This window comes from Amycolatopsis bartoniae (genome assembly GCF_014191255.1).
Classification (GTDB): domain Bacteria; phylum Actinomycetota; class Actinomycetes; order Mycobacteriales; family Pseudonocardiaceae; genus Amycolatopsis_E; species Amycolatopsis_E bartoniae.
Genome location: NZ_JACHWH010000001.1, coordinates 2,272,163 through 2,329,833 on the forward strand (window position 1 = coordinate 2,272,163; position 57,671 = coordinate 2,329,833).

Sequence of the window (57,671 nt, forward strand, 5' to 3'; positions counted from 1 at the left end):
GCAGCCGGCGCGCCAGCTCGGCCGCCTTGCCGACGAACCGCATCGCGGGCCCGGTCAGGATGAGCACGGTGTGCTCGGTGAGCCTGCCCATCAGGTAACGCAGGGTGTGCGTCTTGCCGGTGCCGGGCGGGCCGTGCAGCAGGAGCCCGCGCTTGAGGTGCTGCCCCGCGGCCCGCAGCCGTTCGGCGTGCTCGGCGATGCCCACCGTGTGGTGCTCGATCGCGGGCAGGACCCCTTCGGGCAGCACCACGTCGGCGGCCGAGAGCCGCGGCCTCGGCAGGAACGTCAGCAGCTCGTTGCCCCGGTACTCGCTGGTGCCGAACGCCAGCACCTGCCCGCGCAGCACGTCGTGCTCGCGGATCAGCGCCTCGATCCGGTCACGCGCTGCCGACGCGGCCGCCCGCTCGACGGCGATCACTTCGATCCGCACCTGCTGCGGCTGGTGCTGCGACGGGCCCCGCAGCGCGACGACCACCGGCAGCCCGTCCGGCGTCGTGGTGAGCACCAGCCCGAACTGCACCACCTCCTCGGTGGCGTCCGGCCCTGCGGCCTCCGTGCGGTAGTCCACCGCGCCCAGCTCGTACTGCCCGTGCCTGCGGGCGGCGCTGAGCATCTCCAGGACCTCCAGGCCGGCGCGGTGCGACCCCGCGATGCCGAACCACGGGGACTCCCCGCCCCGTTCGGCGAGGTAGCGCTCGACCCCGCGGTGCACGTTGACGTGCTCCCACGAAGGGAACTCCTGCGACACCAGTACGAGCTCCGGCAGCCCCGCGCCCACGTGGCCCGTCACCCGCTCCACCAGCTCCGCCGCAGGGCTGCCCGCCTCCAGCACCGAGGCCGCCGATCGCACTATCCGTTGCAGGTTCACGGCCAGCTCCGCCGCGTCCGCTTCCCCCAGTTCGGTCATCTGCCCAGGGTGCCACGAAGTAGGGTGGGGCTCATGGCAGTCGTGAAGATCAATGCGATCGAGGTGCCCGAGGGCGCCGGCCCGGAACTCGAGAAGCGCTTCGCCGCCCGGAAGCACGCCGTGGACTCGCAGCCCGGCTTCCTCGGCTTCGAGCTGCTGCGCCCGGTCTCCGGCGAGAACCGCTACTTCGTCTACACCAAGTGGGAGACGGAGGAGCACTTCAAGGCGTGGGCCGAGGGCCCGTCGCGCGAGGCGCACTCCGGTGAGCGGGCCAAGCCCGTGGCCAGCGGGGCCAACCTGCTGGAGTTCGAGGTCGTCGACCTCGACGGGTGAGCGGGGCGCTGGAATCGGCGGCCCGGTTGATCGAAGCCGCCGACGCCCTGCTGGTGTGCGCCGGCGCGGGCATGGGCGTCGACTCCGGCCTGCCCGACTTCCGCGGCGACGAGGGGTTCTGGCGCGCCTACCCGCCCTACGAGCGGCTCGGCCTGCGCTTCGCGGAGCTGGCCGACCCACGCCACTTCGCCGATGACCCGTCGCTCGCCTGGGGTTTCTACGGGCACCGGCTGGAGCTGTACCGCGCGACGGTGCCGCACGAGGGCTTCGCCCTGCTGCGCAAGTGGGGCGAGGCCAAGCCCGGCGGTGCCGCCGTGTTCACGTCCAATGTAGACGGTCAGTTCCAGAAGGCGGGCTTCGCGCTCGTCGCCGAGGTGCACGGCTCGATCCACCACCTGCAGTGCACCGTGCCCTGCGGCCCGGACATCTGGGCCGCCACCGATGTCCACCCGCAGGTCGACGAGAAGACCATGCGAGCCGCCGAACCGCTGCCGGAATGCCGGAACTGCGGTCAGCTCGCCCGCCCGAACATCCTCATGTTCGGCGACTTCGACTGGCTCTCCGCCCGCAGCGACGAACAGCTGCGCGCGGTCAACGACTGGCGGCGGGCGCACCCGAACCTCGTGGTGGTGGAACTGGGCGCGGGCAGCGCGGTGCCCACCGTCCGCCGCTACTCCGAGCTCGCCAGCGCCGCCACCGGCGCGCTTGTCCGCATCAACCCTCGGGAACCGGCCGTCCGGCACGGGCGCGGCGTGTCCCTGCCCCACGGCGCGCTGGACACGCTCACCGCGCTCGACGAGCTGCTCACGGGAGGGTGAGCTCGGCCAGCACCGCGTGGTGGTCGGAGTCCGGCACGTCGAGCACCCGGTAGGAGTCCACCGCGACCCGCGGGTCGACGAGGACGTGGTCGATCGTCACCGGCGGCGGGAAGAACGACGACGGCCAGGTGGACGTGAAGCCCGAGCCCGTGGTGAGCCCCGCGTCGGTGTACCCCGTGCCGAGCACCTTCCGGAACGCCGCGTGGTCGACGGTGGAGTTGAAGTCGCCCGCGAGCACCCGCACCGCGCCGTGCTGGTCCGGCTTCGGCAGCCCGGCCAGCTCCTTCTTCCACTCGTCCGCGTCGGTCGTCGGCGGGATCGGGTGCACCGCGACGACCTCGACCGGCGTGCCGTGCACGTCGACGCGGGCGCTCGGCTGCTTCATGCGTGACGGCCCCGCCAGTGACAGCTCCGTCAGCGGGTAGCGCGACGCGATGCCGGAGCCCGCTCCCCCGGAAACGGGCTTGAACACCCGGTACGGCAGCAGCTCGAACAGGCCCGCCTGCTCGAACTCGGTGACCTCGCGCGGCGTCAGCTCCAGCAGGTTCAGCACGTCCACCTGGTTCTCCCGGACCAGCCGCACGATCGACTGCACGTCGGCGCGGCCCAGGTACTGGTTCGACGACATCACCCGCAGCTTCGCGCCGTGCGCGGCGGGCTGCGCGGAGGCGAACGTGCGGGGCAGCAGCATCCCGACCAGCGCGAGCGCGACCACCAGCACGATCCCGCCGATCCACCAGTGCCGCAACGCGAGCGACACCCCGCCCAGCACCAGACCGGCGGCCGTGACGTACGGGGTCAGCGCGATCAGGGCCGCGGTGACCTTGTTGCCGTCGAAGCCGAGCAGCCGCATCACGGCGATCTCGAGGAAGCCGAGCGCCAGCACAGCGAGCACGATCACGCGGAGATTGTTGCTCCGCGAGCTGGTCGCGGGCTGGGCGGTGGCTGTGCCGGGGCTGTCAGCGAGGTGCACAAGATCAGTTGTACGCGACGCCCTGCCAAGGCCGTGTCAGGTGCTGACAGCGCGCTGTGCGCGGCCTGTCAGCGCGGCCGGGCAGGTTGTCCCCGTGCGACTACAAGGGAGGAACTCATGTCGCTGGCGATCCAGGCGGAAGGCCTGGTCAAACGCTTCGGGGAGACGGTCGCGCTGAACGGTGTCGACCTGCAGGTCCCCACGGGCAAGGTGGTCGGCGTGCTCGGCCCGAACGGGGCGGGCAAGACCACGGCCGTCCGGATACTGGCCACGCTGCTGCTCCCCGACGGCGGGCACGCCACCGTCGGCGGGTACGACGTGGTGAAGGAGCCGGTGCGGGTGCGCTCGCTAATCGGCCTGACCGGGCAGTACGCGTCGGTGGACGAGGACCTGTCGGGCACCGAGAACCTGGTGCTCATCGGCCGGTTGCTGGGCCTGTCCCGGCCGGACTCGAAGGCCAGGGCGGCCGAGCTGCTGGAGCAGTTCGAGCTGACTGACGCCGCGGGCCGCGCGGCGAAGACCTACTCCGGTGGGATGCGGCGGCGCCTCGACCTGGCGGCGAGCCTCGTCGGGCGGCCGCAGGTGCTCTACCTCGACGAGCCGACCACCGGGCTCGACCCGCACGCGCGCAACGAGGTGTGGGGCGTGGTCCGGCGGCTCGTCGCGGACGGCGCGACGGTGCTGCTGACCACGCAGTACCTCGACGAGGCCGACCAGCTCGCCGACTCGATCACGGTCGTCGACCACGGCCGCGTCGTCGCCGACGGGCGGCCGGACGAGCTCAAGCGGCGCGTCGGCGGGCAGACCATGCTGGTGCGCCCGACGTCGCTCGCGGACCTGGACACCGTGTCCCGGATCCTGGCGGACCTCACCGGTGTCGACCCGCTGCGCGACGACGACACGGGCCTGCTCAGCGCACCCGTGTCCGACCCCGTTCTGCTGTCCACTTTGGTCAGGAAGCTCGACGACGCCGGCATCGTCGCCGACGAGGTGGCGTTGCGGCTGCCGAGCCTCGACGAGGTCTTCCTGGCGCTGACCGGAAAACCCGCTGAGGAGGTGGTCTCATGAGGACTGCTTGCAGGTCCGAATCATCAGACGCCATGCTCGCCAATAACACAGCCGCGGCTTGCCGCGTCCGACAGGAGGCGGCATGACGACCGCGGTTCTGGCGCCGCCGCGCCACATCAACCCCGCACAGGCACTGCAGCACGGTTTCTCGCTCGCGTGGCGGGGCGTGCTCAAGATCCGCAAGAACCCCGAGCAGCTGATCGACGTGACGATCCAGCCGATCCTGTTCCTGGTCCTGTTCGTGTACCTGTTCGGTGGCGCGATCTCCGGCAGCACGGGCGCCTACCTGCAGGCGCTGGCACCGGGCCTGCTGGTACAGAACACGATCATGGCCAGTCTGTCGGCGGGCGTGGCGCTGAACACCGACGTCAGCAAGGGCGTGTTCGACCGGTTCCGCAGCATGCCGATCGCCCGGTCAGCACCGCTGGTGGGCGCGGTGCTCGCCGACGTCGTGCGCTACCTGGTCGCGATCTTCGTGCTGCTGGTGATGGCGACGATCATGGGTTTCCGCATCCACACCAACCCGCTGGCCGTGCTCGGCGCCGTCGCGCTGATGGTGGTGGCGGGCCTGTGCTTCTGCTGGATCGCGGTGTTCGTCGGCATGCTCGTCGAGAACCCGGGCTCGGTGCAGGGCATCATGATCGCCTTCATCTTCCCGATCACCTTCGGCAGCAACGTGTTCGTGCCGAGCACGACGATGCCCGGCTGGCTGCACGCGTGGTCCGACATCAGCCCGGTGAGCCTGCTCGCCAACGCGATGCGCGGACTGCTCGTGGGCGGTGACGTCGCGGGACCACTGCTCGGCAGCCTCGCGTGGCTGGCCGGGGTGGTCGTGGTGTTCTTCCCGCTCGCGATGCGCGCCTACCGGCGCCGCGTGGGCTGACCCAGGGGGTGCGGGCGGCCGGTCTCTTCGGGGGAGACCGGCCGCCCACCGTCGTGCTCAGTCCACGAACTCCGCGCGCAGCCCGGCGATGGCCTCTTCCTTGCCCAGGCTCGCCCCTGCGTCGAAAGCGTCCTGGAAACCCTTGTCGCCCAACGCTTCCTTGAGCTTGACCACCAGCTCACGCAGCTCCGGGTCACCCTCGTCGAACGCGCCACGCGCCGCGCGGCTCACGCCGAGCGTCCACGCCGATCGCTCGAATTTTCCTTCCAGCGCAAGCAGTCTGGCGCCGACCTGCGCCGCGATGGCGACGTCCGGCATGTCGCGCCGCTCCCCGGACGACGAAACCGCGACGGGCAGCCGCTCGCGCGCCGTGGCAGCGTCCCCTTCGGACACCGCCAGCGAGGCGGCGAACATCGACACCCACTCCTCGGCCATCCGCATCGGGAACGGCAGCCGGTCCGCCACCGACACCAGCCAGTCGAGCACCTCGTGCGCCCGCGCGAAGTCCCCGTCGCAGCGGGCCAGGTCGAGCACGGTGAACCGCACGAGCGCCTGGTGTTCGAGCTCGCCGTCCTCGTCGGCGAGCCGGAGCCCCTCTTCGAGGTCGCGCCACGCGCCCTCGACGTCCCCGGACCGGTACCGCTCGTTCGCGAGCCTGGTCAGCTGCTGGACGGCGTCCTCCGCCGACGACAGCTCCCGCGCCAGTTCCAGCCCCTGCTCGTAGCCCGCGATCGCCTCGGCGTGCCTGCCCCGCAGCGAGTGCGAGCTGGCCTGCATGGCGACGGTCATCGAGACGCCCCAGCGGTCGCCCACCTCGCGGAACCCCGCCAGCGCCTCCGCCCGTGCCCGTTCGCTGCCGTCGAGGTCCCCGGCGCCGTCGAGCATGAAGCCTCGCACCCACTGCGCCGCCGAGCGGGCCCACCGCTCGGGCCGGGCGAGCGCGCGTTGCAGCTCCCGCTCGACGAGCTCCTCGTCATGGCTCATGAAGGCCAACATCGGCACGCCGAGCGCGAGGATGGGAAAGCGCTCCAGCGCGTTCGTCCTGGCGCAGTCCTCCACCAGTTGCCGCAGGTTCTCCGGGTGCCCGAACATCGGTGCCGCCTGGATGAGAGCGTTCATGATCGAGAAGGCGGCCCGCGCGTCGGCCGGCACCTCCTCACCGAACGCGAGGACGTCGGTCAGGAACGCGAGGGGCTGCTCGTTCAGCCCGCGGATCACCCAGAACCAGCAGAGCGCGGCCACGAACCGGTACGACGTCTCGGCGTCTCCGGCGTCGATGGCCCGGCGCAGGGCGGTGAGCATGTTGTCGTGCTCGGCATGGAACGTCCGGATCGCGGCCAGCTGGTCGAACGTCCGCAGCAGTGGCTCGTTCTCCTCGGCCAGGCGCAGGAAGTACGCACCGAACCGGCGGGTCACCAGCTCGCGCTCCGCGGCCTCGTCGAGCCGTTCCTCGCCGTAGGCCCGGATCGTCTCCAGCATCCGGTACCGCGGCTCCACGCCCTCGACGGCGTCCACAATAGACTTCTCGACCAGCGAGCCGAGCACGTACAGCACGTCCTCGACCGGCAGCAGCTCGTCCCCGCAGATCTCTTCGACGGCCGAGATCGTGGCGCCACCGGGGAAGATCGACAGGCGGCGGGCCAGCACGCGCTCCGGCTTCTCCAGCAGGTCCCAGCTCCACTCGACCACCGCGCGCAACGTCCGCTGCCGCGGTAGCGCGACCCTGCTGCCGTTGGTGAGCAGCCGGAACCGGTCGTCGAGCCGCTTCGCGATCTGCTGCACCGGCATCGACCGCAACCGCGCGGCGGCCAGCTCCAGCGCCAGCGGCATCCCGTCGAGGCGGCGGCAGATCTCGCGCACCGGCTCCGTGGTGGCCTCGTCCAGCACGAAGCCCGGACGTACGGTCGCGGCGCGCTCGGCGAACAGGCGCATCGCCTCCGGGTCCTCCAGCGGCCCGAGCTGGCACAGCAGCTCACCGGTGATCGCGAGCGGCTCCCGGCTGGTGGCCAGGATCCGCAGGTTCGGCAACCGGGTGAGCAGGTCGTGGGCCAGCTCGGCGGCGGCGGCGACCAAGTGCTCGCAGTTGTCGAGCACGAGCAGCCCCTCACCGCTGCCCGCCAGCTCCGCGATGCGGTCGAGCGGTTCGACGACCTGCAGCGACGGTGCCGAGTTGAGCACCCGCATGTCCAGCGAGCCGAGCGCGGCGAGCACGGCCGCAGTGACGTCACCGGCGTCGCGCACGGCGGCGAGCGCCACGAACCAGACGCGCCCGCGTTCGGCGGCCGGATGCCGGACGGCGGCCTCCGTGGCCAGTCGCGTCTTGCCCGCGCCACCCGGACCGGCGAGGGTGACCAGGCGGGACGACGCGAGCGAGCGCGCGAGGAGGTCCAGTTCCCGCTGCCGCCCGACGAAACTGGTCAGCCGCACCGGCAGGTGGTCGTTGACGGGCCGGGGCTTCGCCAGCTCTCCGCGTAGCACCGCGAGGTGGACCTGCTGCAGCTCCGCGGAGGGGTCCACGCCCAGCTCGTCGGCGAGGGTGGCGCGCGTGCGCTCGTAGACCGCCAGCGCGTCCGACTGGCGCCCGGCGGCGTACAGGGCACGCATCCGCAGGCCCGCCAGGCGTTCGCGCAACGGCTGTGCGGCCCCGGCGGTTTCGAGATCGGGGAGGACGTCGGCGTGACGGCCCAGCTCCAGCTCGGCCTCGAACCGGTCCTCCCGCGCCGAAGCCAGCAGGTCGGCGAGGCGGGCGGCGGGGGCCTGGGCAAACGGCGCGTCGAGCACGTCGGAAAGCGCTTCCCCGCGCCACAGGGCCAGCGCCTCGGTCAGCGTGGCCGACGCGGCGGAGTGGTGCCCCGCCGCCAGCTCACGCCGGCCGCGCGCGGCCAGCTCCTCGAAGCGGGCGGCGTCGGTCTCTTCGGCCTTGAGCACGTACCCGCCGTTGGTCGAAGAGACGCGGGAGGCGTCGCCGAGCGCCCGGCGCAGGCGGGAGACGAGGGACTGCAACGCGTTCGCCGCGTCCGCGGGCGGCTCGGCCCCCCACAACCCGTCGACGAGGGCTTCCACGGTGACCGGCCGGTTGGCGTCCAGCGCGAGCCGGGCCACGAGCATGCGCAACCGCGCACCGCCGATGTCGATCGGCGCGCCGTCGTCCCCGAGGACCCGGACCGGCCCCAGCACACACACCCGCACGGATCCAGCTTCCCAGATTCCCCCGGCGAGGGTCCGGGAAATACGAACGCCCCCGGGAAGTCCCGGGGGCATTCGCAGACCTGGCTGCTGATCAGTCGTTTCTCAGAAGCGGCGGAGCCACTTGCTGTGGGCCGTCAGCTTGCACCGCTGCGGGTTCAGGTTCCGCTACCCGCACCGGCACGCAAGCCCGTGAAACACTCCCTGATCAGTCGTTCTCGGACTCGTGCCGGGGGTCGTTGCCGGCGCCGATGGAGACGGGCGGGGCGTCCGGCACCTCCAGCGGCTTGGGCTCGCCGCGGAAGGTGAAGTGCGCCTGGTCGTCCTTGTCCTCGGGGTCGCCACTCCACCCCTCGACGTCGACGATGATGATCTGACCCGGCTGCACCTCGCCGAACAGGATCTTCTCGGACAGCTGGTCCTCGATCTCCCGCTGGATGGTCCGGCGCAGCGGACGGGCACCGAGCACCGGGTCGAAGCCACGCTTCGCCAGCAGCGCCTTCGCCTTGTCGGTCAGCTCGAGAGCCATGTCCTTGGCCTTCAGCTGGGTCTCCACCCGGGACGCCATCAGGTCCACCATCTGGATGATCTGCTCCTGCGTGAGCTGGTGGAAGACGATGATGTCGTCGATCCGGTTGAGGAACTCCGGCCGGAAGTGCTTCTTCATCTCCTCGTTGACCTTCTGCTTCATCTTGTCGTAGCGGTTCGCCTGGTCGCTACCGGAAGAGAAGCCGAGGCTGACGGACTTGGAGATGTCCGACGTCCCCAGGTTCGAGGTGAAGATCAGCACCGTGTTCTTGAAGTCGACCGTGCGGCCCTGACCGTCGGTGAGGCGCCCGTCCTCCAACACCTGCAGCAGCGTGTTGTAGATCTCCTGGTGCGCCTTCTCGATCTCGTCGAACAGCACCACCGAGAACGGCTTGCGCCGCACCTTCTCGGTGAGCTGGCCGCCCTCCTCGTAACCGACGTACCCGGGAGGGGCACCGAACAGCCGCGAGGCGGTGTAGCGGTCGTGGAACTCGCCCATGTCGATCTGGATGAGCGCGTCGTCCTCGCCGAACAGGAACGCCGCCAGCGCCTTGGACAGCTCGGTCTTACCGACACCGGACGGGCCGGCGAAGATGAACGAGCCGGACGGGCGCTTCGGGTCCTTCAGGCCGGCGCGGGTGCGGCGGATGGCCTGCGAGACCGCCTTGACGGCGTCCTCCTGGCCGATGATCCGCTTGTGCAGCTCGTCCTCCATGCGGAGCAGACGCGTGGTCTCCTCCTCGGTGAGCTTGAACACCGGGATACCGGTCCAGTTGGCCAGGACCTCGGCGATCTGCTCGTCGTCGACCTCCGCGACGACGTCCAGGTCACCGTCCTTCCACTGCTTCTCCCGCTCGGACTTCTGGCCCAGCAGGGTCTTCTCCTCGTCGCGCAGCCGCGCGGCGCGCTCGAAGTCCTGCGCGTCGATCGCCGACTCCTTGTCGCGGCGGACCGCGGCGATCTTCTCGTCGAACTCGCGCAGGTCCGGCGGCGCGGTCATGCGGCGGATGCGCATGCGGGCGCCGGCCTCGTCGATCAGGTCGATCGCCTTGTCCGGCAGGAACCGGTCGTTGATGTAGCGGTCGGCCAGGGTGGCCGCCGCGACCAGCGCGGAGTCGGTGATCGACACGCGGTGGTGCGCCTCGTACCGGTCCCGCAGGCCCTTGAGGATCTCGATGGTGTGCTCGAGCGACGGCTCGCCGACCTGGATCGGCTGGAAGCGGCGCTCCAGCGCGGCGTCCTTCTCGATGTACTTGCGGTACTCCTCGAGCGTGGTGGCGCCGATGGTCTGCAGCTCGCCGCGGGCCAGCATCGGCTTCAGGATCGAGGCCGCGTCGATGGCGCCCTCGGCGGCACCCGCCCCGACCAGCGTGTGCAGCTCGTCGATGAACAGGATGATGTCGCCGCGGGTCTTGATCTCCTTGAGCACCTTCTTCAGGCGCTCTTCGAAGTCACCGCGGTACCGGGAGCCGGCGACCAGCGACCCGAGGTCCAGGGTGTAGAGCTGCTTGTCCTTCAGCGTCTCGGGCACCTCGCCCTTGACGATGTTCTGGGCCAGTCCCTCGACGACGGCGGTCTTGCCGACGCCCGGCTCGCCGATGAGGACCGGGTTGTTCTTGGTGCGGCGCGACAGCACCTGCATGACCCGCTCGATCTCCTTGCTGCGCCCGATGACCGGGTCGAGCTTGCCCTCGCGGGCGGAGACCGTCAGGTTGCGGCCGAACTGGTCGAGCACCAGCGACGAGGACGGCGTGCCCTCGCCACGGCCGGCACCGGCCTCGGCCGGCTCCTTGCCCTGGTAGCCGGACAGCAGCTGCAGCACCTGCTGGCGCACGCGGTTGAGATCCGCGCCGAGCTTGACGAGCACCTGCGCCGCCACGCCCTCGCCCTCGCGGATCAGCCCGAGCAGGATGTGCTCGGTGCCGATGTAGTTGTGGCCGAGCTGCAGCGCCTCGCGCAACGACAGCTCGAGTACCTTCTTGGCCCGCGGGGTGAAGGGGATGTGCCCGCTCGGAGCCTGCTGGCCCTGGCCGATGATCTCCTCGACCTGCTGGCGGACGCCCTCCAGCGCGATGCCCAACGATTCGAGCGCCTTGGCGGCGACACCCTCACCCTCGTGGATCAAGCCCAGGAGGATGTGCTCGGTGCCGATGTAGTTGTGGTTGAGCATCCTGGCCTCTTCCTGGGCCAGGACGACCACCCGCCTCGCGCGGTCGGTGAACCTCTCGAACATTCCCACTCCCTCGACTGCTGCGCCGGCGGTGAGCCTCCACGCCGCGGTGGGCGATGGATTCAGCACCGTGAGTCCACTGTAGTAGCCGACGGCTTCCACCGGGCCACCACTGGGGCGAATCAGGTCACAGAAGTCAGTACGTCGGCCCTTGCCGGCCGTGCATTTTCCCTGCTTGCTGACACCTTTCCCAACGCGCGCCCACCCCGCGGGATTCCGTCGGACGCCGTTGTCCGCTCACCGCGAACAGGGCCCGGATACCCCGGTGGCGCCCCCGCCAAAAGCCGCTAAGGTAAGGCAGACCTAACACCCGAACGGAGCAGCGGGAGGGCATGATCGACACCGTGCGGCGGCGCCGGGCCGCGCCCGGCCTCGCCGCCTCCGTGACCAGGGTGGCGCCACTGCAGCAGCGCGTCGAGTTCCGTCCTGACCTGCCCGAAGCCGACGGGTGGCGGCGTTGCGCGGACCTGCTCGGCGACCCGGCGCGCTTCGCGGAGTGGCGCACCCGGCTCGGCGGCTGGCTCCACGACCGGTTCGGAGAAGCACCCGCACGGACGACAGCCGGTTACGTGATGTCGTGGTACCTCCACGTGCCCGCCTACGCGGCGGCTCTGTTGTTGCACCACGAACGGCGGGTACCGCTGCTCCATCCGGAGGAGCTCGCCTTTCGCCTCGGCCCCGACCGCCCGCACCCGGACGGGATCGCCGTACTCGGGACCGACTTCCACTGCCCGCCGGACGACCCGGCGGCGGGCTGCCCCGAGGCGACGGTGGTGCCGGACGAGCGCGCGCTCGCAGCCGTACTGCGCGCCCGCTACCTCACCCACGCGACGCGGTTCGTCCAGGCGTACGCGCCCACCTGCCGGCTGGGCCGCCGGATGCTGTGGGCCGGCGCGACCGACGCACTGGACAACGCGCTGTGGTGGGTAGGCCGCCAGGGCGGGGACGAAGGCGCGGGCGTCGCGGACGCGGCACTGGTCCTCGACGCGCGGTACCCGCCCCTCACGGCAGCCTCGGCACTGCGGCTGACCGGCCGGACGTGGACCCGGCGACGAGAGAGCTGCTGCTTCTCGTACCTGTTGCCGGACGAGGCGGAGTGCGCCGAGTGCCCTCGACTGCGGGGGCAGTGAGGAAAGCAATCGCACAAGAGTGACGTTCGCCACTTCCGCTGGTCTTCACCGGATCGGATAACCCACGCAAGTGTTGAACAGTGAACAAAGAGGACGGCCGAAAAGTTCGTCGGAATGAGTCATCCGTCGCACGGGCGTCTCGTCGCGACTCGTGATCGAGGAATCGATTGCCGGCAGCCGGTGATCACACCTCGGAGCCGCAAGTTGCAGTCCGGAAATTCAAAGCTGCGCGAAAAAGCCCAAAAGAGCCCGGAGGCACGCGCGCCGGGGCACCCGCGAGAGGCTCCCAGAGCAGTAGAACACAGTTCAAGAATGCGAGCACGTGAACGGGGCCGCCAGGAACGAATCCTGGCGGCCCCGTGCGCGGCTATTGGACCCGGAAGGTCAGTTCTTCTTGTGGTAGGCCTCGACGACCTCGGACGGGATACGACCGCGGTCGGAAACCTGGAAGCCGTTCTTGCGAGCCCACGCGCGAATGGCCTGGTTCTGCTCGCGGTCCACCGAAGCGGAGCTGGCAGCGGGCTTGGCCGACGGGCGGCCCGCACGCTTGCGTCCCCCGGCGCGACGCGCGTGCTCGACGTACTGAGCGAGCGCGTCCCGCAGCTCTTCCGCGTTTTCGCTGGACAGGTCGATCTGGTAGTTGATCCCGTCCAAACCGAACTCGACGGTCTCGTCCGCCTCCGAGCCGTCGAGGTCGTCCACGAGGGAGACCAGCACCTTCTGTGCCATCAGTTTCCTCCTGTTTTGAACTAGCCGCAAATGTCTGGGTAGGGCGAGTGCCCCGGTCAGAAGCCATTGACTAGGGACATTAATACCCGGAATCCGCGCACAACGCAAACTTCGTTTGCATTGCGCGTGTGTGCGAGCCGACGGCCAACTATTCCGGACGCACGAGCGGGAACAGGATCGTCTCCCGGATACCGAGGCCGGTCAGGGCCATCAGCAACCGGTCGATGCCCATTCCCACACCACCGGATGGTGGCATTCCGTACTCCAGGGCCCGGAGGAAATCTTCGTCCAGCCGCATGGCCTCGCTATCGCCGGCCGCCGCCAAACGGGACTGCGCCGTCAGCCTTTCGCGCTCGACGACCGGGTCGACCAGCTCCGAGTAACCCGTGGCCAGCTCGAATCCTCGCACGTAGAGGTCCCACTTCTCGGCCACGCCGGGCTTGCTGCGGTGCTGCCGCGTCAACGGCGAGGTCTCGATCGGGAAATCCCGCACGAATGTCGGCTCGTGCAGGTGATCGCCTACCAGATGCTCCCACAGTTCCTCGACGAGCTTGCCGTGCCCCAGTTTCGGGTCCGGCTCCAGCCCGCGCGCCTGCGCGAAGCCCCGCAACTTTTCGGCAGGCGTCTCGGGCGTGACCTCCTCGCCGAGCGCTTCGGACAACGAGCCGTACATCGTCAGCGTCGTCCACTCGCCCGACAGGTCGTAGGGCGTTCCGTCCGCGAGTGTCACTTCCAGGCCGCCGAATACCGCCTGCGCGGCTTCCTGGATGAGCTCACGGGTCATCACCGCGTTGGTGTCGTACGTGGCGTACGCCTCGTAGAACTCCAGCATGGCGAATTCCGGCGAATGCGAAGAGTCGCTGCCCTCGTTCCGGAAGTTGCGGTTGATCTCGAAGACCTTCTCGATCCCGCCGACCACGCAGCGCTTGAGGTACAGCTCCGGCGCGATCCGCAGAAACAGGTCGATGTCGAACGCGTTGGAGTGCGTGACGAATGGCCGCGCCGCCGCACCGCCGTGCAGCGTCTGCAGCATCGGCGTCTCGACCTCGGTGAAGCCCCGGCTGTCGAAGGAATTGCGCAGCGAGCGCACGACCGCGGCCCGGGTCCGCACCGTGTCCCGCGCCTTCGAGCGCAGGATCAGGTCGACATAACGCTGCCGGATCCGCGTTTCCTCGGCCAGCTCCTTGTGCGCGACCGGCAGCGGGCGCAGCGCTTTCGAGGTGATCTGCCAGCGGTCGGCCATCACCGACAGCTCGCCGCGGCGGGAGGTGATGACCTCACCGTGCACGAAAACGTGGTCGCCGAGGTCGACATCCGATTTCCAGGCCGCGAGCGACTCCTCGCCGACACCGGCGAGGCTGAGCATCGCCTGCAACTCCGTGCCGTCGCCTTCGCGCAGAGTGGCGAAACACAGTTTCCCCGTGTTGCGCACGAACAGCACCCGGCCGGTGACGCCCACGATCTCACCCGTCGCGGTGTCCGCGGGCAGCTCCGAATACTTCGCCCGGATCTCGGCGAGGGTGTGCGTGCGCGGGACCTCGACCGGATACGGATCGGCCCCTTCCGCCATTATCCGGTCGCGCTTGGCCCGGCGAACCCGCATCTGTTCCGGCAGGTCTTCATCGGGTAGGGGGCGCTCGGAGGCGGCGGAATCCGTCATACGCACAGGGTACGAACCCGGCCGGACGCTAGGCCAACCGGATTACCTTTCCCCGCGAATAGTATCGATCGCGTGACCGATCCCACTTCCGCAGACCAGGAACTGCGCGCGCGGCGGGCCCTCTCGTTCGGCCCGCACGCCGCCCAGTACGCCGAGCACCGGCCCGACTACCCATTGCCCGCTTTGCGCTGGGGTCTGCCCGAAAGGGCCGATTCGGTGCTGGATCTCGGCGCGGGCACCGGCAAGCTCACCGAAGGGCTGCTGGCACTCGGCCTCCGGGTCGCGGCGGTCGAACCCGATCCCGGAATGCGCGCCGAGCTCGCCCGCCGTCAGCCGGAGGTGCCCGTGCACGCGGGCACGGCGGAGGAGATCCCGTTCGGCGACGGCGAGTTCGACGCCGTGCTCGCCGGACAGGCGTTCCACTGGTTCGACCTCGACCCGGCGCTGACGGAGATCGCCCGCGTCACCCGGTCCGGTGGCACGGTGGTCGCGCTGTGGAACCACGACGACGAAACCGTGCCGTGGGTGGCCGAGTTCAACCGGCTCGCCCGCTCCGGCGTCAGCCGCCGGTGGCTCTCCCAGCAGGCCGAGCTGCCGGCGCACCCGGACTTCGGGCCGTTCGAGCGCATGCAGTTCCCGCACGCGCACCGGCGAACCGCGCGGACCCTGGTGGACACGATCGCCACGCATTCGTACCTGCTGACGGCCCCCGCCGAGGAGCGGGAGGCGATGCTCGACCGCCTCCGCGACTTCCTGGAGCGCACGCCCGAGACCTCGAACGGCGAGTTCGACCTGCCGATCGTGACGACGGTCCTGCGGGCGGTGCGGCGCTAGCGGGTCTGGCGCTCGAAGGCGAGCCGCAGCCCGAGCAGCGTCAGGTCCGGGACGTGGTCGGTGATCGTCTCCGACTCGGAGATCACCAGCGGGGCCAGGCCGCCGGTGGCCAGCACCGCCACCGGCCCGTCGCCGGACAGCTCCTTCACGATCCGCCGCACCAGGCCGTCGACCTGGCCGGCGAACCCGTAGAGGATGCCGGACTGCAGGCACTCCACGGTGTTCTTGCCGATCACCGACCGCGGCGGCACCAGCTCGACCTTGCGCAGCGCCGCGGCGCGCGACGCGAGCGCGTCGACCGAGATCTCGATCCCCGGGGCGAAGGCGCCGCCGAGGAACTCACCCTTCGCGGAGATCGCGTCGACGTTCGTGGAGGTGCCGAAGTCGACCACCACACACGCCGTGCGGTGCAGGTGGTGCGCGGCCAGCGTGTTCACCAGCCTGTCGGCCCCCACCTCGCGCGGGTTGTCGACCAGCAGCGGCACACCGGTGCGCACGCCCGGCTCCACCACGACCTTCGGCACGCGCGCGTAGTAGCGGCCCAGCATCACCCGCAGCTCGCGCAGCACCGCGGGCACCGTGGACAGCGCGCTGATGCCGGTGACGGCGTCGGCGTGCGGGCCGAGCAGACCGCGCATGGTGAGCGCGAGCTCGTCGGCGGTCATCTGCGCGTCGGTCCGCATCCGCCAGTCACCGGTCAGCTCTTCGCCGTCGTAGAGCCCGAGCACGATGTTGGTGTTGCCGACGTCGATGGCCAGCAACACCTAGCTCTCCGCGTGCAGCAGTGCGTCGAGCCGGGCGGCGTCGACGGTCTCCGCGACCGGGAACTCGGTCTGGCCGAGCGAAACCGTGCCGCTGATCAGGCCGGAGCCCTCGGGCGCGTACGCGGCGTCGGAGCCCTCGTGCTTGATCCGGTTGTCCGCATCGACGAACACGATGCGCGGGCGGAACGAGACCGCCTCGGCCGCGTCCATCTGCGCGTACGAGATCAGGATGACCAGGTCGCCGGGGTGCACCAGGTGCGCGGCGGCGCCGTTGATGCCGATGACCCCGCTGCCACGCTCGCCCGTGATCACGTAGGTCTCCAGCCGCGCGCCGTTCGTGACGTCCACAATGGACACCTGCTCGCCCGGCAGCAGGTCGGCCGCCTCCATCAGGTCCTCGTCGACCGTCACCGAGCCGACGTAGTGCAGGTCGGCCTGCGTGACGGTCGCACGGTGGATCTTCGACTTGAGCATCGTGCGGTACATGTGCAGTTCCCTCTCATTCCCCTGCGGCGCCGAGCAGGACGGGCACGTTGTCGATCAGGCGGGTCGGCCCGACCCGTGCGGCGACCAGCAGCCGTGCCTCCCCATCGACGGGCGCGGGACCCAGATCGGTTCCACGGAGTTCGAGATAGTCCACGGCGACCTCCGGCCGGGCCGCCAGTGTCTGCCGCGCCATCGACAGCACGGCTTCCGCGCCCTGGCTGCCGACGTGCGCACCGGCGGCCAGCGCCGCGGACAGCACTCCGGCCTCCTCGCGCTGCTGTTCGCCGAGGTAGACGTTGCGCGAGGACAGCGCCAGCCCGTCGTGCTCGCGCACGGTGGGCACGCCGATCACCCGCACCGGGAAGTTCAGGTCGCGCACCATCCGCTTGACCAGCACCAGCTGCTGGTAGTCCTTCTCGCCGAAGAACGCGTAGTCCGGGCGCACGATGTTGAACAGCTTCGACACGACGGTGAGCACGCCGCCGAAATGCCCGGGCCGGGCCGCGCCCTCCAGCTCGTCGCCGAGCGGACCGGGGTGCACGGTGACCGCGTGGCCCTCGGCGTACAGGTCACCGGCCTTGGGCACGAACGCCAGCTCGACGCCGGCGTCGGCCAGCACTTCGAGGTCGCGGTCGAGCGGGCGCGGGTACGCCTCGAAGTCCTCGCCCTCGCCGAACTGCAGCGGGTTCACGAAGATCGAGGCGGCGACGACGGTGTTGGGCAGCCGCTTCGCGCGGCGCAGCAGCTCGCGGTGTCCGGCGTGCAGCGCGCCCATGGTGGGCACCAGCGCGACCTTGCGGCCGACCGCGTGCAGGGCCGAGGTGACGCGGAAGATGTCGTCCGGGGTCTGGAAGGTGTTGAGCTGCCCGCGGGTGAACTTCGGGGTGGGGGTCACGGTCGTTCGGGTCCTTCGAGGAGTTCGGTGAGTTCGGCGGCGGCGTCCGCGCCGAGCAGGCCGGCCGCCCGGGCTCGTTCGGCCGTCCGCCGGGCGAGCGCGGTGTAGCAGGGGCGGACCTGCGGCGCCTCGGCGCCCAGCACCGCCAGGTGTTTGCGCACCGTTCCCGCGTCACCGCGGGCCACCGGGCCGGTGAGGGCGCGGTCGCCGTGGCGCAGCGTGTTGTCCAGTGCGGCCGACAGCAGCGGGCCGAGCATCCGCTCGCCGTTCGGGATGCCCGCGCCGGCCAGCAGGTCCAGACAGTCTGCCACCAGTGTCGCGAGGTGGTTCGCACCGTGTGCCAGTGCGGCGTGGTACAGCGGGCGGGCGGCCTCGGGCACGCGCACCGCCTCGCCGCCCATCTCGACGGTCAGCGCTTCGCCGACGTGCCAGGCGACCTCGTCGCCCGCGGTGACCCCGACGCTGCACGCGGCCATGCGCTGCAGATCCTCCTCGCGGCCGGTGAAGGTCATCACCGGGTGCAGTGCGAGCGGGAGCGCGCCGGCCTCGGCGGCGGGAGCCAGCACGTCGAGCCCGTGCGCGCCCGAGGTGTGGATGACGATCTGGCCGCTGCGCCAGGTGCCGGTGGCGGCGAGCCCGGACACGAGCCCGGCCAGCTCGTCGTCGGGCACGGCCAGCAGCACCAGGTCGGCGGCGGTCACGACCTCGTCCGGCGGTCGCAGCGGAACGCCGGGCAGCAGGCGTTCGGCCCGGTCGTGGGAGGCGGCGGAGATCCCGGACGCGGCGACGACGGTGTGCCCGGCTCGGCTGAGCGCGGCGCCCAGCACACTGCCGACGCGGCCCGCGGAAACGACCCCGACCGCGAGCCTCGCGGGCCGGTTCATGGCGTGCCCCGGTGGACGCTCATGGCAAAAGCTCCTCGTTTCGTTCCAGTCCCGCCCTTCGCGCGGGTACCGGACGACGGCGCGAGAGTAGCCCGGACAGCGGCGATTAATCCGGCCTTGGTGACTAGCTTCACCCGACCCGGGTCACGCATCTCCCGCCAGCCGCACGGCTTCCGCGCGAGACGCCCGCAGCGTGCGCAGCAGCTCCTCCTCACGTTCGCGGGTCTGCGCGGTGTCCTTGGCGCGCTTGAGGAACGCGAGCTCGGTCACGGCGTTCTGGTAGTCCGCGACGGCCTTCGCGGCCCGCCGTCCGGACTGCCGCCGCGCCTGCCGCCGCCACTCGCGGCGGCCGGGCAGGCTCGCCAGCAGCTCGACCTCCGACGCGGCGATCCACCGGGCGCGGACCATGCCCGGCAGCGCGGCCTCGACGATCCGCTGCTCGTGCCGCCGCTGCAGCACGATGACCAGCACAACGGCGATGAAGATCGGCACCATGACCAGGAAGTACACGTTCAGGAACGTCTTCGCCCCGCCGAGCGTCGCCGCACCGTTCCACAGCGCGTGCAGGCACACCGCGCCGAGGTAACCGCCGAGCGGCGCGAGGACCTTCACCACCCCGGCGGGCGCCCGCGCGGCGACCCCGATGCCGACGCCGGTCATGGCCGTGAACAGCGGGTGCGTGAACGGCGAGAGCACCCCACGCAGCACGAACGCGGCGATCACGCCCGCGCTGGTGCCGTCGCCGAAGCCGTAGTCCGCGAACGCGCGGCCGAAGTAGTAGATGTTCTCGGTGAAGGCGAACCCGGCCGCGGCGAGCCCGGCGTAGACGATGCCGTCGATGATCCCGTCGAACTCGTCGCGCCGGCGCAGGAAGACGAACAGCACGAACGCGCCCTTCGCCGCCTCCTCCACCAGCGGTGCGGACACCAGCGCGCTCAGCCTGCTGCCGTTGCCCCTGCCCAGCAACAGGTCCCCGACGGTCTCGGCGGTGTTGTTGATGAGCAGGGCCGTGATGGTCGCGATGCACGCCCCCCACGCGAACGCGAGCAGCAGCAGCTTCGCCGGTTCCGGCTCCCAGCGGTCGACCCACAGCACGGCGGCGACCACGACGGCGACCGGGACCAGCGCGGCGGCCACGCCGATCACCACGGCCAGCGGGCCGACGCGGACCGTGGCGAGCGCGAGCAGGGTCAGTCCGCACACCGCCACCACGACGAGGCCGAGCACGGGCAGCAGCACGGTGAGCCTGCGGGGAGCCGTCGTCACAGCCCGAAACTCTACGGTGACGCGTCAGCGCGACAGAAGGGACGTATGAGGGGTCAGTCCTCGGCGCGACGGCGGCGCCGGGGGATGGCGTCGGTGGTGCCGTGGGCCGCCAGCAGGTCGCTCACCGAGCGGCCCGCGGAGTGCGAGCCGCCCTCTTCGACGGCCGCGCGGCGGCCGGTCGACTCCGCGGAACGGCGGCCACCGGTCTCCGGCTCGGGCTTCGCGTGACTGCCGGTGCGGGTCGGCGCCAGCCAGGACGGCGGCTCGCCCTCGGGCCGGTGGCGGCGGCCGGAGGACTGCTCGACCTGCGGCTCGTCCTCCGCGCGACGGCGGCGGCCGCCGGGGCGGCCCTCCTGCGCGAGCCTGCGGACCTCGTCGGGCAGCGTCGGATTGGACGCCATGGGCAGCTCTTCCACCACCGGGGGCGGCGGTGCCACGGGTTCCGGTTCCAGCCGCGCCTGGATCGGCTCCGGCTCGGCCGGGCGCACGGGCTCCATCTGGGGTCGCGAACCCTCGAACCGGGGCTTCACCGCCTCCATCCGCGGCCGCGAACCCTCGAAGCGCGGCTTCACCGGCTCGATCCGGGAGCGCGAGGTCTCGCCACGCCGCTGGACCGGCTCCATCCGGGAGCGTGAACTCTCACCACGCGAACGGGCGGGTTCAAAGCGTGGGCGGGACTCCTCCGCGCGAGACCGGGCGGGCTCCATGCGCGGCCGCGAACGCTCCGCGCGGCGCGGCTGTTCCGGCTCGGACGGCAGGGCGACGGCAGGCGGTTCCGGGGTGGCGGGGGCGGTGTTGCCCGGCGCGGACCGCTCACCGCCGGGCTTCTTGTCCCAGGCCGCGGTCCAGTCGGCGTCCACCGGCTTCGCCAGCTGCGTCGGCTCGTCGGCCGGATCGGGTTTCGCGGGCGGGACCGGCTGGCGACGGCGCTCCGAAGGACTGAAAGCGGGCCGCGTGGCCTCGACCGGAGACGTGAAACGGGTCGGCGGCTCCTGCTGCCGCGGCGGAGGCTGGTTCACCCTGGTCTGCTGGGCACGCGCCTCAGCGGCGGCCTTCGCGACGCTGGACGCGGCGTGCCCGCCCGGCTGCCGCTGGGCGGGTTCGGCGGGCGGCACCCGACGGGGTGGCAGGTCGAGCGAACGTTCCGGGCGGCGGGGTTCCGGCGCGGCCGGACGCCCGGCAGGCCGCGCCTGCTGTTTTTCCCGGACGCGGTCGACCATCTCCGTCGGTCTCTCCGGCCCGCGGCCCGCGGTCAGCTGCGCGGGGTCGTGGCCGTTGCTCCCGCCCTCGACGATCCGCTGCTCCTCCCGCAGCGCCCGCATCCGGGTGGCCTGCGCGGTCAACGCGAACCGCTCCAGCAGGACCTCGCCGCCGAACAACGCCTGCAGGTTGTCCCGCAGCGCCGCCACCTCGGCCCGCAGCGAGTCCAGCTCCTCGCGCGAGTCGGCCTGCACCTTCGCGCGCATGTCGTTCTCGACTTCGAGCTCGTACTCGCGCCGGGCGGCGACCTCGCGTTCCAGTTCCAGCTCGTAGACCTCTTGCGCCTGCGCGATCGCGTCCTCCGTGCCGGCGGCCTGCTTGCGGTACTTCACCGCGAGGAAGGCGCCCACCAGTGCGGCCCACAACGCCGCGACGATGCCCAGCCGCAGGTAGCGGATGTCGTCCGCCAGCACGAGCGCCAGTGTCGCGGCCAGGGCGAGGGCCAAGCCGACGACGAACCACGGCCTGCCAAGGAGGCGGCCGCGCGAGTCGTCGTCACCCACGCCAGTCATGCCGAACACCGTACCCTCTAGTTATCCATCTGAGACCTAGCCGGTACTTCGAACGGTCGGTTCTCAGCGTTAACCGGTCGGGTGATCGTCGCGGTCCTGATCACGTGTCTCCGGTGTGCGGCAGCAGTGTTCGAGCCACAGTGCGGCGGCGATCAGCACCACCGCGCAGACCGCGCCGATGATCGCGCTGCGCACGTCGTTCGCGGCCGCGGCCACCTCGTCGGCACGCGGCAGCAGTGCGGCCAGCGCACCCAGCCACGCCCCCAGCATCAGCGCCCCGAGCAGCGAAGAAGCCTTCGCGAGCGCGACCGCTCGCGCGACGCCGATGGCACCGGTCAACCGTCCACTTCGGATCCGCGCGCGGACGGAGAAGGCCAGCACCGCCTCGACGACGGCGAGCACCAGGAGCGTGACCCCCGCGTAGCGCGGCAGCGGGGGCAGCGAGCCGTAGGCGAACCGGAAGACGAGGTAGGCCAGCACGAGGCCGACCAGCCCGGCGGTCACCAGCTCGCGCGGCCGCGTGAAGTGCATGACGCCCACGGTACCGTGCGAGGCTTGACCCTCCAGTGACTGGAGACAGCAGCATGGCTTCCGTGAGCAGGACGTTCACCATCGGGGAGCTGGCACGCCGCACGGGCCTGCCGGTCAAGACCATCCGGTTCTACTCCGACGAGGGACTGCTCCCGCCCACCGACCGCACCTCCGCCGGGTACCGCCTGTACGACACGCGGTCCCTGGCCCGGCTCGAACTGATCAGGACGCTGCGTGAGCTGGGCCTCGGCCTGGACGACGTGGCGAAGGTGCTCGCGTCGCGCGCCAGCGTGCCGCAGCTCGCGGCCCGCCACCTGGAGGCGCTCGACGAGCAGATCCGCAGGCTCCGGCTGCGCCGGGCGGTGCTGCGTGCGGTCGTCAAGAGGAAGTCCGAACTGGAGGAAGTGAAGCTGATGAACAAGCTGGCGGCGATGTCCGATGAGGAACGGGCCCGGCTGGTCGACCGGTTCTGGGACGAGATGGTCGAGGGACTGGCCGTCGACGAGGCGTTCTACGGGTGGATGCGCTCGGCGAAACCGTCCCTCCCGGACGATCCCTCACCCGAACAGGTGGAGGCGTGGGTGGAGTTCGCGGAGCTGATCCAGGACCCGTCGTTCCGGGCGCTGATCCGCGGGATGAGCGAGCGCCACGCCGGACGCGGGGACGGCGGGGCGTGGGAAGCGTCGCGGGAGCAGTGGGCCGACTGGTCCGAACGGGCACAGGGGTTCCTGGACGCCGGGCTCGCTCCGTCCTCGGCGGAGGGACAGGCACTGGCCGCGGAGCTGGTCGAGGCGTCCGGCCTCGACCGCGCCGCGCTGGCCCAGCAGATAGACCAGGGCAACGACGCCCGTGCCGAGCGGTACTGGCAGCTGATGGCCGTGATGAACGGCTGGCCGCCGGTCCCGACACGCTATCCCGCGGTGAACTGGCTGGTGGCGGCGCTGCGGGCGTGACTCAGAGCCGGAGGTCGGGCCGGGCGACGACGCCCGCCCGCTCGGCCTCCGGCAGTGCGGCCAGCAGGTCGGCGATCGGACCGTGTCCCGGCAGGATGGCGCCGGGCTCGATCTCGTGCCACGGCACCAGGACGCTGGCGCGCTCGGGCGTGCCGGGGTGCGGCAGCAGCAGCGCGGGGTCGTCCGAACGCACGCCGTCCACCGTCACCACGTCCACATCGAGCGTCCGCGGACCCCAGCGCAGCTCGCGCACCCGGCCCGCGGCCTGCTCCAGCGCCTGGCCCGTCCGCAGCCACGCCCAGGAGTCCCGCGCGGGATCGTCCACAATGCACACCGCGTTGAGGAAGTCCGGCTGGTCGGTGACGCCCCACGGCTTCGTCTCGTACACCGTGGACACCCGCACCAGCGCGTCCCCGAGCCCGGTGACGACGGAACGCAGGTGGCCCAGCCTGTCGTCCAGGTTGGACCCGAGCGACAGGACGGCGCGGCTCACCGTTCCCGCCGGACGGTGACGGCGACGTCGTCGAAGGTGAGCGGGATCGGCGCGGAGGGCTTGTGGACGGTCACTTCGACCGCGCTCAGCCGTTCGTCGCGGATGACCTCGTCCGCGATCCGGCCCGCGACGCTCTCGATGAGGTCGTACGGCTCGCCGCCGACGATTCCGGCGGCGAGCTGCGCGAGCTCGCCGTAGTGGAGGGTCTGCTTGAGGTCGTCGGTCTCGGCCGCCGGTGTCAGGTCCAACCACACGGTGACGTCCACGACGAACTCCTGTCCGTCGCGCTTCTCGTGCTCGAACACGCCGTGCCTGCCGAAGACGCGCAGGCCGGTGAGCGTGATCCGGTCACTCATGCCCACGCTGCCAGGCCGCGGCGACGGTCACGGCGTCCAGCGACGCCCCGACCGAGTGCACCCTGACTCCCCACGCGCCGGCCGCGGCGGCCAGTGCGGACACCGCCGCGGTGGCGTCCTCGCGGCCCGACGGCGGGCGCGGCTCGCCCTGCTCGTCGGCGAGCAGCCGACCGAGAAAGCGCTTTCGCGAGGCACCCACGAGCACCGGGAAACCCATGTCCACAAAGGACCTCAACTCGTGCAGCAGCGCCCAGTCGTGTGGCGCGTGCTTGGCGAACCCGAGGCCGGGGTCGATCACGATGCGCTCCTGCGCGACCCCGGCGGCGAGCGCGGCGTCCACTCGCGCCCGCAACTCGGTCCGCACCTCGGCGACGACGTCGTCGTACTGCGCGAGCCGGTTCATGTCCCTGCTGTGCCCGCGCCAGTGCATGAGGATCCACGGCGCACCGGTGGTGGCCGCGACCTTCGCCATGTCCGGGTCGGCCAGGCCGCCGGACACATCGTTGATCACGCGGGCGCCGGCGTCCAGCGCGGCCTCGGCGACAGCGGCGCGGGTGGTGTCGACGGAGAGGTGGAGCCCGTCGGCCGCGAGGGTGCGCACGACGGGCAGCACCCGGTCGATCTCGGTCTGGGCGTCCACCCGGGCCGCGCCGGGCCTCGTCGACTCGCCCCCGACGTCGATGATGTCCGCGCCGCGGGCCCACATGTCGTGCGCGTGCGCGAGGGCGGCGTCGACGCCGAGGTAGCGGCCGCCGTCGGAGAACGAGTCGGGCGTGACGTTCAGGACGCCCATCACGACACAGCGCCCCGGGGACGGCAGCGCGCTGCTCACCGGCGCCCCTTGATCAACTCCAGGGCCTCCGCGCGCGTGGAGGCGGAGGACTGCAACAGCCCGCGCACCGCGGACGTCGTGGTGCGGGCGCCGGCCTTGCGGATGCCGCGCATCGACATGCACAGGTGCTCGGCCTCGATCACGACGATCACGCCGCGGGGCTTGAGCCTACGATCGAGCGCGTCCGCGACCTGCGACGTCAGCCGCTCCTGCACCTGCGGCCGCTTGGCGTACAGGTCGACCAGCCGGGCCAGCTTCGAGAGCCCGGTGACCTTCCCCTGCCCGTTCGGGATGTACCCGATGTGGGCGACGCCGTGGAACGGGACCAGGTGGTGTTCGCAGTTGTGCGTCAGGTGCCCCGCCACCAGGAACGTCGGGTGGGGTTCGCACTTGTAGCTGTAGACGGTGCACGGCTCGACGACCGGGCGCACCGAGCGGACCTCGACGTACTCGGACTCGGCGAGGCCGGTGGCGTAGTCGTACTGGGCGAAGCCGTGCCGCCGGTACCAGTCGTCCGCGACGACCGGGGCACCAACGAGTGCAGGGGCGCGCCGGGCGCGGGACATGCTCCGCACGTCCGTCCACTCGACGCAGGTGCCCTCGACGTCCTTCGCCTCCAGCCACCCCTGCGGAGTGGCCAGCGGGTGGTCGGGCGTGACCCGGAAGGCACCGGCGGAGGTGACGACCTCGACCAGCTCACGCGTCCGGTGCGAGCTGATCCGCGTGACCGTCGTTTCCTCTACCCGCCCCTGGGCCAGGGTCCACAGCTTGTCCCCGACCTCGACGTCCCGCGCCTGCTTCCGCCCGCCGACGGCGTCGACCGGCTGCTCGCCGGGAACGCAGGTGGAGTAGATCGGGATGTCCGTGACCAGCACGAGCTCTTCGTGGGCCTCGTCGAAGGTGCGGTCCAGCACCGCGTCCGGGTCGACGTAGAGACCCGCGAACATCTCCTGGTAAGCCCGTGCGACCCGGGCCGGGGTGTCCCGCAGGCCATCCCGGTCCGGGTCCTCGCCCACGGCCAGCAGCAACTCGCGCACGGCCTTCTCGGCGCGCGCCTGGTCGAACACCGGCCCGTTCTCGCGGGTCAGCTCACTGTCGATTTTGACCGTCCTGCTCGTCGGGGTCGCGGCGGTGCTGCCCTTCGCCGGAACCACCGAACCATTTTCCTTGCTGCTGCTCGCCCGGCTGCTGGCGCCACTCCTCCGTCGGCGGCCGCCACTGCGGACCGCCGCTACCCGGCTGGGTCGCGGGCGTCCACCCCGGAGGGGCACCGTAGTTCGGCGGCCCCGCGGGACCGTTCGGCGCCTGCGGCCACTGGTTGTTGCCGTTCGACGGGTTGTACCGGCCGCCGCCGTTCGGACCCGACGGCGGGGCGTACGGGTTCGACGGGGGCTCGGGCTGGTGGTACGGCGGGCCGCCCGGCAGGTCGCCCCCGCCGGGAGCGGTGGCCACCGGAGTGGGCGCGGGCCGCGGAGCGGGTTTCTGCTCCTCCTCGTCCGGCCAGGGCTCGCCGCGCTCCATCGCCAGCTCACGCGGGGTCTTGATCGGGGGCTTGTCCGACGGCACGCGCTCACCGAACTCGTTGAACACGGTGATGTGCGGCCGCTTCTCGACCGACGCGAAGATCCGCTCCAGGTCCTTGCGCTGCAGCGTCTCTTTTTCGAGCAGCTCCAGCACCAGGTCGTCGAGCACGTCGCGGTAGGTGTTGAGCACCTCGTACGCCTCGGTGTGCGCGGTCTCGATGAGCTTGCGCACCTCTTCGTCGATCTCGTGCGCGACCTCGAGCGAGTAGTCCGCCTGGCGGCCCGCCGACCGGCCCAGGAACGGGTCGCCCTGGTCCTGGCCGTACTTGACCGCGCCGAGGCGGGCGCTCATGCCGTACTCGGTGACCATCGCCTTGGCGATCTTGGTGGCCTGCTCGATGTCGGAGGACGCGCCGGTGGTCGGCTCGTGGAAGACCAGCTCCTCGGCCGTGCGCCCGCCCATGGCGAACACCAGCCGCGCGATCATCTCCGAGCGCGTCATCAGCTGCTTGTCGTCCTCGGGCACGACCAGCGCGTGCCCGCCGGTGCGGCCACGCGGCAGGATCGTCAGCTTGTACACCGGCTCCAGGTCCGGCATCGCCCACGCGGCGAGCGCGTGCCCGCCCTCGTGGTAGGCCGTGATCTTCTTCTCCTTCTCGGAGATGATCCGGCTCTTGCGCGCCGGGCCGCCGATCACGCGGTCCACCGACTCTTCGAGCGCGGCGTCGGTGATGACGTGCCCGTTCTCGCGGGCGGTGAGCAACGCGGCCTCGTTGATGACGTTCGCCAGGTCGGCGCCGGACATGCCCACCGTGCGCTTGGCGAGCGAGTGGAGGTCCACGTTCTGCGCCAGCGGCTTGCCCTTGGAGTGCACCTCGAGGATCGCGCGGCGGCCGAGCAGGTCCGGCGCGGACACCGGGATCTGCCGGTCGAAGCGGCCGGGCCGCAGCAACGCCGGGTCCAGGATGTCGGGCCGGTTCGTGGCCGCGATCAGGATGATGCCCCCGCGGGCGTCGAAGCCGTCCATCTCGACCAGCAGCTGGTTCAGCGTCTGCTCGCGCTCGTCGTGCCCACCGCCGAGGCCGGCGCCACGCTGGCGGCCGACCGCGTCGATCTCGTCGACGAAGATGATGCAGGGCGAGTTCTGCTTCGCCTGCTCGAACAGGTCACGGACACGGGAGGCACCGACACCGACGAACATCTCGACGAAGTCCGAACCGGAGATCGTGTAGAACGGCACCCCGGCCTCACCGGCGACGGCACGCGCCAGCAGCGTCTTGCCGGTGCCGGGCGGGCCGTAGAGCAGCACGCCCTTCGGGATCTTCGCACCCAGCGCCTGGTAGCGCGCCGGGTTCTGCAGGAAGTCCTTGATCTCGTACAGCTCTTCGACGGCCTCGTCGGCACCCGCGACGTCACCGAAGGTGGTCTTGGGCATGTCCTTGTTGAGCTGCTTCGCCTTGGACTTGCCGAAGTTGAGCACCCGGTTGCCGCCGCCCTGGGCGTTGTTCATCATCCACATGAGCAGCAGGAGCAGGATGCCCAGCGGGATCATGTAGATCAGCAGCTGGGAGATCCAGGACTGCTGCGTCACCGTGGTGGTGAACTTGATGTTCGGCTTCGACACCAGCAGGTCGTAGATGGGCCGCGTCGCGTCGGACGGGTACGGCGTGATGACCTGGTCGACCTGCTGCCCGTCGACGTCGATCTTGTTGGTGAGCGACAGCTTGAGCTGCTGCTCCTTGTCCTCGAGGTTCGCTTCCTTCACATTGCCCGCGTTGATCTGCGCGATCGCCTGTGAAGTCGGGACCTGGGTGTAGCCGCGGTCGCTGTCGAAGATGGTGCTGAACGCGAAGTAGAGCAGCAGAACCGCGACGATCCACAGCAGTGGGTTCCTGAGCAGGCGCTTCCGGTCCATATGCCTCGGCCGTGTGGCCTTGACCCTCCCTGGTTAGGCGGTAGATGCTCACATCCGCCGTCACGGTGTACACAACGACTTGCGGGGCGCGGGGGACACCCGTCTACCCAGGGTACAGTCCGGCGGACCTCGGCACCCGCACTAGTCTCCGGCTGCTCAACGGCCGGTCGGGGCACCGGGTTCCCGGCAGGTCAGGACGTGACGCTCGCGACCATCTCCGACAGCCGCGTGCGCAGGGTCTTGGCGTCCGCGGGGGCCACCGTCACCCACTCCCGGCCGTCCGGACCGGGGCGGGAAAGGCTCAGGTAGCGGCCGGTGGCGGTGTCGAACCAGGCCAGCACCGGGGACCGGCGGCGCGCGCCCAGCTCGCTGCGGCTGTTCGCTGCCAGCTGACCGCCGCGCAGCCGCGGCTGACCGGCCAGCCGCGCGTAGGACTCGCGCGGGTCGGCCACCTGCTCGCTCAGCGACGTCCGCCGCCGCGACTTCGCCGGCGCCGCCTCCCCGCCGGGCGTGACCGGCACGCGGCTCGGCGGGATCCGCAGCGCCTCCTGCACCGGCAGGGTGATGGACGCCTCGGTGCCGCGCTTGCCCGTGGGCAGCAGGTCCACCACCGCCGACGCCAGCCCCTCGGGGAACGTGGGCCGGAGCCAGATCCCGTCCGCGGTCTGGATCGCGATGACGCCGTTGGTGCCGTCCGACGCGGCGAGGATGCCGACCGGCGGCGCCTGGTACTCGGGGATGTGCAGCGCGTCGATGCTCACCGCGGGCCGGGCCAGCAATGTGAACCAGTCCTCGACGTGCGGTTCCAGCCTGCCGAAGTGGTCACGCAGGCCACGCGCCTTGAGCTCGTTGTGCGCCCGCTGGCGCAACACCGACCGCTCGTCGACGGTCGCTCCGTGCGAACGGACGCGCAGCGGGTAGGGCAGCTCGCCGAGGTCGACGGCCTCCCACAGGAAGTCGAACGTCAGCGGTGAGAAGAACTCCTGCCCACCGGTCACCATGCTCCTCCCGGCGCCATCGTCGTGCTGGCAGCACCGGAGAGCATCTCATTGAGCCGCTGCCGCAGTGACGCGGCGTCCGCGGGGGCGATCGTGATCCAGTCCCGGCCGTCGTGGCCGCGGGTGGCCTGGGTGAAGTACCGGCCGGACTCGGTGTCGAACCAGCTCAGCACCGGTGCGCGGACCTTGCCGGACAGCCGTCCGCGCGCGTTGGCGCCGATCTGGCCGCCGCGCAGCCGCGGCTGTGCCTGCAGCCGGGCGAGCGCCTTGCGGTCCTCGTCCGCGCTCACGCGGCCGGCCGCGTCGGCGACCCGGCGCTGCAGGAAGTCCGCGCCGGTGCCGGTGAGCAGCTGTTCGAGCGGCACGGTGATCGACTTCTCGGCGCCCCGCGGCGCGGGCGGCAGCAACGACACGACGGCGCTGGCCAGCCCGTCCGCCGGGGCCGGATGGAAGTGGAAACCCCGCTCGTCCTGCACCGCGAGCACACCCTGACCGTTGAGGGCGGCCGCCACCGCGAGCAGCGGGCGGGTGTTCGGCGCGGACAGGTGCACCGAGTCGAGGCTCACCTCGGACCCGGCGAGCACCTCGAAGAAGTTCTCCACGTGCGGCTCGGGGCGGCCCCGGCCGTCCGCGACGCCCCGGCGGGCCAGCTCGGCGAGAGCCTGCCCGCGCAGGTGCGCGCGTTCGTCCAGAGTCGCCCCGTGCGACCGGAACTCCAGGGGGTACGGCAGCTCGCCGGCCCCGAACGACTCCCACAGGAAGTCCAGCTCCAGCGGAGTCAGCAGCTCCGCACGCGTCACTCTTCGTCCTCGTCGTCGGCCCAGGCGCCGATGACCGGGGGCGCCGTGGCCACGTTGGCGCCGAACGCCTCGTCCGGGTCGGCCTCGACGAGGTACGAGGCGCGCTGGTGCTCCTCGTCCTCGGTGCCGTGGGCACCGCCGGCGCCCATCCCGCCCATCCCCGGCGGAGGCGTGCTGCCGGTGCCGCCGATGGTGCCGTTGGGCGAGACCACCGGCTGCGCGGCGTTCGCGTGGCCCTGCTGCTGGTTCTGCTCGGTGCTCGCCGCGGCCGTCTCGTCGACTTCCTTCTTGGCGGCGGTCTTGTTGCCCCGCCCCAGAACGGCCTTGCCCGCGGCCGCGCCCAGTCCGGCACCGGCGAGGCCGAGCCCGACCCCGAGCGCCGCGGAACCACCGCCACCGGAGGAGGACGAGGGCACCGGCGTCGACTGCGCGGCCGGAGCCACGCCCGCACCGGAGACCACACCCGGCGCCGGGGCGCCAGGCGCGCCGACCGCGCCCGGGTTCGCACCCTGGCCGACCTGGCCGAGGTGCGCGCCGAAGGCCGAACCACGGCCGACGTCGACACCGCCCGCACCGAGGCCGGTGGCCGGACCCAGCGCGCCGCCGCCGTAGACGCCCAGCACGGAGCTGGTGCCCGCAACCGAGGAAGACGCCTTCGTGGCACCGATCGCGCCGTCCGGCGGGAGGCCGAGCGACTCCGGGCCGAAGCTCGGGGTCGAGTCGTCCACCTCGGACATCGCCTGCGTGTAGGCGTTGAAGTACTGGACCTGCTGCGCGTGCACCGACTTGGCCTCGTCGGCCTGCGCCTTCATGTCGGCGACCATCGCGGCGGGACCGCCCGCGAGCATCGCCGCGGTCTGCCTGCCAGGGTCGAAGTCCTTCGGCGCCGGCATCTTCTTGACCTCGGCCGCCGCCGCGGCCTGCTGCGCCATGCGGTTGGCCATCGTGTGCGCCGCGTCGCCCGCCTGCTTGCTCGAACCGGCGATGCCCACGAGCGCGCCCTGCGCGGCTCCCGCACCCTTGCCGACCCACACGTTGCCCAGCTCGGCGACCGCGTTGTACAGGTCGGTGGCCGCCTGGTGCAGCTCATCGCCGTGGGCCTTCCACACCTGGCCGGTGGCCTCGGCCGTCGCCGGGTCGTTGTTCACCGTCGCGCCCTGGTAGAGCTGCGTGCTCTCCTGAGAGGCCCAGTTCGGCGGGCTGCCGATGGCGCGGTCCGAGCCGTAGTCGAAACCGCCCGCGTTGTTGCGCGCCTGCTCGACGAGCGCCGCCGTCTCCCCGTTGTCCCCCAGGGACACGGGGGCGGGCGTGGCGCCGCCGGGAGTTCTCTGGTCGTCGATGCCGCTCATGCCGCCCCCTGGATCACGCGCGCCCGGACAGCGCGTCCGCGGCGGCCTGGTCGATCTGCTGGTAGTGGCTCATCGCCGCGACGATGGCCTGCTCGGCCTGCTCGTACTGGCCGTAGAGGTTCTGCAGCGCCGTGGTGTAGGAGTCGCCGCCGCCGTCGGCGCGCTCCGCGAACTTGGCCGCGATCGCGTTCCCGACCGGGTTGGCGCCGAGCTTGGGGGCCTCGGCGAGCGCGCCGGCGTTGCGCAGCAGGGTCTCCACTGAGTCCTTGCCCGCCCGGATCTTCTTCAGCACGTTCTGCGCGGCGTCCGGGTCGACCCCCAGCTGGCCGCTCACCGCCGCGTTCCGGAACGCCGCGGCATCCGCGTAGCTGCTCATCGGTAACTCTCCTGCCCCAAGTCGCTGCCGGGCGTGGCGGCCCGGCTACCCCTGTTCGCTTAGGTTAACGCACTCGACCACCCGGTATGACGCGTTCGGACAAGCCCGGGTTCCCCTTTTTCCACGCCCGTCGGCGGCCGTTCACGCTCTGTTGATCAGGAGCTGTAGACCTTGGGGTCGAGCGTGCCGATGTAGGGGAGGTCGCGGTAACGCTCCGCGTAGTCGAGGCCGTACCCGACCACGAACTCGTTCGGGATGTCGAACCCGACGTACTTGACCGGCACGTCCACCTTGACCGCTTCCGGCTTGCGCAGCAGCGAGCAGACCTCCAACGACGCCGGGTTGCGGCTGGCGAGGTTCTTCAGCAGCCACGACAGCGTCAGCCCCGAGTCGACGATGTCCTCGACGATCAGCACGTGCTTGCCGGCGATGTCGCGGTCGAGGTCCTTGAGGATCCGCACCACGCCCGACGACGAGGTGGCCGATCCGTAGGACGACACCGCCATGAACTCCAGCTGGGCCGGGATCGGCAGCGCGCGGGCGAAGTCGGTCATGAACATGACCGCGCCCTTGAGCACGCCGACCAGCAGGAGGTCGCCGGTGACGCCGTCCCGCGCGTAGTCAGCCGCGATCTGCTTGGCGAGTTCGTTGATCTTGTCCTGGATCTGCTGCTCGGTGACGAGCACGGAGGCGATCTCGCCTTCGTACACGGGTCATTCCCCTCTGGCTGCTTCGCGACGTTCCATGCTCAGCCTGCCATGTGTCCGCGTCACCACCAAGCCGCCGGGTAGCCACACCCCGCCCTGACCACGCCATTTCCCGACCAGTGCGTCGACAGCGCGCAGGTGCGCGTCAGAAAGATCACACGCCCCGCGGTCCAGCAACCAGCGCCGGAGCACCCGGCGGCGCAGGGCGGGTGGCACGGTTTCGAGCGCCTTCGCGTCCAGCGTCTCGCCCTCGCCGCGCAACTCGGCCGCGAGCGCGTCGAGGGTTTCCACGTCCTCCCGCAGCTGCGCCGCGGTGCGGGCGAGCGCGGCGGCGACCCCGCCGGACAGGACGTCTTCCAGCAGCGGCAACACCTCGCGGCGCAGCCGGACGCGCGTGAACCGCGGGTCGGTGTTGAACGGGTCCTCCCACGGTTCGACGCCCAGCGCCGCACACGCGGCCCGCGTGGCCGAGCGTGGCACGTCCAGCAGCGGGCGGCCCCACGGCGGGTCCAGCGGCTTCATCCCCGCGATCGAGCGCGGCCCCGAACCGCGGCCGAGCCCGAGCAGCACCGTCTCCGCCTGGTCGTCGCGGGTGTGCCCGAGCAGGACGAGCGAGCGGCCCTTCCGGGCCAGCGCCGAGTACCGCGCGCGCCGGGCGGCGGCCTCGACCCCACCGGCGCCGGTGACCTCGACCGTAAGCACCTCGGCCTCGTCCACGCCCAGCCGCCGCGCCGCCGACGCCGCTCGCTGCGCGATCTCCGCCGAACCGGACTGCAACCCGTGGTCCACGACCAGCGCCCGGACCCGCAGGCCCAGCTTGTGCCCCTCGTGCGCACCGGCCTCCGCGAGCGCGAGCGAGTCGGCGCCGCCGGACACCGCGACGTCGAAGTCGACCCGCGGGTGCGCGGCCAGGAACTCCCGCACGGCCCGCCGGACGGGGATCAGGTCCTCAGCCGTGGACACGCCTGACCCACGACTCCGGGTCGGCGATCTCGGCACGGGTGGGCAGGGTGTTCGGCGAGGTCCACACGGCGTTGAACCCGCTCATGCCGACCCTGCCGACGACGTGCTTGGTGAACGCCGAGCCCTGCGCGTACTGGCGGATCTTCGCGTCGATGCCCAGCAGGGTGCGCAGCAGCCGGTCGAGCAGCCCGCCCCCGGAACGGCGCGCGGTGAAGCGTTCGCGGATCATTTCCACGGCGGGCACCACCTCGGGGCCGACCGCGTCCATCACGTAGTCGGCGTGCCCTTCCAGCAGGGTCGACAGCGCGAGCAGGCGGTCGAACACCTCGCGCTGCTGCGGTGAGCGCAGCAGCCTCGTCAGCGCGGCGACCCCGCCATCGGCCTTGGCGCGCTTGGCTTCGCGGATCGCCTCGGGCAGCCTGCCGAACAGGTCGGCGACGCCGTCCTGCTCCTCGGCGAGGCCGCCGACCAGCCGCTCCACCTCGTCCGCGAAGTAGTCACGCAGCCAGTCCACCGCGGTGAACTGCAGGCGGTGCGTGCACTCGTGCAGGCACACCCACAGCCGGAAGTCACGGCCGGGCACCTGCATCGCGTGCTGCGCGGTGACGACGTTCGGCGCGACCAGGAGCAACCTGCCCCCGTCGCCGCCGAACGGGTCGTACTGCCCGAGCACGCGCGAGGCGAGGAACGCCAGCACCACTCCGGTCTGGACCCCCGCGCCACCCGCGAGCACGGGCGCCAGCGGGTTGGCGGGCAGCGTGTTCAAAGCCTTGCCCGTCAACGCTTCCAGGCCGACGGCGGCGGAACGCACCCAGCCCGGCCGGTCGACGACCTCGCCGGGCAGCAGCGGCAGTCCCTCGCCGAGACCGGTGAGCTCGCGGACGTGCGCCTCCGCGTCGACGGTCAGCTCGCGCAGTTCGCTCACCGCGAGACGCGCCTCCGTGCGGGGCACCGACGGGCCGCCGCGCACGAGGAACGCACCCGTCGCCGCAGCGAGCGACCAGTCCACCACCGGACGCGTCTTTCCTTCGCTCACCGTGCTGTTCACCGTTCCGACGCTACCCGCCGCTAACGGCATCCGCAGCCACGTAGCGCCGCCGCGACGGCGTCCAGCGCCGGGCGCGCGACGTTGATGTCCGAGCCGTTGGACATGAACGCGAACACCAGCACCCGGCCGTCGGCGTCCAGCACCAGGCCCGCGAGCGTGTTCACACCGGAGAGCGTCCCGGTCTTGGCGCGCACCCAGCCCTTGCCCTGCGAGGCGTTCGCCGCGTCGAAGCGCCCCGCGAGCGTGCCGCTGCCTCCCGCGACCGGAAGTCCTTCCAGCAGCGGCCGGAGCTTCGCCGTGCGCGGGTCCTTGTCGTCCGGCGCGGCGGCGACGGTGAGCAGCTGGGCGAGCAGCTGCGGCGACACCCTGTTCAAAGTGGACAGTCCACTACCGTCGTCGACCGTGCTGCCCGAGGTGTCGAAACCGTTCTGCGCCAACACACTCAGCGTGCTCTGCGCCGTGCCCGCGAAGCTCGCGGCCGCTCCGTTGGCCAACGCGGTCTGGCGGCCGATCGCCTCGGCGAGGACGTTGTCGGAGATCTGCAGCGCGCGGTCGACCAGTTCCGTGAGCGGCGCGGACTTCACCTCGCCGAGGACCTTCGCGCCCTGGGGAGCAGTGGCGTTGCCCGCCGCCGTGGCGCCGAGCCGCTGGGCGAAGGCCTGCAACAGCGCGCCCGCCGGGTTGCCGGTACGGCTGACCTCGTCGACCTTCGGGTTGGAGCGCCCGGCGTCGAGCATCCCGGGCACGATCGGCACCGCGTAGGTCGACGGCGCGTCCTCGGGCGCCCAGCCGGGGCCGGTCAGCGAGCCCGAGTAGAGCGACAGGTCGATCTGCACCTTCCTGATCGTCCCGCCCGACGCCTGCTTCACCTGCGCGACGAGGTCGTCGAGGTGCGCGGCGCCCGGGTAGATCGACTCCTGCCCGTCCGGCAGCGAGGACAGCGTCGGGTCGCCTCCGGCGACGATCACCGCCGTGTCCGGGGAGGAGCCCTGGACGACCTTGGTGCTCAGCTGCAGCCCGTGGTCCAGCTTGAGCAACGCGGCGGAGGTGGTGAGCAGCTTCGTCGCGGAGGCCGGGGTGAGCAGCTGGGTGGGATTGCGGCTCCACAGGGTGTTCCCGGTCGCCGGGTCGATGACGATGCCGGCGAGCGTGCCGAGCGCGCCGGCGCCGGCCGGTCCCGCGAGCGCGGCGGCGACACCGGAGCTGGAGGGCGTCGGCGCGGACGTGCTGGGCCCGTGCAGGGCGAGCGTGACGGCGGCCGGTTCGGGCTCGTCACCCTTCGGCACGTTCGGCGCCCACGGCAGCCCCAGCCGGTTGGACACCGCGGGCAGGGCGAGCGCCACTCCCACGGCGATCACCAGCACCAGCGCGATGGCGCCGATCAGCAGCGGCTTCCTGCTGCGCCGGGCAGGCGGAGCGGGCGGCGGCGGAGGCGTGGGCTCGTTCGGCTGGACCGCTTCGGCCGGGCGCATCTCGCCGGTGGGCTCGATGCGCATGGGCTGGGCCTGCCCCATTCCCGCTGGCGGGATGGGCCGCATCGGCGGAACGCCCTGCTTCGCCCACGGCGGCGGCTGCTGGGGCTGAGGCTGGCGCTGGGGTGGCGCGGGCGGCCGGCGCTGCTCCTGCGGCCGGGCGGGCGGCTCCTTCTTCAGCGACTCCACCGGGATCAGCTGGGTGTCCTCGACCCCGCCCCGCTCCGGCTGCGCCTTGGGCACGTCACCGAGCCGGATGAACTGCGTATCGGCCGAGGTGTCCCGCGACTGGTCCGGCAGAGGCTGAGGCTGGGTGGTCGCGCTGCTCGGCTCGTCCTCGGGCTTGTCCTGCTCGTCCTTCGCCTCGTCCTTCGGCTCGTCCGCGGACTTCTCAGGCTCCGGCTGCTCCTTCGCCACGTCACCGAGCCGGATGAACTGCGTGTCGGCCGAGGTGTCCCGCGGCTGCTCCGGCAGAGGCTGAGGCCGAGTGGTCGCGCTGCTCGGCTCGTCCTTCGCCTCGTCCTGCTCGTCCTTCTCCGGCTCCTTGTCCGGCAGCGGCTGCGGCTGGGTGGTCGAGCTGTCGGAGGATTCCTCGGCCGCCTTCTCCTCGCCGTCCGACGACTCGGGCTCGGCCTCGTCCGGCTCCTCGGTCTCGCCCGGCTCTTCCTCGGGCTCGTCCTTCGCCGCCTCCTTGGCGGTGGGCAGCCACGCGGTCTCCTGCTCGCCCCCCAGCCGCGGCACCCACAGCGTCTGCTGCTCCGGCAGCTTCACGCGCGGCGGCTCGTCCTCCGGCGGCGACACTGGGAGGTGCGCCGTCTCACCGCTGTCCGCGCTGCTGCCCGTGGACTGGTCGGAATCGTCCGACGGCCAGGCCGGCTCCTCTTCCTGCGTCGGCACGCACCCCTCCTCATCCCGTCGGCGCACCAGTGACCAAACTAATGCGACTAGCAGTGCACTTCTCAACGGCGCGTGGTCCACACTAGTGAAGACAAGTAAGCGGAAATCGTGAGCCGCCAGGGGCGGCCCGAAAAGACGAGTTCAGCGAGGATCGCCGTGGAGTTCGACGCCACCATCGAAATCCCCAAAGGGGAGCGCAACAAGTACGAAGTGGACCACAAGACGGGGCGCATCCGGCTGGACCGCACCCTGTTCACGGCCACCCAGTACCCGGCCGACTACGGGTTCATCGACGACACCCTCGGCCAGGACGGCGACCCGCTCGACGTGCTGGTCCTGGTGCAGGAGCCGACGTTCCCCGGCTGCCTGATCCGCTGCCGCGCGATCGGCATGTTCCGGATGACCGACGAGAAGGGGCCGGACGACAAGGTCCTCGCGGTTCCGTCGGACGACCCGCGCCTGGAGCACCTGCGCGACATCCACCACCTCAACGAGTTCCACAAGCTCGAGATCGAGCACTTCTTCCAGGTCTACAAGGACCTGGAGCCGGCGAAGAGCGTCGAGGGCTCGAACTGGGTGGGACGCGTCGAGGCCGAGGCCGAGATCGAGCGTTCGTACCAGCGTGAGAAGGACCGCCTCGCCAAGGAGGCCGCCGAGAACGGCGAGCACTGACGACAGCGGAAACGGCCGGCTTCCCCGTTCGGGGAGGCCGGCCGTTTCCGTGTGCTCAGGCCCGGTAGCCGGGGATCGGGTACGCCGACAGCAGGTCGCGCACCTCGCCCGCGATCTTCCCCAGTGCGGCCTCGTCCTCGCCGGTTGCCGCGGCGATGGTCCGGTCGATCCACTCAGCGATCTGCGGCTGGTGCTCGGGGGTCAACCCGCGCGTGGTGATGGCCGCGGTGCCCAGCCGGATGCCCGACGGGTCGAACGGCTTGCGCGGGTCGAACGGCACCGCGTTGAAGTTGAGCTCGATGCCCGCGCGGTCCAACGCCTTGGCGGCCGGCTTGCCGCCGATCTGCTTGCTGGTCAGGTCCACGAGCAGCAGGTGGTTGTCCGTACCACCCGAGACGAGGTCGAAGCCGCGCTCGACGAGCGCCTCGCCCAGCGCCTTGGCGTTGGCGACGATCTGGTGCGCGTAGTCGCGGAACGAGGGCTTCGCGGCCTCGCCCAGCGCGACCGCGATGGCGGCGGTGGTGTGGTTGTGCGGGCCGCCCTGCAGACCGGGGAACACGGCCTTGTCGATGGCCTTGGCGTGCTCGGCGTCGGACAGGATCATCGCGCCGCGCGGGCCGCGCAGGGTCTTGTGCGTCGTGGTGGTGATGACCTGCGCGTGCCCGACCGGCGACGGGTGGGCGCCACCGGCGATCAGCCCGGCGATGTGCGCGATGTCGGCGACCAGCACGGCACCGACCTCGCGGGCGATCTCGGCGAAGACCGGGAAGTCGATGGTGCGCGGGATCGCGGTGCCACCGGCGATGATCAGCTTCGGCCGGTGCTCCTTGGCCAGGTCGCGCACCTGGTCGAAGTCGATCCGGCCGGTCTCCTTGCGCACGCCGTAGTGCACGGCGTTGAACCACTTGCCGGTGGCCGACACGGACGCGCCGTGCGTCAGGTGACCGCCGGCGGGCAGCCCCATGCCGAGCACCGTGTCGCCGGGCTGGGCGAACGCGAGGTACACGGCGAGGTTCGCCGGGGAGCCGGAGTAGGGCTGCACGTTCGCGTGGTCGACCCCGAACAGGGACTTCGCGCGGTCGATGGTCAGCTGCTCGACCTGGTCGATGTACTGCTGGCCCTCGTAGTAGCGCTTGCCCGCGTAGCCCTCGGAGTACTTGTTCGTCAGCACGCTGCCGGTCGCCTCGAGGACGGCCTGTGAGACGTAGTTCTCCGACGCGATGAGGCGGATCTTCTCGGCCTGGCGCTTCGCTTCGTCCTCGACGAGCCCGGCGATCTCGGGGTCGGCGGCGGTGAGGGTCGGAATCGGTGGCTGGTGCGTCATGTCCCTACTCCTGACACTGGCCACACCCAGGCGCGCGGTGCCGGCCTCGTCGGTCGCTTCCCGGTGGTGCTCCACCTCTACGGCGCCAGTCGCTTGACGCCCCACAGCCTAGTCGACCGGGGCGACGCCCTCGGCGTGCCTTCGAGCCAGCTGCTGGTAGATCGCGGCGTTGTGGTCGACCCAGGCACGGGCGGAGTCGGTGAGCGGCACGAACTTCTTCGCCGGGCTGCCCATCGCGATGTGCTCGGCGGGCACCTCGGTGTTCGGCGTCACGGTCGCGCCCGCGGCGACGAGCGCCCGCTCTCCGATGACGGCCTTGTCGAGCACCGTCGAGCCGTTGCCGATCAGCGCCTGCTCACCGACCGTGCAGTCGTGCACGAGGCACATGTGTCCGACGGTGACGTTGCGGCCCACCTCGCACACGCCCTCGTTGACGTGGAGCACGGAGTTGTCCTGGATGTTCGCGCCCTCGCGGATGACGATCCGGCCGAAGTCCGCGCGCACGACCACGCCGTACCAGATCGAGACGTCCTTCTCGACGACGACGTCGCCGATGAGCGTCGCGGTGGGGGCGATCCAGGCGTCGGGGTGCACGGTGGGGCTGACGCCCTCGAAGGAGAACAGAGGCATGGACCGCACTCTAAGGCAGGCAGAGCAGTTCGATCTCCTCACGCAGGACGGCGAACGGCCGCCGCCGGACGTGTTGCTGCACGACGGCGCCGAGCAGGTACGACTGGAGGGCCCGGGCGCGGGCCCGCGGATCGTCGATGCCGACGTCGCCGAGCAGGTCGGTGAGCAGCTCGATGACGGAGCGGAGCGTGACCTCGGCGGCCGCCACGTTGTCCGCCCGCCCGACGGCGACCCAGTACTCGAACCAGGCGAAGGCGGCGTTGGGGTGCTCGGCGAAGGTGTCCAAATAGGTCTCGAGCACGGCCCAGAGCCGTTCGCGCGGCTCGTCGTACTTCTCGGCGACGCGGCGCAGCTCGGTGAGGAAGTCGGTGACGAGGGCGGCCACGGCCCGGTCGATGAGCAGGTCGATGTCGGAGAAGTAGTAGTGGATGGCGCTCTTGGTGAGCGGCCCGGCGTCGGCGATGGAGCGCGCGGTGCACCCGGCGAGCCCGTCGCGCACAAGCACCTTCCGCGCGGCGTCGACGATCTGCTCCTGCTTGGCGAGCTGGTTGGGCGAGAGCCGGTCGCGCCGGCCCGGCGGCAGAACGGTCACGTGGTCCCTCCCGGATCTCGGACGGGCAGCCTAACTCTCAGGACGCGCGTCCTGATGGAGGACCACTGTGGAGGGTGTGTTGCGCGAAAACGACAGCGGGCCCTCCCGGAAGATCCGGAAGGGCCCGCTGCGCGGCGGAGCCGCCTAGGGGAATCGAACCCCTGACCTGCTCATTACGAGTGAGCCGCTCTGGCCGACTGAGCTAAGGCGGCGTTGCACGTACGAGTGTAGCGGGCGAGTCCTCGTCACTTCTCACCCCCTGGCTCGTTAGGCTTCCCGACGCCGGTCACAGCCACCGGTCCCAGCCGTTCTCCTGGAGGACTTCCCGCGATGCGTCGACGCCTGAACCGCGTCCTGGCCCTGCCGGTGAGCGCCACGTTCCTCGTGCTCGCCGCCACCCCGGCCATGGCGGACAGCACCATCCCGACGACGCCCATCCCCCAGCCGGCCAACCCCTCGCAGGCGCCGATCTCCGCGCCGCAGGGGCCGCAGCCGCTGGGGCACGCCGTCGGTGACGCCGCGGCCGCCCTCGGGGTGCTGCGCCTGCTCCCCAACGCCGTCGACACCACCACGATCCTGCCCGGCTACGGCGAGCAGCTGCCGAAGCAGTCGGCGCTCGAAGCCGGGCTGGGCCTGTCCAGCGCGCAGGCGAACTCGGAGTCGTACCTCAGCTACGAGCGCGCCATCGCCCAGTCGTCCCCGGTGGGGCTGGCCGTCGCGGGCAACGCGCCGCAGGCACCTGGCGCCCTCGCGCAGACGGCGCTGCCGGACAACGAGAAGGGCATCAGCGGCGGGCTGAACCTCCCGGAGAACCCGCTGCTCAACCTGAACCTGCTGAACGGGAACGTGCACGCCCGCTGGAGTGACACCCTCGGGCCGTGCGTCGGCACGATCGCCGACGCCAGCACGTCCGTCGCGAGCATGTCGCTGCTGAACGTCATCCCGTCGCTGCCGAACCTGCCGCTGAGCGGGCTGACCAACCTGCCGGCGCTGGCCCAGGGCTTCGACGCGACGAAGGGGCTGCAGTCGCTCGGCGGGCTGCTGACGGGTGGCGGCCAGACGGCGGCCGACGGCACGGGCTCGCTGCTGAGCCTGCCGAACACGCTGTCGTCGCGGTCGGTGGTGCAGCTGGTCGACCTGCCGAACTCCAAGAACAAGGCGGTCCAGTCGGTCTCCACGCTGCAGGCCGCGGACATCGAGATCCTCAAGGGCACCCCGCTGGAGCTGTCGCTGAAGGTCGCCAGCCAGCCGACGCTCAAGGTCACCTCGACGGGTGACAAGGCGACGTCGAAGGTCGAGTACACGGCGCCCGTGATCACCATCCAGCGCGGTGACCAGGTGCTGTACACGCTCGACGCGCAGCACCCGACGAAGGACATCCCGATCGGCCTGCCGCTGGAGCAGCTGTCGAAGCAGCTCGGGCCGGTGGAGGACCTGCCCGTGGTCGGCGGTCTGGTCGCCACCGCCACGAAGGGCCTGCAGAGCGTCTCGGACACCACCGGGAACGTGCTGGACCTGGGCGTGCTGCGGTTGAGCATCGGTGAGCTGAACCAGAACGGGCAGAACCTGACCACCCCGTTCGCGGGTTACCAGCTGGGTGCGTCGGCGCGGATGCTGGACCTGCAGGTGCTGCCGACGACCGCGTTGAAGAGCCTGCTGCCCGCCGGTCAGGCGGACTCGCTGCCGTCGTCGCTGGCGCAGCTGGCGCTCGGCGAGCAGATCGGCCGCGCGTACACCCCGACGAACGGCGTCGTGTGCGGCAGCACCAACCCGGTGACGCCGGTCGGCAACCCGGCGCCGGGCGTGCCGACGAAGCTGGCCTACACGGCGGGCGCGTACTCGGCGGTGCCGCTGTTCTGGACCGGCACGGGCATGCTGCTGCTGGGCGTGGTCCTCGTGGCGGCGATCCCGAACCGCCGCCGCAAGCCGGCGGTGGTCAAGCCCTCGCCACGCCCCCGCTCGGAGTGAGGTTCTCCGCGCCACGGCCGAGGGTGGGCCGTGGCGCGGGGTCTTCCGCGGGGTTTTCGGGAGCCCGCGGCGTGGTGGCGCTTGAGCGTCGCAAGTTGCCGCGCACGGCGGCTTAGATGACGCGTAGCCCTGATCGGCAAGGCGCCATCAGGCGTGGCGCTGTTGCTGGAGTCTTCCGGCCGCCGCGGCGTGAACGGCCTTCGCAGAAGCCGTCAGCCGTGGCGTAGGGCGGTCACCATTGCTTCCACGGCGATCCTCGGCTTGACGTTCCACAGGATCGCCTCCCGGCACGCGAGGACGGCTTCCAAGCGCCGCAACGTCGACTCCGGGGTCCAGGAGCGGGCGGCCTCCGCGGCGTCCCTGGCGTAGTCCGGGTGGTTGAGCACCGCGGTGGCGCCGCTGGCCGTGACCAGCACGTCGCGGTAGAAGCCGGCCAGGTCCACCAGCGCGAGGTCCAGCGTGTCGCGTTGGGTGCGGGTCGCGCGGGACTTCTGGCGCTTCTCCAGCGCCTTCACCGCCGCCTCGGCTGCCCGCTTCGCGCCGGCCACGCCCTTGCCCGTGGCGTCGCCGCCCATCGCGTTGCGCAGCTCGGCCTTCTCGCTTTCGTCGCGGGCCTTGCTCTCCTCGCTCGCGTCGCCCTCGGCGGCGGCGATCAGCTCGTCCGCGCAGGCGAACACGTCTGCCGGGCGCTTGAGGCCCAGCGGGATCCGCAGGACCGTCTCCCGGCGCTTGCGGGACTGCTCGTCCGTCGCCAGGCGCCGGGCCCGGCCCACGTGACCGCCGCACACCGCCGCGGCCCAGTTCGCCAGTTCGGGGTCCGCGCCGTCCCGTTCCACCAGCACCTGCGCGATCGCCTCGCGGGGCGGGGTGCGGAGGTTGACCAGGCGGCACCGGGACCGGATGGTGACCGAGACGTCCTCGGGGTGGTCCGACGGCGCGCACAGCAGGAAGACAGTCCGGTCCGGCGGCTCCTCCACGGCCTTGAGCAGGGCGTTCGAGGCGCCTTCGGTGAGCCGGTCCGCGTCCTCGATGATGACGACCTGCCAGTGTCCGGTGCTCGGGCGGCGGGCCGCGGCCTGGACGAGAGCGCGCATCTCGGCGACCGAGATCGACAGGCCCTCGGGCACGACCAGCCGGACGTCGGCGTGGGTGCCGTGCAGCGCCGTGCGGCAGCCGGTGCACTCCCCGCAGCCGGTGCCGGTGATGCACTGCAACGCGGCGGCGAACGTCCGCGCGGCGACGGAACGACCCGAGCCCGGCGGCCCGGTGAGCAGCCAGGCGTGCGTCATGGCCCCGGCGGGCACCCGCTCCCCGGCGACGATCTTGGCGGCCGCGGCCGCCGCGGAGGACAGGAGCTCGACCGCCGGCTCCTGCCCGACGAGCTGAGACCAGACCGATCCCACTAAGCCTCCACCGCGATCCTCGAACTTCCCCCAGCCACCGGGCGACCGGTCACGCGGCGGCCATCGCAGGCCAGGCCACCGCGCACGACGGCGCGACCGCCAATGGCTCCGCGGCCACCGGGCACGCGTTCACGACCATCGGTCACGCCGCCGCCACGCCCGCGATCCTCGACCGCCCTGCGGCCGCCACCAGCCACGCGTTTGCCAGCGGTCACGCCGCTGCCATCGCGGGCAAGGCCGCCACGCACGACGCGACCGCCAACGGCTTTGCGACCACCGGCCACGCCAGCGCCACTGATCCCGCGTCCGCAGCCCTCGACCGCCCTGCGGCCGCCACCGGCCACGCCACCGCCAGAGGCCACGCCGCTATCATCGCAGGCCAGGCCACCGCGCACGACGGCGCGACCGCCAACGGCTTTGCGACCACTGGCCACGCCAGCGCCACTGATCCCGCGTCCGCGGCCCTCGACCGGCCCGCAGCCGCCACCAGCCGCGCCACCGCTGCCGAAAGAACCTCCGCGGCGGAACCTCGCCGCGCCACGGCTGCCTCCCGTCATGCGTCCACGGCCTCGATCGGGGCCAGGCCCGAGCGGCGGCCCACCAATACCGCTCGCACGGCCGTGCGCACGCGGTCGGACACCTCGTCCTCCGAGCCGTCGCCGTCGACCACCACGTAGTGGTCCGGGTCGGCGGCCGCCATCTCGCTCAGCAGGTTCTGCACCCGCCACTGGTCCTCGATCGAGATCGGCCCCGGCGAGCCGTTGACCGGGGTGGCGTCGAGCAGCACCGTCACGTCCGGGCGCAGCCGGCCCGTCGCCCAGTCCGCCAGGCCCTCCAGCTCCTTCGCGTCCAGCCCGGCGATCGCCGAGAGGTGCGCGAGCGGGGAGTCCACGAACCGCTCCATCACCACGATCGACCCGTCGTCCAACGCAGGCTGCACGTCCCGCTCGACGATGTCCGCCCGCACCGCGGCCGCCGCCAGCGCCCGCGCGCGGCCGCCCGACAGTGATGCACCGGTGACCAGCTGCGCGAGCCGTTCGTCGTCCAGCGCCGGGTCGGTCGCGAGCACGACCGGCCGCGGGCTCGCCGAGCGCAGCCAGTCGACGAGCTTCGACGCCTGGCTCGCCGTGTCGGCGGCCGTGGTGCCCTCCAGCGCGATGAGCAGGCCGTTCGCCCGGCGCGGGCGACGACGGATGACGTTGCGCAGGTCCGACATGATCGTCTCGGCGCGACGCGAGTCCATCTGCCGGTACGCGATGATGCCGACGATCGCCGCCAGGATCCCGCCACCCAGCATCACCGGCCGGGTGCCGTCGATGATGATCGGATGGCCCCACGCCTGCACCGTGCGCGGCTTGGTCAGGCCGATCAGCAGCGGCACGATCGCGGTGGAGCCGAACACGATGATCTTCATCATCGACTGGTAGATCGCGTTGATCCGGCCCCGGATCGCGTCGTCCACCTGCGAACCGATGATCGTGACGCCGGTCAGGAACGCCGCCCCGGCGCACGCACCGACGACCGCGACCGCCACCAGCGACACCGCCAGGTGGGGCGACATCGCGACCAGGATCAGCGCCAGCCCCGCCACCACGATGGAGATGCCGAACAGCCTGTCGTGCGGCAGCCGCCGCGCGAGCTTCGGCGCCCCGCCCATCCCGGTGGCGAGCCCGATGAACACCGCCACCAGCAGCAGGCCCCACGCCGCGTCCCCGGCGAGCAGGCTCGACGAGTACGGCTTGGCCGAGCCGACCACCGCACCGCCCGCAGCGAACGCACCCGCCGCGCCGATCAGCAGCCCGCGCACGAGCGGCGTGCTGCGGATGAACTTGGCACCGTCACGGACCAGGCTCATCAGCCCGCCCGAAGACTCCGACGTCGGCTTGGGTGCGACCGCGACCGGCGTGTGCACGTTCCGCCGGGACAGCTCCGGAATCCGGGTGATGATCAGGATCGCGCTGGTCAGGTACAGCAGCCCGATCAGCACGACGATGATCTTCGCGAACCCGAGGTCACCGAACAGGTCCGGCGGCAGGTGCAGCGTCGGCCCGATCCCGGTGATCACCGTGTAGATGCCACCCGCGGACAGCACGGCCAGCCCGTACGTCATCACCATGCCGAGCTGGTTCGCCGTCTCCACCTGGTCCGGCCTGCGCAGCAGGTTCGGCACCGCGGCGTCCTTCGACGGGATCCACATCATCGCGCTGGCACTGGCCAGGAAGTTCGCGATGTACAGCCACCAGCCGGTGCCGACGAACGCGATCGACACGATGAACCCGCACCGCAGCAGGTCGGCCACGAACATGACCTTGCGCCGGTCGAACCGGTCGGCGAGCAACCCGCCGAGCGGCGCGAAGATCAGCCCGGGCAACAACGCGGACAGCAGCACGCCGGTGAACGCGAAGTTCTGCGCCGTGTAGTTCTGCGTCAGCTTCGTGGCCAGGCTCGTGACCCCCAGGATCGTGAGCCAGTCCGCCACACTGCACAGGTACGTGACCCCCCACAGCCGCCGGAACGGCCTGATCGCCAGCACCCTGCGGGCACGGTAGATCGTGGAACTGTCCCGACCAGCCGGCGCTTCCGCGTCGGCTTTCGTCTGCACGCCCTCGCTGATCCGACCCACCCCACTCGGTTCCCCTGTGGTGCCGGTGAGTGTTGCAGGCATGAGCCACCGCGTCACCGGACCGGTGTGGTCAGGGTAGCTCCGTCGGGTGGAGCACGGCCGCTGCGGGCCGGTGAGTGCCTCCGTAGCGGCTCGTGCGTCGGCGAAGCACCTAGTCGAACAGCCCGGAGATGCTGCTGATGAGTGTGGTCAGGAACTCGATCGCCACCACCGCGAAGATGATCATAAGGAGGACCGCCACGATCATCGCCGTGGACCCGTTGGAGGGACGAGCCCTGCGGAGGTTGCCGCGCGGCGGCAGCAGCCCGCCGCGGGACAGCCCCATCCGCGGCAGGCCCATCCGCGGCATGCGCAGCTGCGGTCGCCTGCCGGACAGCAGCCCGGGCCGGGTGCGCTGGCGGGGCAGGATGCCCAGCGGCTGCGCGGGCGGGATCGGCTGCGCCGGGCCTGCCGGAGGCACCTGGCCGAACTGCGGCAGCTGGTCGCCGGGAGAGTCCGAGTGCCGTCCCTCGGCCATCGCGGCGTCGACCAGGTCGCGGACCGCCGCCGGATCCGGCCGCACCGGCGAGGCGACCTTGGTCATCTTGAACTCGTCGTGGTCGTCGGCGTCGTTCAGCGAGCCGGACAACGCGTCGCCGAACGGCACCGGCGGCAGCCCGCTCTGGGTGCCGTCGCCGAACTCGTCGTTCCTGGCAGGCATGACTGCTCCCTGTCCTCGGTTGGCCTACGCACTGGTGTCCCTCGCAGACTTCCCGTCCAGGGTAGTGGTCATTCCGCCAACAGCACTGGCCCAACCGGGTAAGGACAAGATCACGCAGGGCGAGCACGATCAACCACACGCCGGCTCCAGGTGCGCCCGCACCGAATGCCGGATCCAGTGCCCGAAGTGCTCTCGCGTCGCCGGAGCGAAGTAGAGGACCCAGCCGCCGGGAGCGAGCGCCGTCAGCACCAGGTGGCGGCCGAGGTCGGTGTCGAGCAGGACGACCGCACCCCGTGGGTGCTCGGCCAGGATCTTGCCGTCGATGGTCAGGTCGAACACCGCCGTGCCGGACCGCGGCCGCGCCGCGAGCGCCCGCAGCTGGGCCACCTCCGCCGCGTACTCCGGCGAGACCCGGCCCAGCGGATCCGCCGGAATCCGGACGATGCCGCCCGTGGCCGCCGGGCGCTTCGGCAGCCGCGCCACCACCCTGTCGGCCAGCCGCGCCGCCGCGCCCGTGCCGAGCTCGACCCTGCCGCCGCTGTACTCCAGCACGGTGCCCGTCTCACGGTCGCCGAAGAAGTGCAGCCGCAGCGGGGCCAAGCGGTCGGCGAACACTCCGGTGACCGCGCCGCGCACCTGCCCCTGGCGCAGCGACCGGAAGATCGCCACGGCCTTCGGCGTCAGCTCGCCGTCGCGCGACAGGCCCAGCGGCCCCAGCACGGCGTGCCACCGCGTCTGCCGCTCGGCCTCCTCGACCACGCCCGCCGCCGGCGGGCCCATCGGCTGCTCCGGGTCACCGTCGGGGTCGTAGTAGGTCAACACGGACAGCCGGCGGGGGACGGCCCGCGTGAGGGGCCGGACCACCTCGTCGACCAGCTCGAACACTGTCGGAACCTCGGTTGCGTCGGTCATGGCCGTAAGTCTGCACCGAGGCACCGACAATTTTCGTCGAACGCCTGTTCGGACCCCTACTTCTTCGCGGCGGCGGCCTTCTTGCGCACGGGAGCCTTCCGCTTGGGCGCCGGGCCCTTCGCGCGCTTCTCCGCCAGCAGCTCGGCCGCCCGCTCCGGAGTCAGCTCCTCGATGCTGTCGGCCTTGCGCAGGGTCGCGTTGAACTCCCCATCGGTCACATACGGACCGAACCGGCCGTCCTTGACCACCATCGGCTTGCCCGACACCGGGTCGTTGCCCAGCTCCTTGAGCGGCGGCTTCGCCGCGCCCTGCCGACCGCGGCGCTTCGGCTCCGAGTAGATCTTCAGCGCCTCTTCCAGCGTGACCGTGAAGAGCTGGTCCTCGGTCTCGAGCGAGCGCGAGTCCGTGCCCTTCTTCAGGTACGGCCCGTAGCGCCCGTTCTGAGCCGTGATCTCGTCCCCGGACTCCGGGTCCTTGCCCACGACGCGCGGCAGCGACAGCAGTTTCAGCGCGTCCTCCAGCGTCACGGTCTCGATGTCCATGGACTTGAACAACGACGCCGTGCGCGGCTTCGGCTTCTTCGCCTTGCTGGTCTTCTTCCCGTCGGCAGGTTCCTCCGGCTCAGGCAGGACCTCGGTGACGTACGGGCCGAAGCGGCCCTCCTTCGCCACGATCTCGTGCCCGGACACCGGGTCCGTGCCCAGTGAGCGGCCCTCCTGCGGCGTCGCGAACAGCTTCTCCGCGATCTCCGCCGTCAGCTCGTCCGGCGGCAGGTCCTCGGGCAGGTTCGCGCGTTGCGACTTGCCGTCGACCTCGCGCTCCAGGTACGGCCCGTAGCGCCCGACGCGCACGTACACCGGGCGGCCGGCGTCGTCGTCGAACAGCGGGATCGAGTTGATCTCCCGCGCGTCGATGTCCTCGACGCCCGTACCGACCATCCGCTTCAGCCCGCCGAGCCGCCCGATCGAGCCGTCGACGCCCTGGTCACCGCCGAAGTAGAACCGCGACAGCCAGCGCGTGCGCTGCTCGTCCCCGGACGCGATGCGGTCGAGCTCGTCCTCCATCGCCGCGGTGAAGTCGTAGTCCACCAGTCGCTCGAAGTGCCGCTCCAGCAGCCCGACGACGGCGAACGCGACCCACGACGGGACCAGCGCGGAACCCTTCTTCCACACGTAGCCGCGGTCCTGGATCGTGTTGATGATCGACGCGTACGTCGACGGGCGGCCGATGCCCAGCTCCTCCAGCTTGCTGACCAGACTCGGCTCGCTGTAGCGCGGCGGCGGCGAGGTGTTGTGGCCGTCCGGCGTCAGGTCGGCCGCCGTGAGGCCCTGGTCCTTCGTCAGCTGCGGCAGGCGGCTCTGCTTGTCGTCGGCATCGCCACCGGCCTCGGTGTCGACGGCCTCGACGTACGCCTTCAGGAAGCCGGGGAACGTGATGGTGCGGCCTGACGCGGCGAACACGCACTCCTCGCCCGTACTCGCGGTGCCCGCGATCCGGACCGACATCGTCGTGCCCCTGGCGTCGTTCATCTGCGACGCGATCGTGCGCTGCCAGATCATCTCGTAGAGCCGGAACTCGTCGGACTCCAGCTCGCCCGCGACCTGGCCCGGAGTGCGGAAGACCTCGCCCGCGGGCCGGATGGCCTCGTGCGCCTCCTGCGAGTTCTTGACCTTGCGCGTGTACTGGCGCGGGCTCGGCGACACGTACTCCGAGCCGTACAGGTTCGTCGCCTGGCTGCGGGCGGCGTTGATCGCCGTCTCCGACAGCTGCGTCGAGTCCGTACGCATGTAGGTGATGTAGCCGTTCTCGTACAGCCGCTGGGCGATGCGCATCGTCCGCTCCGACGAGAACCGCAGCTTGCGGCCCGCCTCCTGCTGCAGCGTGGACGTCATGAACGGCGCGTACGGGCGCCGCGTGTACGGCTTCTCCTCGACGCTCGCGACCGTGAAGTCCCGGCCCCGCAGCCCCTCGGCCAGGCGCGTGGCCCCGGCCTCGTCGAGCACGCGGACGTCCTTCGCCGACGCTTTGAGCCGCCCGTCGGGCCCGAAGTCCTTGCCCGTGGCCAGGCGCGCGCCCTCGACGGAGATCAGTCGCGCCGGGAAGTTGCGCGGCGAGGCGTCCTCGCCGGCGTCCATCGTCGCGCCGATGTCCCAGTACGACGCCGAGGTGAAGCGCATCCGCTCGCGCTCGCGCTCCACGATGATCCGGGTCGCCACCGACTGCACGCGGCCCGCCGACAGCTTCGGCATGACCTTCTTCCACAGCACCGGCGAGACCTCGTAGCCGTACAGCCGGTCGAGGATGCGGCGGGTTTCCTGCGCGTCGACGAGGTCGGCGTCCAGGTCACGGGTGTCGGCCGCGGCGGCGCGGATGGCCTGCTCGGTGACCTCGTGGAACACCATGCGCCGCACCGGCACCTTGGGCTTGAGCGTCTCCAGCAGGTGCCAGGCGATGGCCTCGCCCTCGCGGTCGGGGTCGGTGGCGAGGTAGAGCTCGTCGGCGTCCTTGAGCAGGCTCTTGAGCTCGGTGACCTTGGCCTTCTTGTCCGGGCTCACCACGTAGAGGGGCTCGAAGTCGTGGTCGACGTCGACGCCGAGCCGCGCCCACGCCTCCCCCTTGTACTTGGCCGGCACGTCCGCCGCGCCACGGGGCAGGTCGCGGATGTGCCCGACCGACGACTCGACGACGTACCCGCGGCCCAGGTAGGGAGCGATCTTGCGGGCCTTGGTGGGCGACTCGACGATCACGAGCCGCCGACGGCCCGAGCCGTTGGTCGTCTCGGTGTCGGTCTTCTTCGTCCGTGTTGCCACGCTGTCCGCTCTCCACTCGTCCCCGTCGCCGTTCCGCGACGCTGTATCAACCCGCCAGTGTGCACGCTGCGGGCCGGTTGTGTCCGCTCAGGTGGCGGAACACGCCGCCGTTCGTGTGTCCAGCCCATCGACTGCGCCCCGGGCGGCGTTTCTTTTCCACACCTAGCACGTGACGCGCGCCACGTACGCCGCGGGGTCGTTGGGTGACCGTTCCACTACGCTGCGGCGTCATGGTTCGTCGCGTACTCCTGGTCCTGTCCGTGCTGGTCCTCGCCCTGTCCGCGGTGCCGGCGTCGGCCGCGCCCGCTCCCGGTTACACGGGGATCGTCAAGCTGAGCAACTGTTCGGGCGCGCTCGTCCGGACCGCCTACTCGCGGGACACCGACCCCGCGCTCGTGCTCACCAACGGGCACTGCGACGAAGCGGGCGAACCCGGCCCGGGTGACGTCGTGCTGGACCGCGCCACCCGCCGCACCATGCAACTGCTGGGCGCCGACGGCGACCAGATCGCGACGCTGCGCTCGACGAAGCTCGTCTACGGCACGATGACCGATACCGATGTTGCGCTCTACCAGCTCGACACGTCCTACGAGCGACTCGCCCGCGTCGGCGGGAAGGCGCTCACGCTCGCCGCGACGCCCGCCGAACCCGGAACCCGCATCAGCGTCGTCTCCGGCTACTTCCGGCGGACCTGGACCTGCTCGGTCGAGCGGGTGCTGTACTCGCTGCGCGAGGCGGACTGGACCTGGAAGAACTCGATCCGCTACACGCCCGAGTGCGACACGATCCACGGCACATCCGGCTCACCGGTCGTCGACCAGGCCAGCGGCGAGGTGGTCGGCGTCAACAACACCGGCAACGACGACGGTTATTCCTGCACGCTCAACAACCCGTGTGAGGTGGACGAGCAGGGCAACGTGACCGTGCTCGAAGGCCGCGCCTACGCGCAGCAGACCTACCTCCTCGTGCCGTGCCTCGGGCCGGCGAGCGAGATCGTGCTGGACCAGCCGGACTGCCGCCTGCCGCGACCCGCCGCACTCATGCCGCCGTCTCAGGCACCGGCGGCCTGAACCCGGGCCACACCTCCACGGCGGCGGGCGGCGGCACGCCGATGAGCTCCTCCAACGTCGCGAGCCGCCGCTTGCCCGTCACCCGCACGGCCGGACCTCCCGCGCGCGGACCGACGAACTGGGCGGGCAGCCCGAGCTGGCGGCAGGCGTCGGCCAGCTGCTCCGCCTCGCAGTCGACGCCGAGCAGGTAGTGGTTGCCGTTCGGCTGCCCGGCGGCGAGCGCCCACAGCCGCAGGGCACCGCCGGTGAGCCGGAAACCGTCGGGCGGTTGCTTGCCCTCGTCCGCGAGCCACGCGTTGGCGAGGTGGATCAGGTCGACGCGGAACGCCGTACGCACGAGCGGCCCGTCCTCGCCGCGCAGCACGTCCGCGTGCACGCCCCGGCACACGAACTCGGCGGCCAGCGCCTTCGCCCGCCACGGCTCGGCCACCGGCACGGACAGCCGGGCGGCGGTGCGCCCGAAGCTCACGATCTGCCCCTGCCCGCAGAGGACCCCGGCCAGGTCCGCGAGCCGCGGCCCGCTCGCCTCGGCGGAGAAGAACGAGAGCTGATCCACGGCGAACAGGGTAGAACATCCGTTCGATTCCGCGCGAGTCCTCGATGGAGGAAAGTTACTCCGTGGTCCGCGCGGTCAGCTGCCGGCAGACCGGCGCGTGGGCGACCGCCGTGCGCAGATCCGGGACCGCGTCGAGACCGGACAGCAGGTCCAGCTTCGACACCTCGTCGAGCGGGCCCCGCGCCTCGCCGAGGGTCTCCTGGTCGATCGTCGGGTCGTCGCCCGCGGCGTCGAGGCGCTGCTTCGCGTCGGCAGCGCGGGTGCGGACGCCGGTCAGATCGGTGACGGTCTGTGCACGCACGGTGTCGCCCTCGGGCAGCGGCGCCGGGCGCAGCGCCCGCAGGCCTTCGACGGCGTGGTCGAGCCCGCCGATCATCGAGCCCAGTAGGTCACTGGAGGTCTCCACGGCGCGGCGAGGAGTGCTGGGATCGACCGTCGGCATCGTCGCGAGATTGTCCACAAGGGACCCGACGGCGACGCAGTAGTCGTTGGCCCACTGAGTGATCGCGTCCTGCCGCTGCACATCGCGCTGGGAGAGACCGGGTCCGCCCGGCTGCAGCGCGTCCGATTCGGCCGGTGGGCGCCCGCATCCGGCCAGGCCGACGCAGAGACCCGTGAGTATCGCCAGGGAACCGATCTTCCCGGGTCGCACGCGAACACCTCCCGACAACGCGGACTTCTCTCGACGGTACCGACCCGGTCGCTCTGCGCAAACCCTGCCCCCGGTGGCCGGGAACGAGACGGGCCCGCCACACAGCACGTGTGACGGGCCCGCTGCGTTCGAACTCAGGCGGTCTTCGCAGGCTCCTGCGTCTCCGCCGGGGTGTCCGAGATAGCCGTGCTGCGCCGCTTGGACACGACGACCGCCACCACGATGACGGCCAGCGCGACCAGCGAGATCGCCAGCCGGACGCCTAACGACGCGTCCGGGCCCACCGAGAACTGGACGATGGCGGGCGCGATCAGCACCGAGACCAGGTTCATCACCTTGATCAGCGGGTTGATCGCCGGGCCGGCGGTGTCCTTGAACGGGTCACCGACCGTGTCACCGATCACAGTCGCGGCGTGGGCCTCGGAGCCCTTGCCGCCGTGGTTGCCGTCCTCGACGAGCTTCTTCGCGTTGTCCCACGCGCCACCGGAGTTGGCGAGGAAGATCGCCATCAGCGTGCCGGTGGCGATCGCACCGGCCAGGTAACCGGCCAGCGCGCCGGTGCCGAGGCCGAAGCCGACGGCGATCGGGGCGAACACCGCGAGCAGACCCGGCGTGGCCAGCTCCCGCAGCGAGTCACGGGTGACGATGTCGACCACCCGGCCGTACTCGGGCCGCGTGGTGCCCTCCATGATCCCGGCGATCTCCCGGAACTGGCGGCGCACCTCGTACACCACCGCGCCCGCGGCTCGGGACACGGCGTTCACCGCGAGACCGGAGAACATGAACACCACCGCGGCACCGACCATCACGCCGACCAGCGTGTTCGGGCTGACGATCGTGTCGATGAACGACTTCACGCCCGTGGCGTCGGTGCCGATGGTGGCCAGCGCCTTGCCGATCGAGTCCTGGTAGGAACCGAACAACGCGGTCGCGGCGAGTACCGCGGTCGCGATCGCGATGCCCTTGGTGATCGCCTTGGTGGTGTTGCCGACCGCGTCCAGCTCGGTCAGCGTCTGCGCGGCCTGCTCGTCAACGTCACCGGACATCTCGGCGATGCCCTGCGCGTTGTCCGAGACCGGGCCGAAGGTGTCCATCGCGACGATGACGCCGACGGTGGTCAGCAGGCCGGTGCCCGCCAGCGCCACCGCGAACAGCGCGATGGCGCCACCGAGCAGGTAGGCCCCGAACACCGCGGCACCGATGACGATCGCGGTGTAGACGGCCGACTCGAAGCCCACCGAGATACCGGACAGGATGACCGTCGCCGCACCCGTCTCCGAGGTCTTGCCGACGTTCTTCACCGGGCCGTGCTCGGTGCCGGTGTAGTAGCCGGTCAGCTGGAGGATCAGGCCGGCCAGCACGATGCCGATGAGCACCGCGACGAACGCGATGAGTGCCGGGTTGCCCGCGTTCGCGTACTGGGCGCCGAAGTCCGCGAAGGACGTCGGCAGGAACACGAACGACGCCACCGCGCACAGCACCAGCGAGATCAACGCGGAGATGTAGAAGGAGCGGTTGATCGTCTTCAGGCCGCCCTCGTTCACGCGGGCGCGGGTGATGTAGACGCCGATGACCGCGGTGACGACGCCGATGGCGGGCACGATCAGCGGGAAGATCAGGCCGTCCGCGCCGAACGCGGTGCTGCCCAGGATCAGCGCGGCGACCAGGGTCACCGCGTAGGACTCGAACAGGTCGGCCGCCATACCGGCGCAGTCACCCACGTTGTCACCGACGTTGTCGGCGATGGTCGCGGCGTTGCGCGGGTCGTCCTCGGGGATGTTCTGCTCGACCTTGCCGACCAGGTCCGCCCCGACGTCCGCGGCCTTCGTGAAGATGCCGCCGCCGACACGCATGAACATCGCGATCAGGGCGGCACCGAAACCGAAGCCCTCCAGCACCTTCGGCGCCTGGCCCGCGTACGCGAGCACGACGACCGCGGCACCGAACAGGCCGAGCCCGACGGTGAACATCCCGACGGAGCCACCGGTGCGGAAGGCGATCCGCATCGCCTTCTCGCGGCCGCCCTGTTCGCGCGACGCCGCCGCGACCCGCAGGTTCGCCCTCGTCGCCAGCCACATACCGGTGTAGCCGATGAGGAAGGAGAAGACCGCGCCGACGAGGAAGAAGATGGAGCGGCCGATGCGCTCCTTCCAGTCGTCCGCCGGAAGCGCGAAGAGCAGCAGGAACACGATCACGCCGAAGATCGAGAGCGTGTTGCGCTGCCGCTTGAGGTAAGCGGCCGCCCCTTCCTGCACCGCTTTGGCGATGTCCTGCATCTTGGCGGTGCCCTGGCCGGTGGCCAGCACCTCCTTGAGCAGCATCCAGCCGATGAGCAGCGCGATAAGGGCGACCACGGCGACCACGGCGACAATGCCGTAGTCACCCCCGGAGAGCTCCAAGCCCTCCGCGAGGAATTGCCGGGACATCCGTCCTCCTGGAAACGTCGCCTAGCACCAACGACGGCGTCACTGCGGACAGCACTGCCGACGCTGGCATGGGATGTACACCACAAGTGGTGTCGGTTTGCCGGAGTGTATTGGTAAGGCTTCGGCCACGGTCAGGGCGTCCCGCAATGAACACTCTCCGTGCATGTGAGTCTGCTCACTGTTCATGATCATTTCGCGACTTCGCGGGGCTGTCGTACACGTGTGCGATCCTGGAAGGCGTGGCAGAAATCGAGCGCGCTCGGCGGCTGCTGCGCCGGGTCAGGGCGGGCATCCCCGAGTCGGCGGACCCGGTCACGCACGTGGCCGAGCAGCCGGCCAGGGCTGCCCGTTGCGTCGAGTGGCCTTCGTGGGCCGACGCGGATGTGGTCGCCGCGCTGCGCAAGTCCGGCGTGCACGAGCCGTGGGCACATCAGATCGAGGCGGCATCGCTCGCGCACGAGGGCCGCAACGTCGTCATCTCCACCGGTACGGCGTCGGGGAAGTCGCTGGCCTACCAGCTGCCCGTGCTGTCCGACCTGCTGGCGGACGAGAAGGCGTGCGCGCTGTACTTGTCGCCGACGAAGGCGCTGGGGGCGGACCAGCTGCGGTCCGTGTCGGAGCTGGAGATCGACGGCGTGCGGGCGGCGTCGTACGACGGGGACACGCCGATGGCGGAGCGGGACTGGGTCCGCGCACACGCCCGGTGGGTCTTCACGAACCCGGACATGCTGCACCGGGGGATCCTCGCTTCGCACGCCCGGTGGGCGCGGCTGTTCCGGAAGCTGTCGTACGTGGTCGTCGACGAGTGTCACGGGTACCGCGGGGTGTTCGGCTCGCACGTGGCGTTGTTGTTGCGGCGGCTGCAGCGGGTGGCCCGGTACTACGGGTCTTCGCCGGTGTTCGTGCTCGCGTCGGCGACGACGGCTTCGCCGGCGGAGTTCGCGTCGCGGCTGATCGGGCAGGAGTGCTCGGCGGTGGTGGAGGACGCCTCGCCGAGGGGCGCGCGGACGGTCGCGTTGTGGGAGCCGCCGCTGCTGGAGGACTTTTCCGGGGAGAACGGGGCGCCGGTGCGCCGGTCGGCGGGCGCGGAGGCGGGCCGGATCCTGGCGGAGCTGGTGATCGAAGGCGCGCGAACGCTGGCTTTCGTGCGCTCGCGGCGCGGCGCGGAGCTGACGGCGCTGGGAGCGCGGCGGCTTCTGTCCGAAGTGGACCCTGCGCTGGCGGAGCAGGTGGCGGCCTACCGCGCGGGGTTCCTGCCGGAGGAGCGCCGGAAGCTGGAGCGGGCGTTGTTGTCCGGTGAGCTGCTCGGTGTCGCGACGACGAACGCGCTGGAGCTCGGGGTCGACATCGCGGGGCTGGATGCGGTGGTGCTGGCGGGTTATCCGGGCACACTGGCGTCGTTCTGGCAGCAGGCGGGCCGTGCGGGCCGGTCGGGCGACGAGGCATTGGTGGTGTTCGTGGCGCGGGACGATCCGCTCGACACCTACCTCGTGCACCACCCCGCGGCGATCCTGGAGCGGCCGGTCGAGACGGCGGTGCTCGACCCGGCGAACCCGTACGTGCTGGCGCCGCAGCTGGCGTGTGCCGCGGCGGAGCTGCCCCTGACGACGAAGGAGCTGGACGCGTTCGGCGGCGAGGCGGCGCGCTCGGTGCTGGACGCGTTGGTGGCGGACAAGCTGCTGAGGAGGCGTCCGAGCGGCTGGTACTGGACTTCGCGGGACAGGCCGCAGTACGAGGTGGACATCCGCGGCTCCGGTGGGGACCAGATCGCGGTGGTGGAGGCGGACACGTCGCGCCTGCTGGGCACGGTCGACCCGGGCTCGGCGTGCACGACCGTTCATCCGGGCGCGGTGTACCTGCACCAGGGTTCGTCGTACGTGGTGGCAGAGCTGGACCTCGAAGCCGGGGTGGCGCTCGTGCACGCGGAAGACCCGGAGTGGACGACGTCCGCCCGCGAAGTGGCGGACATCAGCGTGCTGACGGTGCAGGAACGCGTCGACTACGACGGCGTGACGGTGTGTCTGGGCGATGTGGCCGTGACGTCGCAGGTGGTGGGCTACCTGCGACGACGTCCGTCGGGCGAGATCCTGGACCAGGTGCCGCTCGACCTGCCGGCGCAGCGTCTGGAGACCAGGGCCGTCTGGTACACGATCTCGGATGAGCTCCTGTCGGCAGTGCCGGACGCCGCTGGACACCCTGACGACACGGCTTCCGGCGATGCTGCTGAGGTGCCCGGCGATGCTGCTGGGGTGCCCGGCGACGGCAGAACTTTCGGCGACGCCAGCGGCCGGCCCGGCGAGGACGGGGCTTCCGGCCACGCCGTCGAACGGCCCGGCGGCACGCTCCCTGATGCTGCTGGGACAGCTGCGGCTTCCCAGCCACCCGCTGCTCCAGCAGCTTCGCAGCTCCCTACCTCGGGAGCTGCCCAGCCATCCGCCACGGCGGCCCCTGGGCCATCCGCCACGGGAGCTACTGGTCTGCCCGCGTCGGGAGCCTCCCGACTCCCCGCGTCAGGCAAGGCGCCAGAAAGCGCTTTCTCGCCGAACGGCACCGTGAGAAGTGGCAGGACGCCGGGGGGCGCTGGGCTGGTGCCCGCGCGCATCCCCGGCGCCCTGCATGCCGCCGAGCACGCGGCGATCGGCCTGCTACCGCTTTTCGCTACGTGCGACCGCTGGGACATCGGCGGGGTGTCGACCGCTTTGCACGCTGACACCGGGGAGGCGACGGTGTTCGTGCATGATGGCCATCCCGGAGGCGCGGGATTCGCCGATCGC

General features: G+C 71.3%; 46 protein-coding genes, 1 tRNA gene and 3 pseudogenes (2 of these 50 running past the window's edge). 11 read left to right on the top strand and 39 right to left on the bottom strand.

The annotated features are described in order from the left end of the window. Positions 1–907: the 5' portion of an AAA family ATPase gene (locus FHX82_RS10705; RefSeq protein ID WP_145935765.1), read on the bottom strand. It extends 488 nt beyond the left edge of the window; the window shows 907 of its 1,395 coding nt (coding positions 1–907); the start codon lies at positions 905–907; its stop codon lies off the left edge, out of view. 33 nt (positions 908–940) lie between these two features. On the opposite strand from FHX82_RS10705, the gene FHX82_RS10710 reads away from it, so the two are divergent. Together FHX82_RS10710 and FHX82_RS10715 are read left to right on the top strand one after the other, a co-directional pair. Then, a complete protein-coding gene (locus FHX82_RS10710; RefSeq protein ID WP_145935766.1) occupies positions 941–1,240 on the top strand; it encodes an antibiotic biosynthesis monooxygenase family protein in 300 nt (99 codons plus the stop codon). After that, a complete protein-coding gene (locus tag FHX82_RS10715; protein ID WP_229881252.1) occupies positions 1,237–2,058 on the top strand; it encodes an SIR2 family NAD-dependent protein deacylase in 822 nt (273 codons plus the stop codon). Before FHX82_RS10710 ends, FHX82_RS10715 begins: the two co-directional genes overlap by 4 nt. On the opposite strand, the gene FHX82_RS10720 is transcribed toward FHX82_RS10715, so the two are convergent. Continuing rightward, on the bottom strand, positions 2,045–2,959 hold the full coding sequence (locus FHX82_RS10720; protein WP_145935767.1) for an endonuclease/exonuclease/phosphatase family protein: 915 nt from the start codon (positions 2,957–2,959) through the stop codon (positions 2,045–2,047). The genes FHX82_RS10715 and FHX82_RS10720 overlap by 14 nt on opposite strands. Positions 2,960–3,148: 189 nt before the next feature. Between FHX82_RS10720 and FHX82_RS10725 the strand changes: the two genes are divergently transcribed. Both FHX82_RS10725 and FHX82_RS10730 read left to right on the top strand, forming a co-directional pair. Beyond that, the gene (locus FHX82_RS10725; protein WP_145935768.1) at positions 3,149–4,099 is read left to right on the top strand and encodes an ATP-binding cassette domain-containing protein; all 951 of its coding nucleotides are present in this window, start codon (positions 3,149–3,151) and stop codon (positions 4,097–4,099) included. An 82-nt stretch (positions 4,100–4,181) separates the two neighbouring features. Further along, positions 4,182–4,982: an ABC transporter permease gene (locus FHX82_RS10730; protein ID WP_145935769.1), complete on the top strand. Its 801-nt coding sequence runs from the start codon at positions 4,182–4,184 to the stop codon at positions 4,980–4,982. A 57-nt stretch (positions 4,983–5,039) separates the two neighbouring features. Here the strand turns inward: FHX82_RS10730 and FHX82_RS10735 are convergent, their stop codons facing one another. After that, complete coding sequence (locus FHX82_RS10735) at positions 5,040–8,171, bottom strand: AfsR/SARP family transcriptional regulator (RefSeq protein WP_145935770.1); 3,132 nt, start codon at positions 8,169–8,171, stop codon at positions 5,040–5,042. A 205-nt stretch (positions 8,172–8,376) separates the two neighbouring features. Continuing rightward, positions 8,377–10,929 (bottom strand): ATP-dependent Clp protease ATP-binding subunit, encoded by a 2,553-nt coding sequence (locus FHX82_RS10740; protein WP_145935771.1) that lies wholly within the window; start codon positions 10,927–10,929, stop codon positions 8,377–8,379. A gap of 329 nt (positions 10,930–11,258) precedes the next feature. Here FHX82_RS10740 and FHX82_RS10745 point away from each other — a divergent pair, with 329 nt between their 5' ends. Then, positions 11,259–12,056 carry a (2Fe-2S)-binding protein gene (locus FHX82_RS10745; protein ID WP_145935772.1) on the top strand — a complete coding sequence of 266 codons (798 nt, stop codon included), beginning with the start codon at positions 11,259–11,261 and terminating at the stop codon, positions 12,054–12,056. A gap of 384 nt (positions 12,057–12,440) precedes the next feature. Here FHX82_RS10745 and FHX82_RS10750 read toward each other — a convergent pair whose 3' ends face one another. Both FHX82_RS10750 and lysS read right to left on the bottom strand, forming a co-directional pair. Then, positions 12,441–12,785, bottom strand: a complete 345-nt coding sequence (locus FHX82_RS10750) for a histone-like nucleoid-structuring protein Lsr2 (protein ID WP_091514512.1) — start codon at positions 12,783–12,785, stop codon at positions 12,441–12,443. A 148-nt stretch (positions 12,786–12,933) separates the two neighbouring features. Then, the gene (gene lysS / locus FHX82_RS10755) at positions 12,934–14,445 is read right to left on the bottom strand and encodes a lysine--tRNA ligase (RefSeq protein ID WP_145935773.1); all 1,512 of its coding nucleotides are present in this window, start codon (positions 14,443–14,445) and stop codon (positions 12,934–12,936) included. 72 nt (positions 14,446–14,517) lie between these two features. Between lysS and FHX82_RS10760 the strand changes: the two genes are divergently transcribed. Then, on the top strand, positions 14,518–15,279 hold the full coding sequence (locus FHX82_RS10760) for a class I SAM-dependent methyltransferase (protein ID WP_145935774.1): 762 nt from the start codon (positions 14,518–14,520) through the stop codon (positions 15,277–15,279). Here the strand turns inward: FHX82_RS10760 and FHX82_RS10765 are convergent. The 7 genes and pseudogenes from FHX82_RS10765 to FHX82_RS10795 form a co-directional block, all read right to left on the bottom strand. Then, positions 15,276–16,043, bottom strand: a complete 768-nt coding sequence (locus FHX82_RS10765) for a type III pantothenate kinase (protein WP_145935775.1) — start codon at positions 16,041–16,043, stop codon at positions 15,276–15,278. The two genes, FHX82_RS10760 and FHX82_RS10765, sit on opposite strands and share 4 nt — an antisense overlap. Beyond that, the gene (gene panD, locus FHX82_RS10770) at positions 16,044–16,529 is read right to left on the bottom strand and encodes an aspartate 1-decarboxylase (RefSeq protein ID WP_145935776.1); all 486 of its coding nucleotides are present in this window, start codon (positions 16,527–16,529) and stop codon (positions 16,044–16,046) included. A gap of 13 nt (positions 16,530–16,542) precedes the next feature. After that, entirely contained in the window at positions 16,543–17,424 is an 882-nt protein-coding gene (gene panC / locus FHX82_RS10775) for a pantoate--beta-alanine ligase (protein ID WP_145935777.1), read from the bottom strand. Beyond that, positions 17,421–18,317 (bottom strand): annotated as a pseudogene (locus FHX82_RS10780) (Rossmann-like and DUF2520 domain-containing protein); the annotation flags it as partial. The gene panC and the pseudogene FHX82_RS10780, both read right to left, overlap by 4 nt. Before the next feature lie 135 nt (positions 18,318–18,452). Next, positions 18,453–19,547 (bottom strand): PrsW family intramembrane metalloprotease, encoded by a 1,095-nt coding sequence (locus FHX82_RS10785; protein WP_145935813.1) that lies wholly within the window; start codon positions 19,545–19,547, stop codon positions 18,453–18,455. 80 nt (positions 19,548–19,627) lie between these two features. Further along, positions 19,628–21,346 (bottom strand): DUF6779 domain-containing protein, encoded by a 1,719-nt coding sequence (locus FHX82_RS10790; protein WP_145935779.1) that lies wholly within the window; start codon positions 21,344–21,346, stop codon positions 19,628–19,630. A gap of 69 nt (positions 21,347–21,415) precedes the next feature. Next, positions 21,416–21,877, bottom strand: a complete 462-nt coding sequence (locus tag FHX82_RS10795; protein ID WP_145935780.1) for a DUF3180 domain-containing protein — start codon at positions 21,875–21,877, stop codon at positions 21,416–21,418. Positions 21,878–21,930: 53 nt separating this feature from the next. On the opposite strand from FHX82_RS10795, the gene FHX82_RS10800 reads away from it, so the two are divergent. Then, a complete protein-coding gene (locus tag FHX82_RS10800) occupies positions 21,931–22,830 on the top strand; it encodes a helix-turn-helix domain-containing protein (protein ID WP_145935781.1) in 900 nt (299 codons plus the stop codon). A 1-nt stretch (position 22,831) separates the two neighbouring features. On the opposite strand, the gene folK is transcribed toward FHX82_RS10800, so the two are convergent. The 14 genes and pseudogenes from folK to dacB form a co-directional block, all read right to left on the bottom strand. After that, complete coding sequence (folK, locus tag FHX82_RS10805; RefSeq protein WP_145935782.1) at positions 22,832–23,323, bottom strand: 2-amino-4-hydroxy-6-hydroxymethyldihydropteridine diphosphokinase; 492 nt, start codon at positions 23,321–23,323, stop codon at positions 22,832–22,834. Beyond that, the gene (folB, locus tag FHX82_RS10810; RefSeq protein WP_145935783.1) at positions 23,320–23,679 is read right to left on the bottom strand and encodes a dihydroneopterin aldolase; all 360 of its coding nucleotides are present in this window, start codon (positions 23,677–23,679) and stop codon (positions 23,320–23,322) included. Before folB ends, folK begins: the two co-directional genes overlap by 4 nt. Continuing rightward, positions 23,672–24,472, bottom strand: coding sequence for a dihydropteroate synthase (gene folP / locus FHX82_RS10815; RefSeq protein WP_145935814.1), 801 nt, complete (start codon positions 24,470–24,472; stop codon positions 23,672–23,674). The genes folB and folP overlap by 8 nt, the downstream gene beginning before the upstream one ends. A gap of 35 nt (positions 24,473–24,507) precedes the next feature. Beyond that, positions 24,508–24,852, bottom strand: a pseudogene (folE, locus tag FHX82_RS10820) (GTP cyclohydrolase I); the annotation flags it as partial. A gap of 498 nt (positions 24,853–25,350) precedes the next feature. Continuing rightward, positions 25,351–25,611: pseudogene (locus tag FHX82_RS10825) on the bottom strand (GTP cyclohydrolase I); the annotation flags it as partial. After that, positions 25,601–27,949, bottom strand: a complete 2,349-nt coding sequence (gene ftsH / locus FHX82_RS10830; protein WP_145935784.1) for an ATP-dependent zinc metalloprotease FtsH — start codon at positions 27,947–27,949, stop codon at positions 25,601–25,603. The gene ftsH and the pseudogene FHX82_RS10825, both read right to left, overlap by 11 nt. 191 nt (positions 27,950–28,140) lie before the next feature. Beyond that, positions 28,141–28,950, bottom strand: a complete 810-nt coding sequence (locus tag FHX82_RS10835; protein WP_145935785.1) for an ESX secretion-associated protein EspG — start codon at positions 28,948–28,950, stop codon at positions 28,141–28,143. Next, a complete protein-coding gene (locus FHX82_RS10840) occupies positions 28,944–29,747 on the bottom strand; it encodes an ESX secretion-associated protein EspG (protein ID WP_145935786.1) in 804 nt (267 codons plus the stop codon). Before FHX82_RS10840 ends, FHX82_RS10835 begins: the two co-directional genes overlap by 7 nt. Beyond that, positions 29,744–31,096, bottom strand: a complete 1,353-nt coding sequence (locus FHX82_RS10845; protein ID WP_145935787.1) for a hypothetical protein — start codon at positions 31,094–31,096, stop codon at positions 29,744–29,746. The genes FHX82_RS10840 and FHX82_RS10845 overlap by 4 nt, the downstream gene beginning before the upstream one ends. A gap of 13 nt (positions 31,097–31,109) precedes the next feature. Next, on the bottom strand, positions 31,110–31,472 hold the full coding sequence (locus tag FHX82_RS10850) for a hypothetical protein (protein WP_145935788.1): 363 nt from the start codon (positions 31,470–31,472) through the stop codon (positions 31,110–31,112). Positions 31,473–31,627: 155 nt separating this feature from the next. After that, positions 31,628–32,182 carry a hypoxanthine phosphoribosyltransferase gene (gene hpt / locus FHX82_RS10855; RefSeq protein WP_145935789.1) on the bottom strand — a complete coding sequence of 185 codons (555 nt, stop codon included), beginning with the start codon at positions 32,180–32,182 and terminating at the stop codon, positions 31,628–31,630. A gap of 3 nt (positions 32,183–32,185) precedes the next feature. After that, the gene (gene tilS, locus FHX82_RS10860; RefSeq protein ID WP_229881254.1) at positions 32,186–33,142 is read right to left on the bottom strand and encodes a tRNA lysidine(34) synthetase TilS; all 957 of its coding nucleotides are present in this window, start codon (positions 33,140–33,142) and stop codon (positions 32,186–32,188) included. Then, positions 33,129–34,154, bottom strand: coding sequence for an Rv3626c family coenzyme F420 biosynthesis-associated protein (locus FHX82_RS10865; RefSeq protein WP_145935815.1), 1,026 nt, complete (start codon positions 34,152–34,154; stop codon positions 33,129–33,131). Before FHX82_RS10865 ends, tilS begins: the two co-directional genes overlap by 14 nt. 56 nt (positions 34,155–34,210) lie before the next feature. Continuing rightward, positions 34,211–36,559, bottom strand: a complete 2,349-nt coding sequence (gene dacB, locus FHX82_RS10870; protein ID WP_229881257.1) for a D-alanyl-D-alanine carboxypeptidase/D-alanyl-D-alanine endopeptidase — start codon at positions 36,557–36,559, stop codon at positions 34,211–34,213. Positions 36,560–36,715: 156 nt separating this feature from the next. Between dacB and FHX82_RS10875 the strand changes: the two genes are divergently transcribed. Next, positions 36,716–37,231 (top strand): inorganic diphosphatase, encoded by a 516-nt coding sequence (locus tag FHX82_RS10875; protein WP_145935790.1) that lies wholly within the window; start codon positions 36,716–36,718, stop codon positions 37,229–37,231. 55 nt (positions 37,232–37,286) lie between these two features. Here FHX82_RS10875 and glyA read toward each other — a convergent pair whose 3' ends face one another. The 4 genes from glyA to FHX82_RS10895 form a co-directional block, all read right to left on the bottom strand. Then, entirely contained in the window at positions 37,287–38,555 is a 1,269-nt protein-coding gene (gene glyA, locus FHX82_RS10880; protein ID WP_145935791.1) for a serine hydroxymethyltransferase, read from the bottom strand. Positions 38,556–38,663: 108 nt separating this feature from the next. Further along, positions 38,664–39,185, bottom strand: coding sequence for a gamma carbonic anhydrase family protein (locus tag FHX82_RS10885; protein WP_145935792.1), 522 nt, complete (start codon positions 39,183–39,185; stop codon positions 38,664–38,666). Positions 39,186–39,195: 10 nt separating this feature from the next. Beyond that, positions 39,196–39,777, bottom strand: a complete 582-nt coding sequence (locus FHX82_RS10890; protein WP_145935793.1) for a TetR/AcrR family transcriptional regulator — start codon at positions 39,775–39,777, stop codon at positions 39,196–39,198. Positions 39,778–39,915: 138 nt separating this feature from the next. Beyond that, positions 39,916–39,989, bottom strand: a tRNA-Thr gene (locus FHX82_RS10895). Positions 39,990–40,107: 118 nt separating this feature from the next. On the opposite strand from FHX82_RS10895, the gene FHX82_RS10900 reads away from it, so the two are divergent. Then, positions 40,108–41,745: a hypothetical protein gene (locus tag FHX82_RS10900; protein ID WP_183176551.1), complete on the top strand. Its 1,638-nt coding sequence runs from the start codon at positions 40,108–40,110 to the stop codon at positions 41,743–41,745. A 212-nt stretch (positions 41,746–41,957) separates the two neighbouring features. Here the strand turns inward: FHX82_RS10900 and FHX82_RS10905 are convergent, their stop codons facing one another. The 5 genes from FHX82_RS10905 to topA form a co-directional block, all read right to left on the bottom strand. After that, positions 41,958–43,148 (bottom strand): DNA polymerase III subunit delta', encoded by a 1,191-nt coding sequence (locus tag FHX82_RS10905; protein WP_145935794.1) that lies wholly within the window; start codon positions 43,146–43,148, stop codon positions 41,958–41,960. 553 nt (positions 43,149–43,701) lie between these two features. After that, positions 43,702–45,771, bottom strand: a complete 2,070-nt coding sequence (locus tag FHX82_RS10910; protein ID WP_229881259.1) for a bifunctional MFS transporter/dTMP kinase — start codon at positions 45,769–45,771, stop codon at positions 43,702–43,704. A 151-nt stretch (positions 45,772–45,922) separates the two neighbouring features. Further along, the gene (locus FHX82_RS10915; protein ID WP_145935796.1) at positions 45,923–46,471 is read right to left on the bottom strand and encodes a hypothetical protein; all 549 of its coding nucleotides are present in this window, start codon (positions 46,469–46,471) and stop codon (positions 45,923–45,925) included. Between the two features lie 129 nt (positions 46,472–46,600). Next, a complete protein-coding gene (locus tag FHX82_RS10920; RefSeq protein ID WP_145935797.1) occupies positions 46,601–47,383 on the bottom strand; it encodes an ESX secretion-associated protein EspG in 783 nt (260 codons plus the stop codon). A 56-nt stretch (positions 47,384–47,439) separates the two neighbouring features. Further along, positions 47,440–50,193 carry a type I DNA topoisomerase gene (gene topA, locus FHX82_RS10925; RefSeq protein ID WP_145935798.1) on the bottom strand — a complete coding sequence of 918 codons (2,754 nt, stop codon included), beginning with the start codon at positions 50,191–50,193 and terminating at the stop codon, positions 47,440–47,442. Positions 50,194–50,423: 230 nt separating this feature from the next. Here topA and FHX82_RS10930 point away from each other — a divergent pair, with 230 nt between their 5' ends. Further along, positions 50,424–51,263: a trypsin-like serine peptidase gene (locus tag FHX82_RS10930; RefSeq protein WP_145935799.1), complete on the top strand. Its 840-nt coding sequence runs from the start codon at positions 50,424–50,426 to the stop codon at positions 51,261–51,263. On the opposite strand, the gene FHX82_RS10935 is transcribed toward FHX82_RS10930, so the two are convergent. From FHX82_RS10935 to FHX82_RS10945, 3 genes are all read right to left on the bottom strand, one after another. Next, the gene (locus tag FHX82_RS10935; RefSeq protein WP_145935800.1) at positions 51,232–51,819 is read right to left on the bottom strand and encodes a hypothetical protein; all 588 of its coding nucleotides are present in this window, start codon (positions 51,817–51,819) and stop codon (positions 51,232–51,234) included. The two genes, FHX82_RS10930 and FHX82_RS10935, sit on opposite strands and share 32 nt — an antisense overlap. 55 nt (positions 51,820–51,874) lie before the next feature. After that, positions 51,875–52,471 carry a hypothetical protein gene (locus FHX82_RS10940; RefSeq protein ID WP_229881261.1) on the bottom strand — a complete coding sequence of 199 codons (597 nt, stop codon included), beginning with the start codon at positions 52,469–52,471 and terminating at the stop codon, positions 51,875–51,877. Positions 52,472–52,605: 134 nt separating this feature from the next. Further along, positions 52,606–54,897 carry a sodium-translocating pyrophosphatase gene (locus FHX82_RS10945; RefSeq protein WP_145935802.1) on the bottom strand — a complete coding sequence of 764 codons (2,292 nt, stop codon included), beginning with the start codon at positions 54,895–54,897 and terminating at the stop codon, positions 52,606–52,608. A 230-nt stretch (positions 54,898–55,127) separates the two neighbouring features. On the opposite strand from FHX82_RS10945, the gene FHX82_RS10950 reads away from it, so the two are divergent. Next, on the top strand, positions 55,128–57,671 hold the 5' portion of the coding sequence (locus FHX82_RS10950) for a DNA 3'-5' helicase SftH (protein ID WP_183176597.1). 234 nt of this gene lie beyond the right edge of the window; 2,544 of the gene's 2,778 nt are visible here — the first part of the coding sequence; it begins with the start codon at positions 55,128–55,130; its stop codon lies off the right edge, out of view.

What these genes read in the sequence shown, in the direction of transcription:
- FHX82_RS10915 (WP_145935796.1), bottom strand. Translation starts at nt 46,471, where the DNA reads ATGCCTGCCAGGAACGACGAGTTCGGCGACGGCACCCAGAGCGGGCTG.
- FHX82_RS10745 (WP_145935772.1), top strand. Translation starts at nt 11,259, where the DNA reads ATGATCGACACCGTGCGGCGGCGCCGGGCCGCGCCCGGCCTCGCCGCC.
- FHX82_RS10795 (WP_145935780.1), bottom strand. Translation starts at nt 21,877, where the DNA reads ATGCACTTCACGCGGCCGCGCGAGCTGGTGACCGCCGGGCTGGTCGGC.
- FHX82_RS10800 (WP_145935781.1), top strand. Translation starts at nt 21,931, where the DNA reads ATGGCTTCCGTGAGCAGGACGTTCACCATCGGGGAGCTGGCACGCCGC.
- lysS (WP_145935773.1), bottom strand. Translation starts at nt 14,445, where the DNA reads ATGACGGATTCCGCCGCCTCCGAGCGCCCCCTACCCGATGAAGACCTG.
- FHX82_RS10930 (WP_145935799.1), top strand. Translation starts at nt 50,424, where the DNA reads ATGGTTCGTCGCGTACTCCTGGTCCTGTCCGTGCTGGTCCTCGCCCTG.
- ftsH (WP_145935784.1), bottom strand. Translation starts at nt 27,949, where the DNA reads ATGGACCGGAAGCGCCTGCTCAGGAACCCACTGCTGTGGATCGTCGCG.
- glyA (WP_145935791.1), bottom strand. Translation starts at nt 38,555, where the DNA reads ATGACGCACCAGCCACCGATTCCGACCCTCACCGCCGCCGACCCCGAG.
- FHX82_RS10835 (WP_145935785.1), bottom strand. Translation starts at nt 28,950, where the DNA reads ATGGTGACCGGTGGGCAGGAGTTCTTCTCACCGCTGACGTTCGACTTC.
- FHX82_RS10730 (WP_145935769.1), top strand. Translation starts at nt 4,182, where the DNA reads ATGACGACCGCGGTTCTGGCGCCGCCGCGCCACATCAACCCCGCACAG.
- FHX82_RS10845 (WP_145935787.1), bottom strand. Translation starts at nt 31,096, where the DNA reads ATGAGCGGCATCGACGACCAGAGAACTCCCGGCGGCGCCACGCCCGCC.
- FHX82_RS10740 (WP_145935771.1), bottom strand. Translation starts at nt 10,929, where the DNA reads ATGTTCGAGAGGTTCACCGACCGCGCGAGGCGGGTGGTCGTCCTGGCC.
- FHX82_RS10850 (WP_145935788.1), bottom strand. Translation starts at nt 31,472, where the DNA reads ATGAGCAGCTACGCGGATGCCGCGGCGTTCCGGAACGCGGCGGTGAGC.
- FHX82_RS10945 (WP_145935802.1), bottom strand. Translation starts at nt 54,897, where the DNA reads ATGTCCCGGCAATTCCTCGCGGAGGGCTTGGAGCTCTCCGGGGGTGAC.
- FHX82_RS10885 (WP_145935792.1), bottom strand. Translation starts at nt 39,185, where the DNA reads ATGCCTCTGTTCTCCTTCGAGGGCGTCAGCCCCACCGTGCACCCCGAC.
- folB (WP_145935783.1), bottom strand. Translation starts at nt 23,679, where the DNA reads ATGAGTGACCGGATCACGCTCACCGGCCTGCGCGTCTTCGGCAGGCAC.
- folP (WP_145935814.1), bottom strand. Translation starts at nt 24,472, where the DNA reads ATGGGCGTCCTGAACGTCACGCCCGACTCGTTCTCCGACGGCGGCCGC.
- FHX82_RS10725 (WP_145935768.1), top strand. Translation starts at nt 3,149, where the DNA reads ATGTCGCTGGCGATCCAGGCGGAAGGCCTGGTCAAACGCTTCGGGGAG.
- FHX82_RS10920 (WP_145935797.1), bottom strand. Translation starts at nt 47,383, where the DNA reads ATGACCGACGCAACCGAGGTTCCGACAGTGTTCGAGCTGGTCGACGAG.
- FHX82_RS10750 (WP_091514512.1), bottom strand. Translation starts at nt 12,785, where the DNA reads ATGGCACAGAAGGTGCTGGTCTCCCTCGTGGACGACCTCGACGGCTCG.
- FHX82_RS10900 (WP_183176551.1), top strand. Translation starts at nt 40,108, where the DNA reads ATGCGTCGACGCCTGAACCGCGTCCTGGCCCTGCCGGTGAGCGCCACG.
- FHX82_RS10710 (WP_145935766.1), top strand. Translation starts at nt 941, where the DNA reads ATGGCAGTCGTGAAGATCAATGCGATCGAGGTGCCCGAGGGCGCCGGC.
- FHX82_RS10790 (WP_145935779.1), bottom strand. Translation starts at nt 21,346, where the DNA reads ATGACTGGCGTGGGTGACGACGACTCGCGCGGCCGCCTCCTTGGCAGG.
- panD (WP_145935776.1), bottom strand. Translation starts at nt 16,529, where the DNA reads ATGTACCGCACGATGCTCAAGTCGAAGATCCACCGTGCGACCGTCACG.